The sequence below is a fragment of the Pseudomonas sp. GW821-FHT09E12 genome (assembly GCF_059416085.1).
The window spans coordinates 57,672-114,362 of sequence record NZ_JBWKOM010000011.1; the positions used below are offsets into that span (position 1 = coordinate 57,672).

Annotated in this window: 52 protein-coding genes and 1 pseudogene (2 of these 53 running past the window's edge); 34 read left to right on the top strand and 19 right to left on the bottom strand. The window is 62.9% G+C overall.

The annotated features are described in order from the left end of the window. Positions 1 to 177: the 5' end (the start) of a helix-turn-helix transcriptional regulator gene (locus AC07PQ_RS27065; protein WP_493186509.1), read on the bottom strand. It extends 582 nt beyond the left edge of the window; only the first 177 of its 759 coding nucleotides appear in the window; its start codon is at positions 175 to 177; the stop codon falls past the left edge of the window. Between the two features lie 132 nt (positions 178 to 309). Between AC07PQ_RS27065 and AC07PQ_RS27070 the strand changes: the two genes are divergently transcribed. Further along, the gene (locus AC07PQ_RS27070) at positions 310 to 1,131 is read left to right on the top strand and encodes a UDP-2,3-diacylglucosamine diphosphatase (RefSeq protein ID WP_101337141.1); all 822 of its coding nucleotides are present in this window, start codon (positions 310 to 312) and stop codon (positions 1,129 to 1,131) included. A gap of 119 nt (positions 1,132 to 1,250) precedes the next feature. Here the strand turns inward: AC07PQ_RS27070 and AC07PQ_RS27075 are convergent, their stop codons facing one another. From AC07PQ_RS27075 to AC07PQ_RS27085, 3 genes are all read right to left on the bottom strand, one after another. Beyond that, entirely contained in the window at positions 1,251 to 1,841 is a 591-nt protein-coding gene (locus AC07PQ_RS27075) for an HD domain-containing protein (protein ID WP_007929745.1), read from the bottom strand. Between the two features lie 99 nt (positions 1,842 to 1,940). Next, on the bottom strand, positions 1,941 to 2,252 hold the full coding sequence (locus AC07PQ_RS27080) for an Mpo1-like protein (RefSeq protein WP_007929744.1): 312 nt from the start codon (positions 2,250 to 2,252) through the stop codon (positions 1,941 to 1,943). Positions 2,253 to 2,759: 507 nt separating this feature from the next. Beyond that, positions 2,760 to 4,094 (bottom strand): O-antigen ligase family protein, encoded by a 1,335-nt coding sequence (locus AC07PQ_RS27085; protein ID WP_493186508.1) that lies wholly within the window; start codon positions 4,092 to 4,094, stop codon positions 2,760 to 2,762. Positions 4,095 to 4,388: 294 nt separating this feature from the next. Here AC07PQ_RS27085 and AC07PQ_RS27090 point away from each other — a divergent pair, with 294 nt between their 5' ends. Next, the gene (locus tag AC07PQ_RS27090) at positions 4,389 to 5,450 is read left to right on the top strand and encodes an AraC family transcriptional regulator (protein ID WP_009042686.1); all 1,062 of its coding nucleotides are present in this window, start codon (positions 4,389 to 4,391) and stop codon (positions 5,448 to 5,450) included. Here the strand turns inward: AC07PQ_RS27090 and AC07PQ_RS27095 are convergent. Further along, positions 5,407 to 6,861: a TrkH family potassium uptake protein gene (locus AC07PQ_RS27095; RefSeq protein ID WP_007929741.1), complete on the bottom strand. Its 1,455-nt coding sequence runs from the start codon at positions 6,859 to 6,861 to the stop codon at positions 5,407 to 5,409. The two genes, AC07PQ_RS27090 and AC07PQ_RS27095, sit on opposite strands and share 44 nt — an antisense overlap. Before the next feature lie 120 nt (positions 6,862 to 6,981). Here AC07PQ_RS27095 and AC07PQ_RS27100 point away from each other — a divergent pair, with 120 nt between their 5' ends. Beyond that, positions 6,982 to 7,548, top strand: coding sequence for a nitroreductase family protein (locus tag AC07PQ_RS27100; protein ID WP_007929740.1), 567 nt, complete (start codon positions 6,982 to 6,984; stop codon positions 7,546 to 7,548). A 20-nt stretch (positions 7,549 to 7,568) separates the two neighbouring features. Here the strand turns inward: AC07PQ_RS27100 and AC07PQ_RS27105 are convergent, their stop codons facing one another. The 6 genes from AC07PQ_RS27105 to AC07PQ_RS27130 all read right to left on the bottom strand — a co-directional run bounded on the left by AC07PQ_RS27105 (position 7,569) and on the right by AC07PQ_RS27130 (position 11,773). Beyond that, positions 7,569 to 8,909 carry a sensor histidine kinase gene (locus AC07PQ_RS27105; RefSeq protein WP_101337146.1) on the bottom strand — a complete coding sequence of 447 codons (1,341 nt, stop codon included), beginning with the start codon at positions 8,907 to 8,909 and terminating at the stop codon, positions 7,569 to 7,571. A 66-nt stretch (positions 8,910 to 8,975) separates the two neighbouring features. Beyond that, on the bottom strand, positions 8,976 to 9,413 hold the full coding sequence (locus tag AC07PQ_RS27110; protein WP_007930074.1) for a Spy/CpxP family protein refolding chaperone: 438 nt from the start codon (positions 9,411 to 9,413) through the stop codon (positions 8,976 to 8,978). 256 nt (positions 9,414 to 9,669) lie between these two features. Then, a complete protein-coding gene (locus AC07PQ_RS27115; protein WP_493186507.1) occupies positions 9,670 to 10,347 on the bottom strand; it encodes a response regulator transcription factor in 678 nt (225 codons plus the stop codon). 7 nt (positions 10,348 to 10,354) lie between these two features. Then, a complete protein-coding gene (locus tag AC07PQ_RS27120) occupies positions 10,355 to 10,765 on the bottom strand; it encodes an SH3 domain-containing protein (protein WP_007930076.1) in 411 nt (136 codons plus the stop codon). 110 nt (positions 10,766 to 10,875) lie between these two features. After that, positions 10,876 to 11,175 carry a YciI family protein gene (locus tag AC07PQ_RS27125; RefSeq protein WP_007930077.1) on the bottom strand — a complete coding sequence of 100 codons (300 nt, stop codon included), beginning with the start codon at positions 11,173 to 11,175 and terminating at the stop codon, positions 10,876 to 10,878. 1 nt (position 11,176) lies between these two features. Beyond that, on the bottom strand, positions 11,177 to 11,773 hold the full coding sequence (locus AC07PQ_RS27130) for a septation protein A (protein ID WP_007930078.1): 597 nt from the start codon (positions 11,771 to 11,773) through the stop codon (positions 11,177 to 11,179). 87 nt (positions 11,774 to 11,860) lie between these two features. Here AC07PQ_RS27130 and AC07PQ_RS27135 point away from each other — a divergent pair, with 87 nt between their 5' ends. From AC07PQ_RS27135 to rluB, 5 genes are all read left to right on the top strand, one after another. Further along, positions 11,861 to 12,724: a PHP domain-containing protein gene (locus tag AC07PQ_RS27135; RefSeq protein WP_007930079.1), complete on the top strand. Its 864-nt coding sequence runs from the start codon at positions 11,861 to 11,863 to the stop codon at positions 12,722 to 12,724. Between the two features lie 13 nt (positions 12,725 to 12,737). Beyond that, the gene (locus AC07PQ_RS27140; RefSeq protein ID WP_009042694.1) at positions 12,738 to 13,367 is read left to right on the top strand and encodes an L-threonylcarbamoyladenylate synthase; all 630 of its coding nucleotides are present in this window, start codon (positions 12,738 to 12,740) and stop codon (positions 13,365 to 13,367) included. Beyond that, complete coding sequence (locus AC07PQ_RS27145; protein ID WP_493186506.1) at positions 13,368 to 14,186, top strand: segregation and condensation protein A; 819 nt, start codon at positions 13,368 to 13,370, stop codon at positions 14,184 to 14,186. Between the two features lie 12 nt (positions 14,187 to 14,198). Continuing rightward, positions 14,199 to 15,233, top strand: coding sequence for an SMC-Scp complex subunit ScpB (gene scpB / locus AC07PQ_RS27150; protein WP_493186505.1), 1,035 nt, complete (start codon positions 14,199 to 14,201; stop codon positions 15,231 to 15,233). 320 nt (positions 15,234 to 15,553) lie between these two features. Next, entirely contained in the window at positions 15,554 to 16,768 is a 1,215-nt protein-coding gene (rluB, locus tag AC07PQ_RS27155; protein WP_007930085.1) for a 23S rRNA pseudouridine(2605) synthase RluB, read from the top strand. A 225-nt stretch (positions 16,769 to 16,993) separates the two neighbouring features. On the opposite strand, the gene AC07PQ_RS27160 is transcribed toward rluB, so the two are convergent. Then, positions 16,994 to 17,953, bottom strand: a complete 960-nt coding sequence (locus AC07PQ_RS27160) for a CgnE/CgnB domain-containing protein (RefSeq protein ID WP_087088930.1) — start codon at positions 17,951 to 17,953, stop codon at positions 16,994 to 16,996. Positions 17,954 to 18,023: 70 nt separating this feature from the next. Beyond that, positions 18,024 to 18,161, bottom strand: a complete 138-nt coding sequence (locus tag AC07PQ_RS27165; RefSeq protein WP_007930088.1) for a hypothetical protein — start codon at positions 18,159 to 18,161, stop codon at positions 18,024 to 18,026. Between the two features lie 1,055 nt (positions 18,162 to 19,216). Here AC07PQ_RS27165 and AC07PQ_RS27170 point away from each other — a divergent pair. Together AC07PQ_RS27170 and arfB are read left to right on the top strand one after the other, a co-directional pair. Then, positions 19,217 to 20,638: an amino acid permease gene (locus tag AC07PQ_RS27170; RefSeq protein ID WP_007930090.1), complete on the top strand. Its 1,422-nt coding sequence runs from the start codon at positions 19,217 to 19,219 to the stop codon at positions 20,636 to 20,638. A gap of 104 nt (positions 20,639 to 20,742) precedes the next feature. Continuing rightward, positions 20,743 to 21,156, top strand: a complete 414-nt coding sequence (gene arfB, locus AC07PQ_RS27175; protein WP_053260093.1) for an alternative ribosome rescue aminoacyl-tRNA hydrolase ArfB — start codon at positions 20,743 to 20,745, stop codon at positions 21,154 to 21,156. Here arfB and AC07PQ_RS27180 read toward each other — a convergent pair. The 6 genes from AC07PQ_RS27180 to phhA all read right to left on the bottom strand — a co-directional run bounded on the left by AC07PQ_RS27180 (position 21,153) and on the right by phhA (position 25,496). Next, a complete protein-coding gene (locus AC07PQ_RS27180) occupies positions 21,153 to 22,352 on the bottom strand; it encodes an MFS transporter (protein WP_123363769.1) in 1,200 nt (399 codons plus the stop codon). The two genes, arfB and AC07PQ_RS27180, sit on opposite strands and share 4 nt — an antisense overlap. A 113-nt stretch (positions 22,353 to 22,465) precedes the next feature. Beyond that, positions 22,466 to 22,648: a hypothetical protein gene (locus AC07PQ_RS27185; protein WP_007930093.1), complete on the bottom strand. Its 183-nt coding sequence runs from the start codon at positions 22,646 to 22,648 to the stop codon at positions 22,466 to 22,468. Positions 22,649 to 22,729: 81 nt separating this feature from the next. Then, positions 22,730 to 22,861 carry a hypothetical protein gene (locus AC07PQ_RS27190; protein WP_007930094.1) on the bottom strand — a complete coding sequence of 44 codons (132 nt, stop codon included), beginning with the start codon at positions 22,859 to 22,861 and terminating at the stop codon, positions 22,730 to 22,732. A gap of 224 nt (positions 22,862 to 23,085) precedes the next feature. Beyond that, complete coding sequence (locus tag AC07PQ_RS27195) at positions 23,086 to 24,279, bottom strand: amino acid aminotransferase (protein WP_087088926.1); 1,194 nt, start codon at positions 24,277 to 24,279, stop codon at positions 23,086 to 23,088. Next, positions 24,279 to 24,635, bottom strand: coding sequence for a 4a-hydroxytetrahydrobiopterin dehydratase (locus AC07PQ_RS27200; RefSeq protein ID WP_007930096.1), 357 nt, complete (start codon positions 24,633 to 24,635; stop codon positions 24,279 to 24,281). Before AC07PQ_RS27200 ends, AC07PQ_RS27195 begins: the two co-directional genes overlap by 1 nt. A 69-nt stretch (positions 24,636 to 24,704) precedes the next feature. After that, positions 24,705 to 25,496, bottom strand: coding sequence for a phenylalanine 4-monooxygenase (gene phhA / locus AC07PQ_RS27205; protein ID WP_007930098.1), 792 nt, complete (start codon positions 25,494 to 25,496; stop codon positions 24,705 to 24,707). Positions 25,497 to 25,801: 305 nt separating this feature from the next. Between phhA and AC07PQ_RS27210 the strand changes: the two genes are divergently transcribed. The 24 genes and pseudogenes from AC07PQ_RS27210 to AC07PQ_RS27325 form a co-directional block, all read left to right on the top strand. Next, a complete protein-coding gene (locus AC07PQ_RS27210; RefSeq protein WP_007930099.1) occupies positions 25,802 to 27,367 on the top strand; it encodes a sigma-54-dependent phenylalanine hydroxylase transcriptional regulator PhhR in 1,566 nt (521 codons plus the stop codon). A gap of 364 nt (positions 27,368 to 27,731) precedes the next feature. Next, positions 27,732 to 28,472, top strand: a complete 741-nt coding sequence (locus tag AC07PQ_RS27215) for a flagellar basal body rod protein FlgF (RefSeq protein ID WP_007922703.1) — start codon at positions 27,732 to 27,734, stop codon at positions 28,470 to 28,472. 45 nt (positions 28,473 to 28,517) lie between these two features. Beyond that, positions 28,518 to 29,303 (top strand): flagellar basal-body rod protein FlgG, encoded by a 786-nt coding sequence (gene flgG / locus AC07PQ_RS27220; protein WP_007922702.1) that lies wholly within the window; start codon positions 28,518 to 28,520, stop codon positions 29,301 to 29,303. A gap of 51 nt (positions 29,304 to 29,354) precedes the next feature. After that, entirely contained in the window at positions 29,355 to 30,050 is a 696-nt protein-coding gene (gene flgH, locus AC07PQ_RS27225) for a flagellar basal body L-ring protein FlgH (protein ID WP_007922701.1), read from the top strand. A gap of 27 nt (positions 30,051 to 30,077) precedes the next feature. Beyond that, a complete protein-coding gene (locus tag AC07PQ_RS27230; protein ID WP_007922700.1) occupies positions 30,078 to 31,166 on the top strand; it encodes a flagellar basal body P-ring protein FlgI in 1,089 nt (362 codons plus the stop codon). Positions 31,167 to 31,176: 10 nt separating this feature from the next. Then, positions 31,177 to 32,457 carry a flagellar assembly peptidoglycan hydrolase FlgJ gene (gene flgJ / locus AC07PQ_RS27235; protein WP_493186504.1) on the top strand — a complete coding sequence of 427 codons (1,281 nt, stop codon included), beginning with the start codon at positions 31,177 to 31,179 and terminating at the stop codon, positions 32,455 to 32,457. A gap of 10 nt (positions 32,458 to 32,467) precedes the next feature. Continuing rightward, complete coding sequence (flgK, locus tag AC07PQ_RS27240) at positions 32,468 to 34,519, top strand: flagellar hook-associated protein FlgK (RefSeq protein ID WP_493186503.1); 2,052 nt, start codon at positions 32,468 to 32,470, stop codon at positions 34,517 to 34,519. A 13-nt stretch (positions 34,520 to 34,532) separates the two neighbouring features. Then, on the top strand, positions 34,533 to 36,107 hold the full coding sequence (locus tag AC07PQ_RS27245; protein WP_101337154.1) for a flagellar hook-associated protein 3: 1,575 nt from the start codon (positions 34,533 to 34,535) through the stop codon (positions 36,105 to 36,107). Between the two features lie 120 nt (positions 36,108 to 36,227). Then, entirely contained in the window at positions 36,228 to 39,797 is a 3,570-nt protein-coding gene (locus AC07PQ_RS27250) for a glycosyltransferase (protein ID WP_493186502.1), read from the top strand. A gap of 318 nt (positions 39,798 to 40,115) precedes the next feature. Next, positions 40,116 to 40,889, top strand: coding sequence for a glucose-1-phosphate cytidylyltransferase (gene rfbF / locus AC07PQ_RS27255; RefSeq protein WP_007922676.1), 774 nt, complete (start codon positions 40,116 to 40,118; stop codon positions 40,887 to 40,889). Then, complete coding sequence (gene rfbG / locus AC07PQ_RS27260) at positions 40,871 to 41,953, top strand: CDP-glucose 4,6-dehydratase (RefSeq protein WP_007922675.1); 1,083 nt, start codon at positions 40,871 to 40,873, stop codon at positions 41,951 to 41,953. The genes rfbF and rfbG overlap by 19 nt, the downstream gene beginning before the upstream one ends. Continuing rightward, entirely contained in the window at positions 41,950 to 42,510 is a 561-nt protein-coding gene (gene rfbC, locus AC07PQ_RS27265; protein ID WP_007922673.1) for a dTDP-4-dehydrorhamnose 3,5-epimerase, read from the top strand. The genes rfbG and rfbC overlap by 4 nt, the downstream gene beginning before the upstream one ends. Then, positions 42,507 to 43,733 (top strand): methyltransferase domain-containing protein, encoded by a 1,227-nt coding sequence (locus AC07PQ_RS27270; RefSeq protein ID WP_493186501.1) that lies wholly within the window; start codon positions 42,507 to 42,509, stop codon positions 43,731 to 43,733. Before rfbC ends, AC07PQ_RS27270 begins: the two co-directional genes overlap by 4 nt. Further along, positions 43,730 to 44,596, top strand: coding sequence for an NAD-dependent epimerase/dehydratase family protein (locus tag AC07PQ_RS27275; protein ID WP_493186500.1), 867 nt, complete (start codon positions 43,730 to 43,732; stop codon positions 44,594 to 44,596). Before AC07PQ_RS27270 ends, AC07PQ_RS27275 begins: the two co-directional genes overlap by 4 nt. After that, positions 44,586 to 45,656, top strand: coding sequence for a class I SAM-dependent methyltransferase (locus AC07PQ_RS27280; RefSeq protein WP_007922662.1), 1,071 nt, complete (start codon positions 44,586 to 44,588; stop codon positions 45,654 to 45,656). The genes AC07PQ_RS27275 and AC07PQ_RS27280 overlap by 11 nt, the downstream gene beginning before the upstream one ends. Positions 45,657 to 45,675: 19 nt before the next feature. Continuing rightward, positions 45,676 to 46,413 (top strand): cephalosporin hydroxylase family protein, encoded by a 738-nt coding sequence (locus AC07PQ_RS27285; protein WP_007922661.1) that lies wholly within the window; start codon positions 45,676 to 45,678, stop codon positions 46,411 to 46,413. Positions 46,414 to 46,463: 50 nt separating this feature from the next. After that, positions 46,464 to 49,412 carry a TIGR00180 family glycosyltransferase gene (locus AC07PQ_RS27290; protein ID WP_493186499.1) on the top strand — a complete coding sequence of 983 codons (2,949 nt, stop codon included), beginning with the start codon at positions 46,464 to 46,466 and terminating at the stop codon, positions 49,410 to 49,412. A gap of 30 nt (positions 49,413 to 49,442) precedes the next feature. Then, the gene (gene pseB / locus AC07PQ_RS27295; protein WP_009042721.1) at positions 49,443 to 50,444 is read left to right on the top strand and encodes a UDP-N-acetylglucosamine 4,6-dehydratase (inverting); all 1,002 of its coding nucleotides are present in this window, start codon (positions 49,443 to 49,445) and stop codon (positions 50,442 to 50,444) included. Continuing rightward, positions 50,441 to 51,613: a UDP-4-amino-4,6-dideoxy-N-acetyl-beta-L-altrosamine transaminase gene (gene pseC / locus AC07PQ_RS27300; protein ID WP_492569671.1), complete on the top strand. Its 1,173-nt coding sequence runs from the start codon at positions 50,441 to 50,443 to the stop codon at positions 51,611 to 51,613. The genes pseB and pseC overlap by 4 nt, the downstream gene beginning before the upstream one ends. After that, positions 51,610 to 52,317: a pseudaminic acid cytidylyltransferase gene (pseF, locus tag AC07PQ_RS27305; RefSeq protein ID WP_493186498.1), complete on the top strand. Its 708-nt coding sequence runs from the start codon at positions 51,610 to 51,612 to the stop codon at positions 52,315 to 52,317. The genes pseC and pseF overlap by 4 nt, the downstream gene beginning before the upstream one ends. After that, positions 52,314 to 53,357, top strand: a pseudogene (pseG, locus tag AC07PQ_RS27310) (UDP-2,4-diacetamido-2,4,6-trideoxy-beta-L-altropyranose hydrolase); the annotation flags it as partial. The gene pseF and the pseudogene pseG, both read left to right, overlap by 4 nt. Positions 53,358 to 53,439: 82 nt before the next feature. Further along, positions 53,440 to 54,492, top strand: coding sequence for a pseudaminic acid synthase (gene pseI / locus AC07PQ_RS27315; protein WP_493186497.1), 1,053 nt, complete (start codon positions 53,440 to 53,442; stop codon positions 54,490 to 54,492). A 223-nt stretch (positions 54,493 to 54,715) separates the two neighbouring features. Further along, entirely contained in the window at positions 54,716 to 55,642 is a 927-nt protein-coding gene (locus tag AC07PQ_RS27320) for a ketoacyl-ACP synthase III (protein ID WP_038581137.1), read from the top strand. Positions 55,643 to 55,723: 81 nt separating this feature from the next. Then, on the top strand, positions 55,724 to 56,691 hold the 5' portion of the coding sequence (locus AC07PQ_RS27325; protein ID WP_493186496.1) for a motility associated factor glycosyltransferase family protein. The gene runs 325 nt beyond the window's last position; 968 of the gene's 1,293 nt are visible here — the first part of the coding sequence; it begins with the start codon at positions 55,724 to 55,726; its stop codon lies beyond the right edge, outside the window.

Below are 56,691 nucleotides of genomic sequence, written 5' to 3' on the forward strand. Positions count from 1 at the left end.
GCAGGTATGATGGGCGCCGGAAGGCACCACCACGAAGCTCTGCTGGACCACCTGACTGCCCTGGCCGTCGACCTCGAAGTCGAGCTGGCCCGACAGGCCGAACACCAGTTGCGCGTGTTCGTGGCTGTGGACGATCAGGTCGTGGCTGTATTGGCGTAGCGTGAGGATCGGTCTCATCGCAGTCTCCTTGGCAGAACGGCAGTCTACACCGGCGGCCCGGGCTTCAGCGTTGTCATCGGACTGCCGTATTTCTGTCACAGGCGATTAATCGCTGGGGCGCAAGCTCGCAGAAAATGCAGGAGCGTGCCCATGACCAGTGCCGAACTCGCCAGACCCAGCCGTAAACAACGCGTGCGCACCCTGTGGATTTCCGATGTGCATCTGGGCACCCGGGACTGCCAGGCGGAGCATCTGTCGCAGTTCCTCAAGGGCTATCACGCCGACCGGATCTACCTGGTCGGCGACATCATCGACGGCTGGAAGCTGCGCGGCGGCATGTACTGGCCCCAGGCACACACCAACGTCATCCGCCGCCTGCTGACCATGAGCAAGCGCGGCACCGAGGTGATCTATGTCACCGGCAACCACGACGAATTCCTGCGCCGTTATTCGAAGCTGATCCTGGGCAATATCCAGTTGGTGGACGAGGCGGTGCACGTCACCGCCGACGGCCGGCACCTGCTGGTGATCCATGGCGACCAGTTCGATGTCATCACCCGCTACCATCGCTGGCTGGCCTTTCTCGGCGACTCGGCCTACGAGTTCACCCTGACCCTCAATCGCTGGCTGAATCACTGGCGGGCGCGTTACGGCTACGGTTACTGGTCGTTGTCGGCCTACCTCAAGCACAAGGTCAAGACCGCGGTCAGCTTTATCAGCGACTTCGAGGAAGCCATCGCTCACGAATGCGTGAAGCGCGAGTTGCACGGCGTGGTGTGCGGGCACATTCACCATGCCGAGATCCGCAAGGTCGGCGAGGTGGACTACCTCAACTGCGGGGATTGGGTCGAGTCGTGCACCGCCCTGATCGAGCACTGGGACGGCACCATCGAACTGTATCGCCTGGCCGACGCCCAGGCGCGGGAGGCGCAGCGCAAGGCCGAACAGGCCAAGGTCGCGGAGCTGGCTTGAGGCTTTGGTCGCCTGATCTGACGTTATCGCGGGCAAGCCTCGCTCCTACAGATGCCGCGTACCCTGTAGGAGCGAACGGGCGGCGTCCGAGTTGCCCGCGATAGCCTGCGCAGCAGGCCTCAGGCCGGTGCGTGTTCCTTTATGGCCGCCTTGTAGATCGAGTTTTTCGGCTGGGCGAACAGGCGTTCGAGCATGGGTTCGAAAAAGCTCAGGGGCAGGCTGTCGTAGCCTGGATCGAACGCCGCGGCGTCGTACTTGGCACAGAACTCGGCGGTCTGCAGATACAGCGGGTGGTCCTTGAATTGTTCGCGCAGGTGCCGGTCCATGCCCAGGTGATGGAAGAAGTAGTAGCCCTGGAAGATCCCGTGCTTCTCCACCATCCATAGGTTCTCGGGGCTGACGAAGGGCTTGAGGATCGCCGCGGCGATGTCCGGGTGATTGTAGGAACCCAGGGTGTCGCCGATGTCGTGGAGCAGGGCGCAGACCACGTATTCCTCGTCGCGGCCGTCATGCCAGGCCCGGCTGGCGGTTTGCAGCGAGTGGGTCAGGCGGTCCACCGGGAAGCCGCCAAAATCGCCCTCGAGCAACTTCAGGTGCGCCACGATGCGCGCCGGCAACTGCTTGGCGTAGGCACTGAAATCCGCGGCGATGATCGCCCAGTCTTCCTGGGTGCCATCCTTCATGTGGGTGAAACGGGCGTGAGCGTTCATCGGCCATCCTCTTGTTGTTTTTTTGCGCAACGATGGGAGTCTATGCCCTGGATCCAATCCTGCACTGGCTGTGCAGGACGGCTTGCTGTCCGGCCAGGCCTAGAACGGCACCTTGCCGGTCAGCATGTCGCGGTACATGACGAAATCGCCCAGAAGGCTGTAGAGCGGATGCTGGAAGGTGGCCGGGCGGTTCTTCTCGAAGAAGAAATGACCGACCCAGGCGAAGCTGTAGCCGGCCACCGGCAGGGCCAGCAGCAATAGCCAGGCGCCTTTGCCGATGGCGAAGGCGAGGATGAAGATCACCAGGGTCGTGCCCACGAAGTGCAGGCGGCGGCAGGTGCTGTTGCTGTGTTCGCTCAGGTAATACGGATAGAACTCGGCGAAGCTATTGAATTGCTTGATGTTATCCACGACTGCGATCTCTGTGGTTGTTGTTCTGCCAGCGGGACGCTCTGCGGGGAGCTTATTTGAGTCTAGAGTCATCAAAGGCTGGGGCCAGTGACAATAGGCGCCACTTTAGTATCCTTGGAATGAAACTCGGGAAATAAGGTTTAGAGGCTATATGGCCATAGTCCTTTTGTCTTTGAGAAATGCTTCCGCACCTAATCTGCCTTTGTTTCAGGTGAAGATATCCAGCAGCGATACATTCTTGTGATTGCTGTTCAGTCCTTATGAGCTGTTACGCAACTTGCAGCGGATGTTCCTCCAACCGACGCCGCAGCCTTGAAGCGCAGGCACGGCAAGCCCGGTTCGAGTAACGTGCCGGGTTTCTTCTGAGTTCTCCAGCAAGGGGAGGGCCGCTCTGGCGGCTGGATGGTGGAGGCTTGCGTTGGGCCAGTGAGCTATTGGGACAGCCGGGGCAGACGGTTCGTAGTGACCTTGGCTAGCTGTAGCGCACAAGGGGGGCTGCCAGCCACCTTATGTCGGTAGCTTGGCATCAACCGGCTGAGCCGGTTTGTTATCTGGAGTCTCATTGGTATCCAGATAGCTCAATTCGAGCCCCTGCCTGTAGTAACCAATGAGGAAAAGCAATAATGGTCCAGTGGATGGTGAGGACAAACCATCCTGGAATACATTGAATACAATGAAAAATGGAACGATAAGAATAGCTGTCGCGATATATAGATTGCGTTGGTATTTGGTTTTTTGTGGGTTTCTAAAGAATGGGCGGGTGATATTCCAAAGGAAGGCGAAGTAGAAGATCCCCGCGAGAGCCCCCATTTTCCACAGTGCACCCAGGTATTGATTGTGAGGGGTATACCCGGAAGTACTGACATCATTTTCAAAGTAACCCAGTCCAGAGTCGAAAATGCCATAGCCGCTGAACCCGGTGCCGAATATTGGGCTTTTTAACAAATCTTCGACAAGGATTACATATAGACCCAGTCTTCCAGAGGATACGGCGTCCCAGTTTCCATCGGAGATGTTCTCGGCCATTATTCGAGCCTTCGCAAACAGTTCGACGAAATATTGTGAGAAGAACGTTATTACGACTAGTGTCACCAGTATCGCGAAAACCCCGGAAAGGTTCGCCCAAAATAGTCTGTTAGTTGTCATTTTTCCCATGAGCAAATAACAAATCCCGCTGATCAGCACGCCAAAGGCGGCTTGTCTTGAGCCACTGCCAAGAACCAGAATCAAGCAGCATAGCATGCCGATGCATGCAATGATTTTTACATTTTTTACGGGTTTCATAACGACGCCGAGCGCTAGCAACGTCATAAATGCAAAAGAAAAGAATACGGCAATTCCATTGATGCCATTACTGCCGTGGAATTTCAAACCAAAGAAAGTAGGATCGAATATACCGCCCAGAATCCACTCTCCAGGTATCCTTTCGAATTCTGCAATTGCAGCTACATGATGTTTGACGAATATGGCGTCGACAGTGGCTGCAAAGGCTGTGATAGAAAGAAGCAAGACGATTGTCTTGTTGAACTTTTCTGGCTGAAAATTTCGTACTCCAAGGCTTTGTCCTAGCAGGTAGATTAAGTATGGTTTGAAGAAAAAAGCCATGGAAAGTAATGCGCGACCGATATTGCCAGGCATGTATATCGATTGGACGAAGATTAGTGAGGTGAGTGACAGGAAAATACTAAGAAGAAGCCAGCGGTTTATTTTAGGGTGGATTGTTAATACATAGAACAGCGCAAATAGGCACAGTACATCAGCCGGGGCAATCTCGACACCCAAAGCTGGAACAAAGATTCGCAAAGGAATGCACAGTAGAAGAGCGGAAAAAAACAGGAGCATTTGCTGCGGTCCTTTGCACGGAACGGTATATAAATTGGCATGCACATTACATGATGCTCATGCGGATTGCCATTGGCGATAGGATTCTATTCAGCCTATTGGACAGCACGAGATGGAAGGGCGCAATGCCATTATATTGGCATTGCGGAGTCCCATAGCTTCTATCGATCCCTAACTGGCTAAGATGAACTGCCTGGAACCCTTGTAAATAAAGCGATGTAAATTACGCTCTATGGGTTGGTATCCTTGGGAAATCGGCCGTGGCATGCGGCTCATCATGTAAAAGAACCCACCATGAGCGAACGAACGACTTCTGCAAGCTGGGCGATGGGAATTGTCAAAGCTCTGGAGATGGACGGCCTGGATTGCCGTGCATTGTTCAAGCAGATCGGGCTCGACTATGCCGCGCTGGACGACCCGGACGCACGCTTCCCCCAGGACTCGATGACGCGTCTTTGGCAGCGTGCGGTGGAGCAGTCCGGCAACCCGGCGATCGGCCTGAACATGGGTAAGGTGGTGCGACCGGCCTCCTTCAACGTGGCCGGGTATGCCCTGATGTCCAGTCGTACCCTGGCCGAGGGTTTCCAGCGTTTGGTGCGCTATCAGCGGATCATCGCGGAAAGCGCTGATCTGAGTTTCCGACTTTTACCTGAAGGTTATGCGCTGATTCTGACGGTGCACGGCGATCATCTGCCGCCGACCCGGCAAAGTGCCGAAGCCTCGCTGGCCTGTGCGCTGGCGCTGTGTGGCTGGCTGACCGGGCGTACGCTGCAGCCGCGCCAGGTCCTGATGCAGGGGGCGGTACCGGTCGATCTGGAGCCCTACAAGCAGGCGTTTCATGCGCCGCTGGTGTTCAACGCGCCTTACGATGCGTTGATTTTCGAGCGGGCCGATATGGAAGCGCCGTTGCCGACCGCCAATGAGGCCATGGCGCGGCTGCATGACCGCTTTGCCGGTGAGTACCTGGCGCGCTTCTCCGAAAGCCGGGTGACACACAAGGCCCGCCAGGCGTTGTGCCGGTTGCTGCCCCAGGGCGAGCCGAAGCGCGAAACCGTGGCCCAGACCCTGCACCTGTCCCAGCGCACCCTGCAACGGCGTCTGCAGGAGGAGGGCACCAGTTTCCAGACTCTGCTCGACGACACCCGGCGTGAACTGGCCGAGCAGTACCTGGCGCAGCCGAGCATGACCCTGCTGGAGATTGCCTATCTGTTGGGGTTTGCCGATCCGAGCAACTTTTTCCGCGCTTTTCGCCGCTGGTTCGATGCCACGCCCGGCGAATACCGGGCGCGATTGCAGGAATCCGGGGCCGCTGTCAGTGACGCCAGAATGCCGGAATACACAGCACGAATACGGTGATGATCTCCAACCGCCCGAGCAGCATGCCCAGGGACAGAATCCACTTGGCGGCGTCCGGCAGGGTGGCGAAGTTGCCGGCCGGGCCGATGGTTTCGCCCAGGCCCGGGCCGACCCCCGACACCGTACTGGCCGCGCCGGTCAGGGCGGTCATCCAGTCCACACCCAGCAGCGACAGCGCCAGGGCGATCACGCAGATGGTGATGGCGAAGAAGAACGAGAAGGTCAGGATCGAGCGGACGATTTCCTCGTCGAGACGGTGACCGTTGTACTTCTGCTTGATCACCGCGCGCGGGTGGATCAGCTGGTTCAAGTTGGCCTTGAGCAGGATATAGGCGACCTGGAAGCGGAAGATCTTGATCCCGCCGGCGGTCGAGCCGGAACAGCCGCCGACGAAGCCCAGGTAAAAGAACAGCATCAGCGAGAAGTTGCCCCACAGGCTGTAGTCGCCCAGGGCGAAACCGGTGGTGGTGACCACCGACGTGACGTTCAGCGCAACGTGACGCAGGGCTTCCAGCCAATGCAGCTGGGTGGTCCACCAGTACCAGGTGCCGAGCACCAGCCAGGTCACCAGTAGCATCCCGAGCAGGCCCTGGACCTGCTGGTCCTTGATCAGCGCCCGGCGGTTGCCGCGCAGGGTGGCGACGTACAGGGTGAACGGCAGGCTGCCGAGGATCATCACCACCACCGCCACCCAGTGCACCGCCGGTTGCGGCCAGTGCGCCAGCGAGCTGTCGGACGTGGAGAAGCCGCCGGTGGAAATCGCCGACATTGCGTGGTTGATCGCGTCGAACAGGCTCATCCCGGCCCACCAGAAGGCCAGGCTGCCGAGAATGGTGATGCCGACATACGCCGCCACGATCAGCCGCGCCACCATGTGCGAGCGCGGCATGACCTTTTCCGAGCGGTCCGAGGATTCGGTCTGGAACAGGCGCATGCCACCGATGCGCAGCAGCGGCAGGATCGCCACTGCCATGCCGATGAAGCCAATGCCGCCGAGCCAGTGCAGCAGGGAGCGCCACATCAGGATGCCCGGCGACATGTTGTCCAGGCCGCTGAGCACGGTGGCGCCGGTGGCGGTGATGCCGGACATGCTTTCAAAGAACGAGTCGGTGTAGCTGATGTGCTGGGTCAGCAAAAACGGCAGGGCGGCGAAGATGCACACCACCACCCAGCTGGACACTGTCAGCAGGTACATGTCCCGCGGACGCAGGTGCACATGTTCCGGGCGCCCCGGTATCACCAAGGCCAGGCCGGCGACGAAGGTGATCATGCTGGCCCAGAGGAACGACGGCAGGTCGCCGGTGCGTTCGAACAGCACCAGCGTCGCCATCGGAATGACCATGGCGATGGCCAGGGTGATCAGGAAAATGCCGATGATGAAACCAATGATCCGTAGGGTCGGCAAAGCCATGAGGTCCGCTCGGGGCTGATAAGGAGGGCGCCATTCTACCTGCGGCGCAGAGCATGTAAACCGGCACCCGGAAGGCACTTCCCGGTAGAATGGCCGGACATTTTTTTCAGGAGGTGGCCGATGGAGGCTCTCGACGCATTGCTCAACCGTGTTTCCGTACCGCGTCTGGTGGACCCGGCGCCGACGGCGGCGCAACGCGAAGCGCTGTTCGCGGCGGCATTGCGCGCCCCGGATCATGGCCAGTTGCGGCCGTGGCGCTTTCTGACGGTGGAAGGCGCGGCCCGCGAACAGTTGGGCGAGCTGCTGGTGGAGGCGGTGCAATTGCAGGGGGGCGAAGTGACCCAGGCGGCCCTGGACAAGGCCCGTGCCATGCCATTGCGCGCGCCGTTGGTGGTGGTTGTGGTGGCTCGCCTGCAGGAACACGTCAAGGTGCCGAAGTCGGAGCAACGGCTGGCGGCCGGCTGTGCCGCCCACGGCATCCTGCTGGCGGCCTATGCCCAGGGTATCGGTGCGGTGTGGCGTACCGGCGAGCTGTCCTATTCGCCCCATGTCGCCAAGGGCCTTGGCCTGGGCGAAGGTGAAGAGATCATCGCCTTCCTGTACCTGGGCACACCGCTGAACGAGCCACGGGTCGCGCCCAAGGTGGATACGGCGGAGTTCGTCAGCGCCTGGTCGGGCAAGGCCTGATCCTAGAGTCGCGATGCTTTTCAGGCCTGAGCGCTAACGCCTGGCACCAACGGCAACGCCAGGCTGGCGATAAAACCACCCTGCGGATGATTGTCCAGGGTCAGGCTGCCGCCATGGCGTTCCGCGGCACGTCGGGCGATGGCCAGGCCCAGCCCGTGACCCGGCGCGGTCTGGCCCGGGGCGCGGTAGAAGGGTTCCCCCAGCTGGCGCAAATGTTCGGCCTCCACACCGGGGCCGTGATCGCGGACGCTGAGCACGATCCTGTCCCCCTGACGCAATGCCTGTACTTCGATCGGCTGTCCGGCCGGGTTGAAGCGCTGGGCATTGCGCAGCAGATTGTCCACCGCCCGCTCGATCATGGTCGGCCAGCCCTTGAGGCTGAGTTGCGATTCGGCCTGGATGTTCACCGGCTGTTCCGGGCAGGCCAGTTGGGCATCCTTCTGCAGGTTATCGAGCAGGGCGTTGAGGTCCACCTCTTCGGCGCTGGCGTTGTCGGCATCGACCCGGGCCAGCACCAGGATTTCGCTGATCAGCGCTTCCAGGCGATCGCACTCGCGGGTCAGGCGCGGCCACAGGCGCTCGCGCTCCTCGACCGTGGCCCGCTCGGCCAGCGCCAGGGCGATGCGCAGGCGCGCCAGCGGCGAGCGCAGCTCGTGGGAGACGTCGCGCAGCAGTTGGCGCTGGCTGCCGATCAGGCTTTGCAGGCGCGAGCCCATGCGGTTGAAGTCCTTGGCCAGCACGCCGAACTCGTCGCGGCGGGCGGCCAGGCGAGCCAGGCTGTTCTGTTGGTAGGTGGCCTGTCCCAGGTCATGCACCGCACCGCGTAAACGGCTGAGGGGGCGAGTGATGGACAGGGTCACCAGCAGGCTGAACAGGGTCAGCACCACCAGCGCGATGGTCAGGGCACTCAGCGGCCACAGCAGGCTGTCGCGGTGCCAGGCGTCCAGTTCCGGGTGGGGGATGCGGTAGATCAGCAGGTAGGTCTCGCCAGTTTTCGGGCTGGTGTATTCGGCGGTCAGGCGCCGCCAGGGCAGGCGCCGGTCATCGTTGTTCTGGCGGGCCTCCAAGGCGGCCGCGCGGCGCGGGAAGGTGCCGCGGACCACCGGGTCGCCGGCGTCGTTGAGCACTTGCACGTTGACGTGATACTGGTGCTTGCGCTGCTCCAGGATCTCCTGGGCGGCGTCTTCGCCTTGTTCTTCGTAGGTGCGCGTCCACTCTTCGGCCAGGGTATTGAGGCCCGGATGGCGACTGAGGATCCAGGCATCCTGGTTCAGCATGTGGCCAAGCAGAATCGACAGCCCTGCAACCAGGGTGATGGCCAGCCAGAAGCTGGCGAGGATGCGCCAGAACAATGAACGCACGGGAAGTCCTCAAACAAGGAAAGCCCAGTGGGGGCGCCACTGGGCTGTGGGATAAGCGCTAAAGTATTATTGCGCTTTTTGCGGCTGTTGCGCTTTCCAGGCCTTGAACTCGGCCCATTCGGCGCGGCGCTCGGCGTGTTTCTTCTGAATGGCGTCAAACTCTTTCTGTTGTTCCGGCTTGAGCAGGGCTCGGATGTCGGCTTCGGTTTTCTGGCGCTTGGCGGCGATCTCGTCCTTCATGGCTTTCTGGTCGGCCGGCGACAGTTTTTCCAGGTACTTCTGCACCAGCTGCTTGCGCTCGTGCATCTGCTCACCCATCAGCTTGCGGATCTGCTGGCGCTGCTCTTGGCTCAGGTCCAGCTGGCTGTAAGGGCCTTTGCCCCGCATGTGTTCGCTGTGGCGCGGGCCATCCATCGGCCCCATGGGGCCTGCGCCTTCCGGCATGGCCATGGCCACGGTCGGCAGGGCGGCGGCGAACATCAGAGCGATCAGGGTCTTGCGCATGGTGTATCTCCTTGTCTCATTCCCGGTCAGTTCCGGATGTGTGCAGATTACGCAGAGCAAGGTCAGCGGCGGTCAGCGAAGGGTAAAGCTTGGGTAAAGACGTTTTTTGGCGAAACTGACATAACCCCTGTAGCCGCTGCCGAGCCTGCGAGGCTGCGAACGACCGGTACGCTCGCGGGGATCTTGCGAATGCAGGACGGCGGTGGCCCTATCGCAGCCTGCGGCAGCGGCTGCAGGACCAGGGATCTGTTCAGAGTCAGAGGCTGTAGTAGTAGCCGCGGCTGCGCAGGGCGACGATGCGCGGGCGGCCGTCGGGGTGCGGGCCGATCTTCTTGCGCAGGTTGCTGACGTGCATGTCAAGGCTGCGGTCGTACAGGGTCAGCTTGCGGCCCAGGGCGATCTGCGCCAGTTCCTGCTTGTCCAGCGGTTCGCCCGGTTGCTTGAGCAAGGCTTCCAGCAGGCGGCTTTCGGAAACGGTGAGGGTGATGTCCTGTTCGTCGATGCTGACCACGCCGCGCACCGGACTGAAACACAGGTCGCCCTGCTCCATCTGGCTGGACACCGCGGTCGGGTGGCTGCGGCGCAGCACAGCGCGCAGGCGGGCGGTCAGTTCACGCGGGTCGCAGGGTTTGGCCAGGTAGTCGTCGGCGCCCAGCTCCAGACCGAGGATGCGGTCCAAGGGCTCGCCGCGGGCCGAGAGCATCAGCACCGGCAAGTCCGGGTGGTCGCTGCGCAGTTGCTTGAGCAGTTCCAGGCCACTGCCGTCGGGCAGCATCACGTCCAGCACCACCGCCGCCGGGGCGTGATCGGCCAGGGCGCGACGGGCGCTCAGGCCATCGTGGCAGGCCCGTACCTGAAAACCCTCCTGGCCCAGCCAGCTGGTCAGGAGCTCGCAGAGCTCCTGGTCATCGTCAATCAGTAACAGGTCGCTCATGAATCACTCAATTTAGCCATTGTCGACGCTTTCTATGTCCACCACTGGCGAAGATACCGCAGAGCAGGGCCAATAGCGCTACCCCGGCGCCGGTGACGAACCACTGTTGCTGATCGGTCAGCAGGCGCGGCACGGAACTGGCCTGGACTTCGCGCAGTTGCAGCTTGAGGCGCTGATTCTCCTGGCGCAGGCGGCTCAGCTGGGCGCTTTCGCGCTCGCTGTCGGCACCCTGCAATTGCCGGGTCAGCTCTTCACGCTGGCGCTCGCTGTCTTTGAGGCGCTGCTGCAATTCGTTGATCTGGCTGCCGGCACTCAGGGACAAAGGCGTCGAATGCCCCGGGTCCGTGGTTTCTTCGGCGGAGGCGCTCGCCCCGATCGTTAACATGACCAACAACAGGCACAACAGACCTTGGCGCATCGCAACTCCTGATTCCAATCGAGTGTTGGGCAGGTTGTCGGCAGTCAAACGAGAATAATGAGCGATTGAGAGCGCGATGAACCGATAAGGTTCACCGCGAGGGAGAGGATTTACGGCAGGACTTGCTTGAACGGCTTGACCACGACGCTGGCATAGACACCGGCGGCGACGTAAGGGTCGGCGTCGGCCCAGGCCTGGGCGGCGCTCAGCGAGTCGAATTCGGCGACGATCAGGCTGCCGGTGAAACCCGCGGCGCCAGGATCATTGCTGTCGACGGCAGGGTGTGGCCCGGCCAGTACCACGCGACCTTCGGCCTTGAGCTGCTGCAACCGCTCCAGATGCGCCGGGCGCGCGGCCAGGCGGTTTTCCAGGGAGTTGGCGACGTCTGTAGCAATGATTGCGTAAAGCATGTCAGTCCTCGGTTTTCGACGTGGTGGGTTCGGTGTCGTGAAGATGGCGCGACAGGTAGATGCCCTGGCCGACCAGGAACAGCACGGTCATGCCCAGGCTGCCGAAGACCTTGAAGTCGACCCAGATGCTCTGGAAGGTGAAGGCGACAAACAGGTTGGCGGCGCCGCAGAACAGGAAGAAGGCGATCCAGGCGATGTTCAGGCGGGTCCAGACCGGATCCGGCAGGCTCAGCGCGTGGCCCATGATGCGCTTGATCAGCAGGCGGTCGCCGATGAAATGGCTGCCGATAAAGGCCAGGGCGAACAGCCAGTTGACCACCGGTGCCTTCCACTTGAGGAAGGTCTCGCTGTGGAAGGCCAGGGTCAGGCTACCGAACACTAGGCAGGCGACCAGGGTCAGCCACTGGCTTTTCTCCAGCTTGCGCTGGGAGATGAACAGCGCGCCGTAGACCACCAGGGAACTGACGATCAACACCGCCGTGGCGCTGTAGATACCGCCTACGGTCAGTTGTTGACCGGCAATGTCGACGACTCGGGGATCGATTTTGTAGACGATGAAAAACAGGAACAGCGGGATGAAGTCGATGAATTGTTTCACAGTGGCAGCCAGAAGCAGGATGTGGCGGCATAATAACAAACATCCATGGTAGCGAAAGCGCCAGCTGACTTGAGGTTGAACAGTCCCGTGAATGTTGATTTGCACTGCCACAGCACGGCCTCCGATGGCGCCCTGGCGCCCGCGGCTCTGGTTGCGCGTGCGTTCGAGAAAGGCGTGCGAGTCCTGGCCCTGACCGATCATGACACCCTGGAAGGCCTCGACGAGGCGCGCCTGGCGGCCCATGAACTGGGCATGCAACTGGTCAATGGCGTCGAATTGTCCTGTACCTGGGGTGGGGCGACCATTCATGTGCTGGGCTACGGCTTCGACGTCAATGCGCCGTCATTGGTCGAAGCCATCGGCAAATTGCACGACGGTCGCTGGCTGCGGTCCGAAGAAATAAGCCGCAAGCTGGCGCTCAAAGGCATGCCGGGCGCCCTCGAAGGGGCCCGGGCGATCCAGCAGGAACTGGGCGACAGCGGCAATGCGCCGGCCCGGCCGCACTTCGCCGATTACCTGGTGCGCGCCGGTTTCGTGAAGGACCGCGCCGAAGCTTTTCGCAAATGGCTGGGGGCCGGCAAGCTGGGCGACGTCAAGCAGCACTGGCCGACCCTCGAGGAAACCGTCGAGACGTTGCGCGCGGCGGGGGCCTGGGTCAGCCTGGCGCATCCCTGGCATTACGATTTCACCCGCAGCAAACGTCGCCGCCTGATTGCCGACTATATTCAAGCAGGTGGCCACGCGATCGAGGTGGTCAATGGCCATCAACCCGCCGAGCAGGTGGGCAGCCTGGCCATCCTTGCTCGGGAGTTCGGTCTGCTGGTGAGCGCCGGCAGTGATTTTCATGGCCCTGGAGGCTGGTCCGAGATAGGCGAGTATCGCCCGGTTCCGGAGGATCTGCCGCCGCTCTGGTGTCGGTTCAAACATGACCCAATTATTGCCGCCGTCTGAACAGGTAGAGAATGTGAGTCAATTTTTCCAGATTCATCCGGAAAACCCGCAACCGCGCCTGATCAAACAGGCTGTCGAAATCATCCGCTCAGGGGGCGTGGTGATTTACCCGACCGACTCGTCCTACGCCATTGGCTGCCAGATCGGCGACAAGAGTGCGGTCGAGCGCGTGCGGCGCCTGCGGCAACTGGATGACAAACACAACTTCGCGCTGATCTGCAGCGACCTGTCGCAGTTGGGCCTGTTCGCCAAGATCGATACCGGCACCTTTCGCCTGCTCAAGGCGCATCTGCCTGGGCCTTATACCTTCATCCTCAACGCCACCCGCGAAGTGCCGCGGCTGTTGCTGCACCCGAAGAAACGCACCATCGGCCTGCGGGTGCCGAGCCATCCGATCGCCCTGGCGCTGCTGGCCGAACTCGGCGAGCCGCTGATGAGTGTCAGCCTGATCATGCCCGGCGAAACCGAGCCGATGAACGACCCTTATGAAATGCGCCAACTGCTCGAGCATCAGGTCGACCTGATCATCGATGGCGGTTTTGGCGGCATCATGGCCTCCACCGTGATCAACCTGGCCGATGGCGAGCCGGAAGTGATCCGTATCGGCTGCGGCGACCCGGCTCCCTTCATGGTCGAGGCCTGAATGTCCGCAGTGGAACACGTCGACGACCAGGCCGGAGCGCAGCAGGAGCTGCCCTTTGCGATGGTCTATGGCCAGGCGGTCATGGAAATGCCGCTGGACCTGTACATCCCGCCGGACGCCCTGGAAGTCTTTCTCGAAGCCTTCGAAGGCCCGCTCGACCTGCTGCTGTATCTGATCCGCAAACAGAACATCGACATCCTCGACATCCCGGTGGCGGAAATAACCCGCCAGTACATGGGCTATGTCGAGTTGATGCAGTCGGTGCGCCTGGAGCTGGCCGCCGAATACCTGGTGATGGCGGCCATGCTCGCCGAGATCAAGTCGCGCATGTTGTTGCCGCGCTCGGCCGAGGTGGAAGAGGAAGAGGAAGACCCGCGCGCCGAACTGATCCGTCGCCTGCAGGAGTATGAGCGCTTCAAGGCCGCCGCCGAAGGCATCGACGGCCTGAGCCGGGTCGGCCGCGACGTCATAGTGCCCAAGCTCGACGCCCCGGAAGCCCGGGCGCGCAAGTTGTTGCCGGATGTCGCCCTGGAAGAGGTGCTGATGTCCATGGCCGAGGTGTTGCGCCGTGGCGACATGTTTGAAAGCCATCAGGTCAGTCGCGAGGCGCTGTCCACCCGCGAGCGCATGAGCGAGGTGCTGGAGCGGCTCAAGGGCGGTGGTTTTGTGCCCTTTGTCGAGCTGTTCACCGCGGAAGAAGGACGCCTGGGGGTGGTGGTGACCTTCATGGCGATCCTCGAGCTGGTCAAGGAATCCATGGTCGAGCTGGTACAGAATGAGCCCTTCACGGCTATCCATGTGCGGGCGCGAGCCGAATAACGAGCTGAAACAATGAATCTGAATGAACCCCGCGAGCTGGCGCCACTGCTTGAAGCCTTTCTGTTGGCCTCGGGAAAACCGCAATCCATGGAGCGCCTGTTCGAGCTTTTCGAGGAAGGCGAGCGGCCGGACCCCGCGGTCTTCAAGAAGGCCCTGACCATTCTGGGCAAGTCCTGCGAGGGGCGGGCCTTCGAACTCAAGGAAGTGGCCTCCGGTTATCGCCTGCAGGTGCGGGAAAAGTTCGCGCCCTGGGTCGGCCGGCTGTGGGAAGAACGGCCCCAGCGTTACTCCCGGGCGATGCTGGAAACCCTGGCGCTGATCGCCTACCGCCAGCCGATCACCCGTGGCGAGATCGAGGATGTGCGGGGCGTGGCGGTCAACAGCCAGATCGTCAAGACCTTGCTGGAGCGCGAGTGGATTCGGGTGGTCGGCTACCGTGATGTGCCGGGCAAGCCGGCGATGTTCGCCACCACCAAGGCATTTCTCGATCACTTCAACCTGAAGAACCTCGACGACCTGCCGCCGCTGGCCGAGCTGCGCGAGATCGAGACCGAGCCGGTCCTCGACTTCGACGACGTACCGGTGCCCGCTAGCCTGCAAGCCCTGGCCGACGCCAGCACCGAACCGGAAGAGCCGAAGGAAGAGACCAGTTTCCACACCTTGCTGCTGGAGCTGGACTCGATGGAGGAGGGGATCAAGACCGACTTCGACGATCTGCATCGCGATGGCGCGGTCGAGTCGTCCGGGGACGATGTTATTGCCGGCGCCGAGGTGGACGCCGAGATCAGGGCCGAAGCGCACACTCGTGCCGAAGCCGAAGCCGAAGCCGAAGTACAAGTCGAGCACGATACCGAACTCGAAGCGGACGCCGACGACGAACAGGAAGTCGATGACGATGTGCTCGGCGTCGCCGAAGCCCGCGCCAAGCTGCTGGCCGCCGTGGCGGCACTGGAACCGCCGGCTCCGGAACTGAGCGACGAAGAGGCCGAAGCCCTGGCGCTGGCCGAGGCCATCGAGAACGAAAGACGCCTGCTCGAAGACGATTGAGCCAGGCCTCTAGGCCTCTGTAGGAGCGAGGCTTGCCCGCGATCGGCAACGCCAGAATATGCCTGGCACACCGCATCAGCCTTTATCGCGGGCAATCCGGATCGCCGCCCGCTCGCTCCTACAGGTCAGGCGCCCACTGTCGGGCTGCCACCGGCCAGCGGAAAAATCGGTAGGCCACCACTTATCGGCTAGTCTCTGATGCGCAACCGACGCCATGAGCGTATGATTCGCGACCCTTTGGCGATCCCTTCGCCACAAGACCTGTTTTTATTACCGTTCAGGCCGCTCAAGCCTGAATCGACACACCGGGAGGTGCCCAGATGAGTGAAGATCAGCAAGACCAACAGGAAATCGGCCCAGCAGGCGAAAAGCTGCAGAAAGTCCTCGCCCGTATCGGCGTCGGCTCGCGCCGTGACGTGGAGTCCTGGATCAGCCAGGGCCGGATCAAGGTCAATGGCAAAGAGGCCACCCTTGGCCTGCGCGTCGACCTGCATGACGCCATCTCCATCGATGGCAAGGTGATCAAGCGCGAAGAGGCGTCCGAATCGGTCCGCCGCGTGATCATGTACAACAAGCCCGACGGCGAGATCTGCACCCGCGACGACCCGGAAGGCCGTCCGACCGTGTTCGACAAGCTGCCGCGTCCGCGAGAAGGCCGCTGGATCAATATCGGTCGCCTCGACATCAACACCACCGGCCTGCTGATGTTCACCACCGACGGTGAGCTGGCCAACCGCCTGATGCACCCGTCCTATGAAATGGACCGTGAGTACGCGGTACGTGTGCGTGGCGAAGTCGACGACGAGATGATCGAGCGCCTGAAAGCCGGCGTGATGCTCGAAGACGGCCCGGCCAAGTTCACCGACATCCAGCAGGCGCCCGGTGGTGAAGGTTTCAACCACTGGTACCACTGCGTGGTGATGGAAGGCCGCAACCGTGAAGTACGTCGCCTGTGGGAATCCCAGGGCCTGGTGGTCAGTCGCCTGAAGCGCGTGCGTTTCGGTCCGGTGTTTCTCAACTCCGACCTGCCGATGGGCCGCTGGCGCGAAATGAGCCAGTACGAAGTGGACGTCCTCAGCGCCGAGGTTGGCCTGACACCGGTGGCGATGCCGCAGCTCAACGCCAAGAGCAAGGACAAGCTGGAACGCATGCAGCGCAAATCCTCGCGCCCGGTGGGCAAGAGCGAGCGCGTGCGGACTCTGCGTCCGGCCCATGGCGCGCCTGCCGCCGGTGCCCCGCGCCCGTCGCGCGAGCCGCAGATCGAAGGCGAGCGTCCAGGCCGCAAACCTGCGCCACGCCAGGATGGCGAGCGCGCTCCACGGGCGCCGCGTCCGGCTGCCGGTCGGGGGGAATCGGGTCGTGGTACGCCAGTGGCGGATCGTCCGAGCGACACCAAGCGCCCGGCCAAGCCAGCGCCGAAGTCCAAGCGTCCGGGCATCGTCCTGGTCGACAAGGACGCACCGTCGGGCAAGCGCCGTGGCGCTCCGGCCGGTTCCGGCCAGCGCCCGGGGTTCGGTCGCCGCAAGCCCGAGTGAGGCAGCCTTGAGCCGCAAGCTGTAAGCGACAAGAAAAAACGCCAACCTCAGGGTTGGCGTTTTTTTTGCCTCTATGTAGCCGCTGGCGAAGCCTGCGATCGGGCTGGACGGCATTCCGACGTAGCGGCCGTAAAAGCCGTCAACAGAGGTCTGGCGGGCTATTCGCGTTCCGGAATCTTGCGACTGCTACGCAGCCGATCGCAGGCGGCGCCAGCGGCTACAGGCTCAGAACACGAACCTGCCATCGAACACCGGCTTGTCGTCCAGCGCCAGTACCCCGCTGGCAAAGATCAGGTCCAGGTGATGGCTGCCCTTGGCGCCACCGCCCAGCCCCAAGTGCAGGCCGCAATGGCGCTCCTCGAAACCCGAGTTGCGCGCGTAGAGGTCTTTCACTCCTTCGTTGGTGCCGATGCCCAGTTCCTCGATGCGCCGGTTGGATGGGTTGGCATCCAGGTATTTGTTGAAGTCATCCGCCAGCCCCGGCACGTCGGTGGCGATGCGGCTGATGGTGGAGTTCTCGATCCACAGTTCCAGCGGCGATTGCAGCACGCCGTACTTGCGCGCGAAGGGGATGGTGCCGAGGAAGGTGCCGACGAATTTCACCCGGCCATTGATGGCCTCGCTGTGGCTGGCGATTTCTCCGGGGGCCAGGTCGTAGTTGCCCACGCCGTTGATGTTGGTCCACTTCTTGATGCTGTCCAGCGGCGCTTCGAAGTACGAACCGTGGTCGTCGCGAAAGCTCAGGGTGGTGGCCTCGGACATATGCTGGATCAGGGTCGCGTTGAGCTCGGCGATGCGTTGCGGCTCGACGCTGAAGGTGTCGTAGAAGTAGTCGCCGTAGTCCTTGAACAGCAGCGACTTCTTCCAGTTCTCGGCCATCACGCCCTGCAGCGCCTGGATGAACTCCGGGCCTTGCGGGCGGGGCGGCGAGAGGGTGGAGGAGTCGTAGAAGAAGATATACAGATCGCAGTCGGCGATGGCCTGGGCCAGCGCCGAGGTGGGTTCGAGGTCGAGGCGCAGGGCTGTGAAACTGAAGGGCTCACCGGCCTGCTCGATGATGGCGGCGCTGGTGGCGGCATATTCGGCGGTGTGGCCGATCAGGACCCTGGCGCTCTGGCGCTCGGCCAGGGCCGGGTGGTGTTCGAGGTAGTAAAGGAAATGCCGGATGGCAGCGGTGTTGTCCATGGATCCTCCCTGACAGACAGCGGATGGAGGCAGGGGCGACCGCCGGGCCGCTCCTGCCTGAAGGCCCTTTTTACAAAGGCCACATCGCCGTGCCGAACGGTACTACCGCGTCGGCCTGCATCATTTCCACCGCGGCCTCGTGGGTCGCTGCTTCAAACCAATCGTCCAGTTGCAGTTCAGTGTCCAAGTCTTTTTCCAGTGCTTGCATCGTGAATCTCCTAGATGACTTTTTCGGATAAAAGCAGTTTCGGATAAGCAGTCGGTGAGACGGCTCGGGCGTTCTACGGGGAGTGCTTGAAAGCCCCAACTGCTCAACGTGGCCGCTCGGCTTGCCGGGGGTGTGGTCCGGCAAGTGGCTGGAAACCTAGTCCAGGGTTTTTTGAAATGCAAAAAAATAATTGAATTATTTTTATTGAACTTTTTTTTCTGTTTTTGTGCTGGAAAATTATCAAGAAAAAACAAAAAGCTGAGCGAACAGACAGATAAAAAAACGCTGGCCGTCAATTTGCAGTCGCCGATGTCACTGATCTGAAGTGGAAAAAATACGTTCCGCCTTGTAAAGAAATACTTACGAAAAACCCGCTATCGATTCATCGAATCGACCCTTGCTCGGCGCTGTAAGAAAAACCTTCCGTTGTTGCCTCGATACAGCCCGCCGCCGGGCTCCAAGCCGCTTGTTCCGCGGCCTCAAGGCAGGTGTGATGCAGCCCATGCCTGTGTGCAGGTGCATAACAAGAAGGAGGCGCAATGAACGCCGTGGCTCACCTCAACCGATTCCCTCCGAAGGGCGATTGCTGTCGTACCTTCGTCGACGACCCCGACGGGTCTGTCCCGAACCTTGCCGCCGATGCCGAGCATCGAGTTGGCCCCGTGCGATTCCGGCACCCGACGTGCTGATAAGCCGCGTCTGGCGGCAGGGAGTCAGGGGTGTACAATGCGCGGCGTTTTAACTGTGACCCAACTGCGTATCCGCGCATTTTGCGCCTCAACGACTGGTTTCGACGCGTGACGAGCTCTGGCTCGAATGCTCGAGACACGCTCCCAAGGCCAATAATCTCAAGGCTATCCGCCTTGTTCACTCCGCCGCGTCACAAGCGTGGTGGGTTCGATTTCGTCACAGATAAAAACAAACAGGTGACGCATGACCGTTAAACAAACGCTGAACTCCTGGTGCCTGCGCTGGGGTTTGATCCGCGCTGCTTAAGCCTGCTGTCGGCTGCAACGTCTATCGAACATCATCAAACCTTGCGTGAGACCCTTTTCATGAGTGGACAAAACTCGCATTCAGGCGAGCTGAAGCGCGGCCTGAAAAATCGCCATATTCAACTGATCGCCCTGGGCGGCGCGATCGGTACCGGATTGTTCCTGGGCTCCGCCGGCGTGCTCAAGTCGGCCGGGCCGTCGATGATCCTCGGCTACGCCATCTGCGGCTTCATCGCTTTCATGATCATGCGCCAGCTCGGCGAGATGATCGTCGAAGAACCGGTGGCCGGTTCCTTCAGCCATTTCGCGCACAAGTACTGGGGCGGTTTCGCCGGTTTCCTGTCGGGCTGGAACTGCTGGATTCTGTACATCCTGGTGGGTATGTCGGAGCTGACCGCGGTCGGCAAGTACGTGCACTACTGGTGGCCGGACGTGCCGACCTGGGCCTCGGCCGCGGCGTTCTTCGTGCTGATCAACCTGATCAACCTGGCCAACGTCAAAGTCTTCGGTGAAGCCGAGTTCTGGTTCGCGATCATCAAGGTGGTGGCCATCGTCGGCATGATCGCCCTGGGCAGCTACCTGCTGGTCAGCGGTCACGGCGGCCCGCAGGCTTCGGTGAGCAACCTGTGGGAGCACGGCGGGTTCTTCCCCAATGGCGTCAGCGGCCTGGTGATGGCCATGGCGATCATCATGTTCTCCTTCGGCGGCCTGGAGATGCTCGGGTTTACCGCGGCCGAGGCCGACAAGCCGAAGACCGTGATTCCCAAGGCCATCAACCAGGTGATCTACCGCATCCTGATTTTCTACATCGGTGCCCTGGTCGTGCTGTTGTCCCTGACCCCATGGAACAGCCTGCTGGAGACCCTGAATGCCTCCGGCGATGCCTACAGCGGCAGCCCGTTCGTCCAGGTGTTCTCGATGCTGGGCAGCGATACCGCGGCGCACATCCTCAACTTCGTGGTCCTGACCGCGGCCTTGTCGGTGTACAACAGCGGTACCTACTGCAACAGCCGCATGCTGCTGGGCATGGCCGAACAGGGTGACGCGCCGAAAGTCCTGGCGAAGATCGACAAGCGCGGCGTGCCGGTGATGTCGATCCTGGCCTCGGCGGTGGTGACCTTCGTTGCCGTGGTGCTCAACTACCTGATCCCACAGCACGCCCTGGAGCTGCTGATGTCGCTGGTGGTCGCGACCCTGGTGATCAACTGGGCGATGATCAGCTACTCGCACTTCAAGTTCCGTCAGCACATGAACCGCACGAAACAATCGCCGCTGTTCAAGGCGCTGTGGTACCCCTACGGCAACTACGTCTGCCTGGCGTTTGTGGTGTTCATCCTCGGCATCATGCTGATGATCCCGGGCATCCAGATCTCGGTGTACGCGATTCCGGTCTGGGTCGCTTTCATGTGGGTCTGCTACGGCATCAAGAACAAGCGCAGCGCGCAGCATAGCCTGCAGGCGGCCAACGCTTCGCTGAAGTGAGGCTCGCGCGGTAACGGAAAACCCGGCTTTGGCCGGGTTTTTTGTGGGCGCTGCAAATCCGCAGGCGCGGTATCCTGAACGCCCTGAAAGCGGATGCCTTTTCCATGCTGGTGATTTCCAACAACGTGCATCTGCCGGATGCCGAGATCGAGTTGACCGCCATTCGCGCGCAAGGCGCGGGTGGGCAGAACGTCAACAAGGTCTCCAGCGCGGTGCACCTGCGCTTCGACATTCCGGCCTCGTCGCTGCCGCCGTTCTACAAGGAGCGGTTGCTGGCACTGCGCGACAGTCGCATTACCAGCGACGGGGTGATCGTCATCAAGGCCCAGCAATACCGGACCCAGGAACAGAACCGCGCCGATGCCCTGGAGCGTCTGGTGGAGCTGATCCTCAGTGCCATCAAGGTGGAGAAGAAGCGCCGGCCGACCAAGCCGACCCTGGGCTCGAAGACCCGGCGCCTGGAGTCCAAGAGCAAGCGCGGCAACATCAAGGCCGGCCGCGGCAAGGTCGACTACTAACGCTCGCCGCGCTCCTCGCGATACTTCGGCGCCTGGCGGTACAGGTAGAGGCTCAGCAGCAAACCGCTGCAGGCGGCGAGGGCGGCGAACAGGAAGATCGAGGCAAAACCGAAACCGGCGGCGATCGCCCCGGCCAGCGGTCCGGTGATTCCCAGCGACAGGTCGATGAACAGCGAATAGGCACCCACCGCCGCGCCACGGCTGGAGGCGGGAACCAGGTTGACCGCTTCCACCCCCAGCGCCGGGAACACCAGGGAGAAGCCGAAGCCGCTCAACGCCGCGCCGGCCAGCGCCCAATGGGCATCCGGCGCCAGCCACAACAGCAACAGGCCCAGGGTTTCCACCGACAGACAGGCGATTGCCACGCGAAAGCCGCCGAGGCGGTTGATCAGGTTGCCGAACAGCAGGCGCGCGCCGATAAAGCTGGCACCGAACAGGCTCAGGCACAGCACCGCGTTGGACCAGTTCTGCGTGGCGTAATACAGGGTGATGAAGGTGGCGATGGTGCCAAAGCCGATCGAGCCCAGGGCCAGGCCGCAGCCGTGGGGGAATACCCGGCCCAGGACATGGATAAATGGCAAGCGCTCGCCGGCGACGATCGGCGCCGCCAGTTTCGGCCAGGCCAGCGCCAGGCCCAGGAGCGCCAGGAGGATGATGCTCACGCCCATGCTCCACAGCCCCAGGCGATCCACCAGCAACACCCCCAGCGGCGCGCCGACGGCCAGCGCGCCATAGCTGGCGATGCCGTTCCAGGAAATCACCTTGGCGGTGTTCTGCGCGCCGACGCGGCCGATGCCCCAGCCGATGGAGCCCGAGCCCACCAGGCTCTCGGCGCTGCCCAGCACCAGGCGCCCGACCAGCAGGCTGGCCAGGCTCAGCACCGGCAAGCTGTGCAGCCATGCCGACAACAGCATGAACACCCCGCTCAGGCCGCAGCCGGCCAGGCCGTACATCACCGCGCGCTTGCTGCCCAGGTTGTCGATGATCTTCCCGGCATAGGGGCGGCTGAGCAGGGTGGCCAGGTATTGCACGCTGATCACCAGCCCGGCGATCACCGCGCCAAAGCCCAGTTCGCTGTGCACGTAGCCCGGCAGCACGGCCAGGGGGATGCCGATGTTCAGGTAGCCGATAAAGGTGAAAAGGACGATGGAGACGACTTGCAGCGTGACCGCCAAGGGGCGCTGGGTATCTGGCATGGGAAAGGTCCACGGACGCGGCAGAGATAGATAGGCTGCTTATGATACCGAGGGTTGAAACGATTCAGGTGGAGAAATCGATGCCCATCCGCACTTTTTTGCGCGCGGCAGGCTCAGGCTTTTACAGGGGCCAGCAATTGCGTGGTGACCAGGGCGGCCAGGGCGTTTTCCTGGGTGCCGAAGCGCGCCAGCAGGGCGGCCTGTTTTTCCGGCGTCAGGCGGTTCCAGATCTCGATCATCTTTTCGGCGGTGCCGATCAGCACGCTGGCTTGGGTTTCGCTGAAGGCGTCGGTCATGGAGGCGGTTCTCGAAAGCGGGTTTCAGGCGGTGTGGAAAGCGCATCAAAGAGCGCTTTCCACACTGTCTGGGTGTTGCGGTCAGTCTTCGCTGTCGGCCTTGTGACCGGGTGCGGCTTCTTTCGGCTCGGGCTGTTGGGCGCCGGCTTGTTGCGGGGTTGTCTGCTCAGTTTCGTGCAGGCTTGGGAAGGGGAGATTAGGAATCTCGTGCATGTTCGTTGCTCCTCGCAAGGTCTGTTTTTTAAATCGCTGGGTAGATCCGCGCTTTTAAAAAGCCTGGGCAGGATACAGCACTGGAAATGACAAAAAGATTTTTATCACGGCTTTTAGGATGAAAGGAGTTTCATCGGGCGGGGGATCGTTGAAGAGCATCGCGAGCAAGCTTGCTCCTACAGGCAGGTGCTTTTGTAGGAGCGAGCTTGCTCGCGATCAGGGTGTCACTTGCAGACTTCGGCGATGGCTTCGGCCAGCAGGTCCAGGCGGGTGGCGTCGATGCCGGCGACGTTGGCCCGGCCGGAGCTGACCATGTACACGCTGTGCTGATCGCGCAGTTTGCCGACCTGCTCCGGCGTCAGGCCGGTGTAGGAGAACATCCCGCGTTGCACGCCGATATGGGCGAAGCGCTCGGCCAGGCCGAAGGGTTGCAGCGCCTCCACCAGGCCTGAACGCAACTGGGCGATGCGCAGGCGCATGGCTTCCACTTCGTCGGCCCAGAGGCTTTTCAGCTCCGGGTCGCCGAGGATGGTGGCGACCACCGCGGCGCCGTGATCCGGCGGGGTGGACCACAGGTTGCGGGCGATGTGGGCCAGCTGGCTGCGTACGTCCAGCAGCTTTTCCGCGTCCCGGGTGCAGACGATCAGCGCGCCGGTGCGGTCGCGGTACAGGCCGAAGTTCTTCGAGCAGGAACTGGTGATCAGCAGCTCGGGCAGTTCGGCCGCGAACAGCCGTACCGCCCAGGCATCCTGCTCCAGGCCGTCGCCGAAGCCCTGGTAGGCGAAGTCGATCAGCGGCAGCAGGTTGCGGCTGCGCACCACGTCCAGCACCCGATGCCAGTCGTCGTGGCTCAGGTCGAAACCGGTGGGGTTGTGGCAGCAAGCGTGCAGCAGTACCACGTCGCCCTTGGGCACCTGGTTCAGGGTCGCCAGCATGGCCTCGACGTCGAGGCGGTTGTCGCTGCCGACGTAAGGGTAGTGGCTGACCTGGATGCCGGCGGCGGCAAAGATGGTTTCGTGGATCGGCCAGGTCGGATTGCTCAACCACACGCCACGGCCCGGCAGGCAGTGGGCGATGAAGTCGGCGCTCAGGCGCAGTGCGCCGGTGCCGCCCGGGGTCTGGGTGGCGCCGGCGCGGCGTTCGGCGATCAGTTGCGAATCGGCGCCCAGCACCAGTTCATTGATCACCTTGCCAAAGGCCGCGTCGCCGTGGCCGCCGATGTAGATCTTGGTGGTCTGCCGGTCGACCAGGCGCTGCTCGGCCAGCTTGACCGACCGAGGGATCGGCGTCAGGCCCTGGGAATCCTTGTAGACACCGACGCCGAGGTCGAACTTGCGTGGGTTGCTGTCCGACGCATAGGCCTCCATCAGGCCAAGAATCGGGTCGCCGGGTACTCGGCCTATGGCGTCGAAATGCATTACTTGCGTCCTTCTGCGGTCTTGGCCACTTCGTCGGTGCGAGCGGCCATGATGAAGTCGTTGCGGTGCAGGCCCTTGATGGAGTGGCTCCACCAGGTCACGGTGACCTTGCCCCATTCGGTGAGCAGGCCAGGATGATGACCTTCTGCCTCGGAAATTTCACCCATTGCGTTGGTAAAGGCCAGGGCGAACTTGAAGTTTTTGAACAGGAAGACTTTTTCCAGTTGCATGACGCCATCGCGCACTTCGATGTTCCAGTCGGGGATCTGCTTGATCAGTACCGGCAGCTCTTCGTCGCTGACTTGTGGGGCATCGGCGCGGCAGGCTTCGCAATGGGCTTGGTTGAGAGCGGTCATGGTGGGTTCCTGAAATCGGTTCTTGTTGGAAATTACGGGTTTTATGAGCGCCGCGCGAGGGCAGGGCGCTCAGGCCGCCTTGGGTTTGGGCGGAAACTTGGGGGCGTGCAGGCCCATCTGCATGCCCTGGTGCACCAGGGCCATGATGTCTTCATGGGCCAGGTCGAACAGGCGCTTGAGGTTGGGCAGCACAAAGTAGATGGGTTGCAGGATGTCGATGCGGTACGGGGTGCGCATCGCTTCCAGCGGGTCGAAGGCCTGGTGCTCGGGCACGTCCGACAGGCAGTAGACGGTTTCCTTCGGCGAGGAGAGGATGCCGCCGCCGTAGATGCGCTGGCCTTGCGGGGTGTCCAGCAGGCCGAATTCGATGGTCATCCAGTACAGGCGCGCCAGGTACACCCGTTCTTCCTTGGTGGCCTGCAGGCCGAGCTTGCCGTAGGTGTGGGTGAATTCGGCGAACCAGGGGTTGGTCAGCAGTGGGCAGTGGCCAAAGATCTCGTGAAAGATGTCCGGCTCTTGCAGGTAGTCCAGTTCTTCGCGGGTACGAATAAAGGTCGCGACCGGAAACTGTTTGCTGGCGAGCAATTCGAAGAAGGTCTGGAAGGGAATCAGCGCCGGCACCCGGGCGACCTGCCAGCCGGTGGTTGCGCCCAGCACCTTGTTGATTTCGCCCAGCTGCGGGATGCGGTCGTGGGGCAGGCCGAGTTTCTCGATGCCGTCCAGGTATTCCTGGCACGCGCGACCCTCGATCACTTTCAACTGACGGGTGATCAGGGTGTTCCACACCGCGTGTTCTTCATCGGGGTAGTGGATAAAACCTTGCGCGTCGGGCTCGCGGGCCACGTACTGCGTCTGCTTCATGCTGCTCTCCTGTCAGGGGCTGCTTCTTGTTATCAGTTGACGCTAGAGATAACCCAAGGTTGCAGCCCATGCAGCAGGTTGACGTGAACGTAATGGGCGGATCAGGGCTGATTTCGTAAAGTTTTCGTTACGAAAGCGTTGCAGGTCCGCTATTACTGAGAATAGTCGATTTGAAAAGGCCGGTGACTGTCACATAATCTTGACGATTATCTGCGTCACACCGCAGAAAGTTCCTGTCGGACGGTGTCAAAAACGCCGCTTTCTGGCATTCACGCCCTCCATTACCTGTCTCGGGCCTTCCTTCTATGCGTATCAAAGTCCACTGCCAGAATCGCATCGGCATCCTGCGCGACATTCTCAACCTGCTGGTGGAGTACGGCATCAACGTGGCCCGGGGCGAGGTGGGCGGCGAGCATGGCAATGCCATCTACCTGCATTGTCCGAACCTGATCAATCTACAGTTCCAGGCATTGCGGCCGAAGTTCGAGTCGATCGCCGGGGTGTTCGGGGTCAAGCGGGTCGGGCTGATGCCCAGCGAGCGGCGGCACATGGAGCTCAATGCCTTGCTTGGGGCCCTGGAGTTTCCGGTGTTGTCCATCGACATGGGCGGTTCCATCGTCGCCGCCAACCGCGCGGCGGCGCAGCTGTTGGGCGTGCGAGTGGACGAGGTGCCGGGGATTCCGCTGTCGCGCTATGCCGAGGATTTCGACCTGCCGGAACTGGTACGGGCCAACAAATCGCGGATCAACGGCCTGCGGGTCAAGGTCAAGGGTGACGTGTTTCTGGCGGACATCGCGCCGCTGCAATCGGAGCACGACGACAGCGAGGCCATGGCCGGCGCGGTGCTGACGCTGCACCGCGCGGACCGGGTCGGCGAGCGCATCTATAACGTGCGCAAGCAGGAGTTGCGCGGGTTCGACAGCATCTTCCAGAGTTCGAAAGTCATGGCCGCGGTGGTCCGCGAAGCGCGGCGCATGGCACCGCTGGACGCGCCGCTGCTGATCGAGGGCGAGACCGGCACCGGCAAGGAACTGCTGGCGCGCGCCTGCCACCTGGCCAGCCCGCGCGGGCAATCGCCGCTGATGGCGCTCAACTGCGCTGGCCTGCCGGAATCCATGGCCGAGACCGAGCTGTTCGGCTACGGGCCGGGGGCCTTCGAAGGTGCGCGGGCCGAAGGCAAGCTCGGGCTGCTGGAACTGACCGCCGGCGGCACGCTGTTTCTCGATGGGGTGGGCGAGATGAGCCCGCGCTTGCAGGTCAAGCTCCTGCGTTTTCTGCAGGACGGCTGCTTCCGTCGGGTCGGTAGCGACGAAGAGGTGTACCTGGACGTGCGGGTGATCTGTGCGACCCAGGTCGATTTGTCCGAGCTGTGCGCCCGCGGCGAGTTCCGCCAGGACCTGTATCACCGCCTCAACGTCTTGTCGTTGCACATCCCGCCGCTGCGCGAGTGCCTCGACGGCCTGACACCGCTGGTGGAGCACTTCCTCGACCAGGCCAGCCGGCAGATCGGCTGCGCCTTGCCCAGGCTGGCGCCGGCGGCCATGGAGCGCCTCAGTCATTACCACTGGCCGGGCAACGTGCGGCAGCTGGAAAACGTGCTGTTCCAGGCGGTGTCCCTGTGCGACGGCGGCACGGTCAAGGCCGAGCACATCCGCCTGCCGGACTATGGCGTGCGCCAACCCCTTGGTGACTTCTCCCTGGAAGGCGGGCTCGACGACATCGTCGGGCGCTTCGAAAAGGCGGTGCTCGAACGCCTGTATTCCGAGCACCCCAGCAGCCGCCAGCTGGGCAAGCGCCTGGGCGTGTCGCACACCACCATCGCCAACAAACTGCGCGAATACGAAGTCGGCAAGAACACCGACGAAAACTGAATCCTGTAGCCGCTGCTGAAGGCTGCTATCGGCTGCGCAGCAGGCGCCAGGCCTTAAGCCTGCGATCGGGTCGAGGTCATGCGTTGCCAGCCTTGCGAGTCCTGCGGCCTCGATCGCAGCCTGCGGCAGCGGCTACAGGAGCAGCGGCGAGGCAGGGGAGTGCCCTGGAGGCCGAGGCTTGCCGTAAGCGGCATATCTGCGCCGGTTTTTCGTCTTTGACACAATCGACCGATTCCCTTCGAACGCCCTCAAGTTCCCGGATTTCCTGCCTTCGGCCGCCCGAAAAACAAGTTGGTGCGCTTATTGCTTATGGCTCAGCAGTACAGCGGTGGACGGCAAACGTCCGACATGCAGAGGAAAGACTGTGGACAAGTACCTTTATGTGGCCATGACCGGTGCCAGCCAGAATGCGCTGGCGCAAAAGGCGCATGCCAACAACCTGGCGAACATCTCCACCAACGGTTTCCAGCGCGACCTGGAGCAGGCGCGTTCGATGCCGGTGTTTGGTGACAGCTTTCCGGCGCGGGCCTTTGCCATGTCCGAACGGCCGGCTACCGATTTCACCCCGGGCTCGCTGGTGGAAACCGGTCGCGACCTCGACGTGGCGGTCAGCGGCAATGGCTGGATCGCCGTGCAGACCCCGGAGGGCGGTGAAAGCTACGTGCGCACCGGCAGCCTGAACATCGACGCCCTGGGCGTGCTGCGCGCCGGCAACGGCATGCCGGTGATCGGCAACGGCGGCCCGATCGCCGTGCCGCCGGAGCAGCAGGTGGAAGTCGGCCAGGACGGCACCATCAGCATCCGCGCCATGGGCGAAGGCCCACGGGTGATGGCCGAGGTCGACCGCATCAAGCTGGTCAACCCGGACCTGAAGAACATGACCAAGGGTCTGGACGGTTCGATCCATACCAAGGACGGCCAGCCGGCAGCGGCTGACGCCAATGTGCAACTGGTCTCGGGATTCCTCGAGTCGAGCAACGTCAATGCGGTCGAGGAAATGACCTCGGTGCTGGCGCTCTCCAAGCAGTTCGAGCTGCACATCAAGATGATGAACACCGCCAAAGAAGACGACCAGGCCATGGCTCGGGTCTTGCAGATCAGCTAATTACCAGTACGTCGCGCCGTAAAACAGGCGCACGAGGAGAATCGAATGCTTCCGGCTCTGTGGGTTGCCAAAACAGGTCTGTCCGCCCAGGACACTAACCTGACCACCATTTCCAACAACCTGGCGAACGTTTCGACCACGGGTTTCAAACGTGATCGCGCCGAGTTCCAGGACCTGCTGTATCAGATCAAGCGTCAGCCTGGCGCCCAGTCGACCCAGGACAGCGAGCTGCCGTCGGGCCTGCAACTGGGTACCGGTGTGCGCATCGTCGGCACCCAGAAGAACTTCACCGCCGGCAGCCTGCAGACCACCGAGCAGCCGCTGGACATGGCCATCAACGGCCGCGGTTTCTTCCAGGTCCTGCAACCGGACGGCACCACTTCCTATACCCGTGACGGCACCTTCCACCTCAACCGCAACGGCCAGATCGTCACCGCCAGCGGTTTCGCCTTGGAACCGACGATCGTCGTGCCGGACGACGCCCAGACCTTCACCGTGGGCCAGGACGGCACCGTCTCGATCACCACAGCCGGCAACCCGGCCTCGCAAGTGATCGGCAACCTGCAGACCGCTGACTTCATCAACCCGGCCGGCCTGCAAGCGACGGGCAACAACCTGTTCCTGGAAACCGCCGCCAGCGGCGCGCCGCAAGTCGGTACCCCGGGCCTCAACGGTTTCGGCACCACCCTGCAGAACACCCTGGAAACCTCCAACGTCAGCACCGTTGAGGAGATGGTCAACATGATCACCACCCAGCGCGCCTACGAGATGAACTCCAAGGTGATCTCCACCGCCGACCAGATGCTCTCGTTCGTCACGCAGAATCTGTAATCAAGTCCTGGGGCGGCCCAGCGGCCGCCTGCAACACCATGAGGTAGGGTCATGAATCGCTTTGTATCTGTTCTCGCACTGAGTGGGTTCGTCGTGCTCGGAGGCTGCGTGGCCCCGACGCCGAAGCCCAATGACCCGTATTACGCTCCGGTGTTGCCACGTACTCCGTTGCCGGCTGCGGCCAACAACGGCTCGATCTACCAGGCCGGCTTCGAGCAGAACCTCTACAGCGACCGCAAGGCGTTCCGCGTGGGCGACATCATCACCATCACCCTCAACGAGCGGACCCAGGCGAGCAAGAATGCCAACTCGCAGGTCGACAAAAACAGCAAGACCGGCATCGGCCTGACCTCGTTTTTCGGTGGCGGCCTGAGCACCAATAACCCGGTGGGCGGCGGCGACCTGAGCCTGGACGTCGGTTACAGCGGCGACCGGGCCACCAAGGGCGACAGCAAGTCCGGCCAGAGCAACAGCCTGACCGGTTCGATCACCGTGACGGTGGCCGACGTGCTGCCCAACGGCATCATCGCCGTGCGCGGCGAGAAGTGGCTGACCCTCAACACCGGCGACGAGCTGGTGCGCATTGCCGGCCTGGTGCGCGCCGACGATATCGCCACCGACAACACGGTTTCCTCGACCCGCGTCGCCGACGCCCGCATCACCTATTCGGGCACCGGTGCCTTTGCCGATGCGAGCCAGCCGGGCTGGTTCGACCGTTTCTTCCTCAGCCCGCTGTTCCCTTTCTAGGTGGCTACGTTGAATTTCAAACGCCTCATGCTGGCCGCGCTGTTGCTCTCGGCGGCCTGCAACGTTCAAGCCGAACGGCTGAAGGACATCGCCAGTATTTCCGGCGTGCGTTCCAACCAGTTGATCGGCTACGGCCTGGTGGTCGGGCTTAACGGCACCGGCGACCAGACGACCCAGACACCCTTCACCCTGCAGACCTTCAACAACATGCTGTCGCAGTTCGGCATCAAGGTGCCGCCGGGCTCCGGCAATGTGCAGTTGAAGAACGTCGCGGCGGTATCGGTGAGCGCCGATCTGCCAGCGTTCGCCAAGCCGGGGCAGCAGGTGGATATCACCGTGTCCTCCATCGGCAACTCCAAGAGCCTGCGCGGTGGCACCTTGCTGCTGACGCCACTCAAGGGGATCGACGGCAACGTCTACGCCATCGCCCAGGGCAACCTGGTGGTGGGCGGTTTCGACGCCGAGGGGCGTGACGGTTCGAAGATCACGGTCAACGTTCCGTCGGCCGGTCGCATCCCTGGCGGTGCCTCGGTGGAGCGCGCGGTACCGAGCGGTTTCAACCAGGGCAACAGCCTGACCCTGAACCTCAACCGTTCCGACTTCACCACCGCCAAGCGCATCGTCGACAAGATCAACGACATGCTCGGCCCGGGCGTGGCCCAGGCCATCGACGGCGGTTCGATTCGCGTTACCGCGCCGCTCGATCCGAGCCAGCGCGTCGACTATCTGTCGATCCTCGAGAACCTGGAAGTCGATCCGGGGCAGGCGGTGGCCAAGGTCATCATCAACTCGCGCACCGGCACTATCGTCATCGGCCAGAACGTCAAGGTGTCGCCAGCCGCCGTGACTCACGGCAGCCTTACCGTGACCATCACCGAAGACCCGATCGTCAGCCAGCCTGGCCCGCTGTCCAATGGCCAGACCGCGGTCGTGCCACGCTCGCGGGTCAACGCCGAACAGGAAGCCAAGCCGATGTTCAAGTTCGGCCCGGGCACCACCCTCGACGAAATCGTGCGTGCGGTGAACCAGGTCGGCGCGGCACCGGGCGACCTGATGGCGATCCTCGAAGCCTTGAAACAGGCCGGCGCGCTGCAAGCCGACCTGATCGTGATTTGAGGTAGGGGCCATGGATATTCGCAAGAGCGGTCTGGTCAGCAGCGGCGATTCGGGTTCCTACTCGGACCTCAACCGGCTTAACCAGCTCAAGGTCGGCGACAAGAACAGCGACGCCAACATGCGCAAGGTGGCGCAGGAGTTCGAGTCGCTGTTCCTCAACGAAATGCTCAAGTCCATGCGTTCGGCCACCGAAGCGCTGGGCAAGGACAACCCGCTCAACACCCCGGCGGCCAAGCAATACCAGGAAATGTACGACCAGCAACTGGCGGTTTCCATGTCCCGCGAGGGCGGTGGCATCGGCCTGGCCGATGTGCTGATGCGCCAGATGTCGAAGAACAAGTCTACTAATCCTGCCGCGGCGGCGACCCTGCCCGGCGCCCAGGCTGAAAAGGTCGCGCTGACTGAAAAGGTCGCGACGCCAACCGCCATCGCTGCCGGCACCACCGCTTTGGGCGGGCCGTTGTCGCGGGTCAATGGTCAGCGCCCGTTGTGGGCGTCTCGTGCACTGGAACCGCAGCGCGCCGCCGACAGCGGTCCCCATAACGATATGGCGCTGCTCAATCAGCGGCGTATTTCCCTGCCGAGCAAGCTGACCGATCGCCTGCTGGCGGGCATCGTGCCGTCGGCCGACAGTGCCGCCGCCAACCGGACGGCCTTGCCGGAACGCACCACGGCCGCTACCGACGCGCTGGTCAAGAACAGCTCGCGCAGCTTTGCCGCGGTGCCCCACGGACGCATGCAGATCTACGGTCGCGCCGTGGCCCAGCCACCGTTGGCGCCGGCGAAGAAAGCCTTCAGCTCGGCGGACGAATTCGTCGCCACCATGCTGCCGATGGCGCAGCGGGCCGCCGACCGCATCGGTGTCGATCCGCGCTACCTGGTCGCCCAGGCCGCGCTGGAAACCGGCTGGGGCAAATCGGTGATGCGCCAGCAGGACGGCAGCAGCAGCCACAACCTGTTCGGCATCAAGGCCGGCAGCAGTTGGAAGGGCGACCAGGCGCGGGCGATCACCAGCGAATTCAGAAATGGCCAGATGGTCAAGGAGACGGCCGAGTTCCGTTCCTATGCCTCGTATCAGGACAGCTTCCACGACTTGGTGACCTTGTTGCAGAGCAATAATCGCTATCAAGAAGTGCTGAAGTCGGCCGATAACCCCGAACAGTTTGTACGCGAGTTGCAAAAGGCCGGGTATGCAACCGACCCGGACTACGCAAGCAAGATTTCGCAGATTGCCAAGCAGATGAAGAGCTACGAGAACTACGCTGCGGCGGGCGCTTCCACGAATTTATAAGGTCTGAATCATGAGTTTGCTCAATATCGGGATGTCGGGGCTGTCAGCCAGCCAAATGTCGTTGATGACCACGGGTAACAACATCGCCCACGCCGATACCGCCGGTTATTCGCGCCAGCAGACCGTGCAGGGCAGCAAGGCTTCGAACCAGTACGGCAATGTCTTCATCGGCAGCGGTACCACCCTGGCCGACGTGCGCCGGGTGTACAACAGCTATCTGGACGCCCAGCTGCAGACCACCACCTCGCTGAACAGCGATGCCGCCGCCTACCTGGGGCAGATCACCCCGGTGGACAAGCTGCTGTCGGACAGCGGCACCGGTATCACCGGCGCGCTGACCAAGTTCTTTGCCTCGATGCAGAACGTCAACGCCAAGCCGACCGACGACGCCTCGCGCCAATTGCTGCTCAGCGATGCGCAAGCCCTGAGCAACCGCTTCAACTCGGTTTCCAGCCAATTGAACGAGCAGAACGCCAACATCAACGGCAACCTGAGCAGCATGGCTGACCAGGTCAACAAGCTGGCGGCCACTGTCGCCCTGCTGAACCAGAAGATTTCCGAAGTCTCCGGTGGCGGCGGCATGCCCAACAACCTGCTTGACGAGCGCAACGAGACGCTGCGCCAGCTGTCGCAGTTCGTCAAGGTGGATGTCTCGGAGCGCGGCTCGAGCGTCGACCTGTACCTGGGCAGCGGCCAGCCGCTGGTCGTGGGTAACACCACCAGCAAGCTGGAAGTGGTCCCCGGAAAGACCGACCCGACCCGTTCCTCGCTGCAGCTCAATCGCGGCTCGAGCACTATCGATGTGACCTCGGTGGTCACCGGTGGCGAGATCGGCGGCCTGTTGCGCTATCGCAACGAGGTGCTGGACCCGGCGATGAACGAACTGGGGCGCGTGGCCCTGGTGATCGCCGACCAGGTCAACAGCCAGCTCGGACAAGGTATCGACAAGAACGGCGAGTTCGGCGCGGCACTGTTCAACAACATCAACAGTGCGGCCCTGATCAGCCAGCGCAGCATTGCCAACGGCAACAACAGCGCAGGCTCCGGCAACCTCGACGTGACCATCAAGGACACCGGCAAGCTGACCATCAGCGACTACCAGGTGACCTTCACCAGCGCCACCGACTACACGGTCAAGCGCTCCGACGGCACCAGCCTGGGCGCGTTCAGCACCACCACCACGCCGCCACCGGTGATCGACGGTTTCACCCTGAGCCTCAACGGCGGGGCGATGAGCGCCGGCGACAGTTTCAAGATCACCCCGACCCGTAACGCGGCCACCACTATCAAGACCGAGCTGACCGACGCCAAGCGCCTGGCCATCGCCGCGCCGCTGAATGCCGAGGTACTGCCGGGGGCCACCGGTTCGCTGAGTATTCCGGGCCTGCCGACAGTCAAGCCGGCGCTGGACATCTACAACTCGGCCGCCAAAACCGAGATGCAGACCGCGATCAAGAATTCGGTACCGGTCAAGCTGGTCTTCGACGCCCCCGCGGGCGGCAGCCAGGGCTACAAATACTACGATGCCAAGGGCACGTTGATGGGCACCGGTTCGATCGTCCCGGGGCAGAACAACACCCTGAACCTGCAGATCAAGATGGTCGATGCCAGCGGCAACCCGATCACCGACGGCGGCACACCGCCGGTGCAGAAAACCTTCACCGTGGAAATGAGCGTCGCCGGTTCGCCGAAGGAAGGCGAAGGGCTGAACGTCAAGTTCAATGGCGCCGGTTCCACCGACAACCGCAACGGCACCGCCCTGGCGGGCCTGCAGAGCAAGCAGACGGTGGATACCGGTTCGGCCAGCAAGGGCATCACCCTGGTCGATGCCTACGGCAAGCTGGTGGAGAACGTCGGTGCCAAGGCCAGCCAGGGCAAGCTCGACAGCGCGGCCACCGAGACGATCCTGGCCAACGCCAAGGGCGCGCGGGATTCGTTGTCCGGGGTCGACCTGGATCAAGAGACCGGCAACCTGGTCAAGTACCAGCAGTACTACACCGCGTCCTCGCAGATCATCAAGGCGGCGCAGGAAACCTTCGCCACCCTGATCAACAGCCTTTAAGGAGTCGTAGTCCATGCGTATTTCCACCGCCCAGTTTTACGAGTCCTCGGCTGCCAACTACCAGAAGAATTTCGCCAATGCGGTCAAGAGCAGCGAAGAGGCCAGCAGCCTGATTCGCGTCAACACCGCGGCCGACGATCCGGTAGGCGCCTCGCGCCTGCTGCAACTGGGCCAGCAGGCTTCGCTGCTGAGCCAGTATTCGGCCAACACCACCTCGATCAAGGCGTCCCTGGGCCAGGCCGAATCGGTCCTGACCAGCATCACCAGCGTTCTGGCGCGTGCCCAGGAACTGGCGAGCGGAGCCGGCAACGCCGGTTACACTGACGCCGACCGCAAGGCCAACGCCGCCGAGCTGGCGCAGATCGAAGAGCAGCTGTTGAGCCTGATGAATACCCAGGATGAAAACGGCAAGTACATTTTTGCCGGCTCCCAGGGCGACACCGTGCCGTTCACCCGCAACTCCGACGGCACCTACAGTTACAATGGTGACCAGACCACGCTGAACCTGCCGGTGGGCGACACTATGTCCATGGCCACCAACACCACTGGCTGGGCCGCCTTCCAGCAAGCCATCAACACCAGCCGCAGTCAGGTCAGCATGACCGCCCCGGCGGTGGATGATGGCCGGGTGACGCTGTCCAACGGCCAGGTGTCTTCGAATCCGAAGTACAACAGCGAGTTCCGCAGCGGCGAGCCGTACACCATCAGCTTCCTCAGCAGTACTCAGTTCAAGATCACCGACAGCGCCGGCAACGACGTGACATCCGAAGCCAGCCAGAATGGCTCCTTCAGCTCCAGCAAAGGCGCAGAAGCGCAGACCGTCAGTTTCCGCGGCGTCGATCTGCGTTTGAGCATCAACCTGAAACCCGGCGATGCTACCCCCCCGAACACGGAGATCGCCGGTCACAGCTTCACCCTGGCGGCCAAGCCCGATTCCTTCAACGTCTCACGCAGTCCGGGCAACCCGTCGACCGCGGTAGTCACTGGTGCCAGCGTCAGCAACAGCAACGCCTACAACGCCAGCTTCCCGAGCGGTGGTGCGATCCTCAAGTTCACCAGCGCCACCGACTACGAGCTGTACGCGTCGCCGTTGACCGCCGACAGCAAGCCGGTTTCCACCGGCACCATGGCCGGCTCCACTGCCACGGCGTCTGGCGTGGGCTTCACCTTCAGCGGTACGCCGGCGGCGGGCGACCAGTATGTGGTGGCGGTCAACAACCACCAGACCCAGAACGTCCTCGACACCATTAGCCAGCTGCGTACGGTGCTGGATACACCGACCAACGGTGATCCGATCGCCATCCAGAAACTCAACGCGGGGTTGCAGGCGGGGATGGCCAATCTGGCCAGCGGCGCCAACCAGGTGGCGAGCGCGGTCAGTGATATCGGTGGTCGGGGTTCGGCGCTGGAGATTCAGAACGAAACCAACCTGAGCCTGAGCTCGGCCAACACCCAGACCCAGTCGGCGATACGTGATTCCGACCCGGCCGAGGTGATGACCCGCCTGACCCTGCAACAGACCATGCTGCAAGCCTCGCAACTGGCCTTCAGCAAGATTGCCCAGCTGGGCCTGTTCAACAAGGTCTGAGCCTGAGCCCGGTCGCGCTCCTGTGAGCGCGGCCGCGCCGTCGAGCCGTCAACCGTCTTCATTAAGCGGTTCTGCGGCCCGCCTGACCAGGCCGGGCCCGCCGCTCGAGAGTTTCCCGTCGTGAATCAACGCCCGCTAGTCAGCATCGTCATCCCTGCCTTCAATCCGCGCTTCTTCAGCCAGGCGTTCGAGAGTGCGCTGGCCCAGACCTGGGAGCGGGTCGAAATCGTCATCTGCGACGACTCGGCCGGTGATGAGATCCGTCAGGCGGTGGACGCCATCTCCGAGCCGCCCCATCCGGTGCGTTATCTGCGCAACCCACGGCGCCTGGGCATGCAGAAGAACCTGCTGCGCTGCGTCGAAGAGGCGCAGGGCGAGCTGATCAAGATTCTCTGCGATGATGACCGCCTGTTCGCCCCGAGCATTGCCATGCAGGCCCAGGTGCTGGTCGATCATCCCGAGATCAATCTGGTCTGCGGCTTGCGCATGATGAGCGACGCCGGCAACTTCATTCTGCCGCCGCGGGTCGAGAACGCCCGGTTGTCGCCGAATGACGCCATGCTCAAGGGCGACGACATGCTGGCGATCCTCGAGAGCACGCCGCGCAACTTCCTCGGCAATTTCAGTTCGACCCTGATGCGCCGCGCCGATGTGCGCGAGCTGCTGCCGGCCTTGACGCAAGAGGGCGCGGGGTTTGTCGCGCTGCTGGATCTGGCGCTGTTCGTGTGCCTGATGCGGCGTGGCAACCTTGCGCTACTCAACACCGTGCTGAGCACTGAGCGCCTGTATCCGGAACGCTTGAGCAAGCAGCCGGAAATGCAGCGGGCGGAGAAGCTTGAATGGGACTGGCTGGCGCAGATGCTCGCCGCGCGCAGCGGCGAGTCGGCCCCGGCCTCGGGCTGGGTGCGTTCTGTCGACCTGGCAAAAATGTCCGAGCCATCCTGGCAGTGGGACGAACTCTGCGTGACCCGGGTGCTCGGCAACCGCAACACCGTGGTCAGTGGTCGGGTCGGCGGCGAGAGCGAAAGTTATGCCGAGTTCTACCAGGAGTGGCTGGCGATCCGCTCTTTCTCCGAGACCGAGAAGCGCAATTTGCCGCAGCGAATCGGCAGCTGGCCGGTGCGACCGCAGATCGTGCCCATTGTGATCGACGTGGCTGCCGATGGCGTGGCCCTGGAGTCGACCTTGCAGAGCCTGGCGCAGCAGTTGTATGCGCCGCAGGCGATCCTGGTCCTGTCCGATGCCGAGTGCGCGGAGCACGAACGCGTGCTGCAACTGCCGCTGGAAACGCAGTGGCCACAGCAGCTCAATGCGCTGGTGCCGCAACTGGAAGGCTGCCACTGGTTTTACCTGCTGCGCGCCGGCGACACCCTGAAGGAATCGGCGCTGCTGATCCTCGCCGAGCGCATCGCCGGGATCCCGGGCGCCCTGTGCATCTACAGCGACGAAGGCGCGCTGGTCGACGGCGAATCCAGCGACCCGGTATTCAAGCCCGACTTCAACCTGGATCTGATGCGCGGCTATCCCTATGTCGGGCGGGCTCTGGCCTTCGAGCGCCAGCGCTTCATGGCCCTGGGCGGGTTCCAGGCGCATTTCGGCGAGCTGGCGCCCCACGATCTGCTGTGGCGTCTGGTAGAGGAAGCCGGGCCGCAAACCATCGAGCACATCGCCGAAATCCAGCTCGAATCGCTGTTCAACTATGCCGACTGGTTGTCGTTGCCCGAGGTGATCGAGGGCAATGCCGGGCTGGTCGGTGCGCATCTGGAACGCATCGGCGTGGAGCACCGGATCGGCCACGACGAGCTGCCACTGATCAACCACATCGACTATCTGCACTCGCGGCGGCCGCTGGTCTCGATCATCATCCAGGCCGGGGATTCGCTGGCAGCGCTGCAGCGTTGCACCGAGAGCCTGATCGAGAAGACCGCCTACAGCCATTACGAGATCCTGATCGTCGACAGTGGCAGCCGCGACCCGGCCATGGCGGACTGGTTGCAGGCCATGGCGCAACTGGGCGCGGACATGCTGCGGGTGCTGCGTTTTGCCGGTGCTGGCGGTGCGGCGACTGGCAATTACGCGGCGCAACAGGCTCGTGGCGAATACCTGTTGCTGCTCAGCGCGAACAGCCTGATTGGCGCTGGCGACTGGCTGGACGAATTGCTCAATCATGCCCAGCGTCCGGAGGTCGGTGTGGTCGGTGCGCGGATGCTCGGCCTGGACGGTTCGATCATGCATGCCGGGCTGATTCTTGGCCTGGCCGGGGCGGCAAGCTCGCCGTTTTATGGCGAAGCCGCCAGTGCCCGCGGTTACATGCAGCGTCTGCAGGTGCCGCAGAGCTGGAGTGCGGTCAGCGGCGATTGCCTGATGGTGCGCAAGGAAGTGTTCGACAGCGTCGGTGGGCTCGACGAGGTCCATTACGTTTCCGGGCTGGGTGATGTCGACCTGTGCCTGCGGATCAATGACAACGGCTATCTGGTGGTCTGGACGCCGTATGCCAGCGTGCTGCTGACCGCCGCCCGCGAGGTATCGCAAGAGCCCGGGCAATTGGCCTTGCAGGAGCGCGAGCACGATACATTCTATCGTCGCTGGATGCCGAAAATCGCCCGCGACCCGGCGTACAACCCGGCGTTGAGCCTGGGCTACTCCAGTTTCAGTCTGGAGGCTGGCCTGCGCAATAACTGGAATCCGTTCTGTAGCCGCGCTGTGCCGCTGGTACTGGGTTTGCCGGTCAACAGTTCAGCGGTGGGCCACTATCGGGTCACGGCGCCGCTGGCCGAACTGGAGGCGACGGGCAGGCTGATTGGCCGGGTGGCCTATGAATCGCCCTCGACCGTGGAAATCGAGCGTATCGCCCCGGACTCGATCATCCTGCAATGCCGCTACAGCGACGGTGCGGTGAGCGACATCCTGCGCATGAAGAAGTATTCCAGTGCGCTGCGGGTCTTTGAACTCGACGACTATGTGGTCAGCGCGCCGAAGAAAAACACCCATGCGCGCAACCAGCCGCTGAATACCGAAGAGATGCTGCGCCAGGGCATAGCCCTGTGTGACCGCGTGGTGGTGACCACCCAGCCGCTGGCCGATGTCTTGTCGAGCATGCACAGCGATATCCGTGTGGTGCCGAACATGTTGCCGGCCGACCCCTGGGCTACCCTCACCAGCCGCCGCGGGACCTCCCGCAAGCCGCGGGTGGGCTGGGGCGGCGGCACCAGCCATACGGGCGACCTGGAAATCATCGCCGAGACAGTGCGCGAGCTGGCCAATGAAGTCGAGTGGGTGTTCTTCGGCATGTGCCCGGATGAGTTGCGGCCCTACGTGCATGAGTTCCACCCGGTGATAGGCCTGCAGGCCTATCCGTTCAAACTGGCCAGCCTCAATCTCGACCTGGCCCTGGCGCCGCTGGAGTTCCACATCTTCAACGACTGCAAGAGCAACCTGCGGCTTCTGGAATACGGCGCCTGCGGTTATCCGGTGATCTGCACCGACACCGAGGCCTATCGCGGCTACCTGCCGTGTACCAAGGTCGTAAGCAACAGCACCCAGGAATGGATCGGCGCGATCCGCATGCACCTGGCCGACCCTGAAGCCAGCTATCGCATGGGCGATGCGCTGCGCGAAGAAGTCTTGCGTGACTACATGCTGCGGGGCAACAACCTGAATCTGTGGATGCAGGGGTGGTTGCCGGATTGATCCGGGGCGGCAACTAAACAAGCCAGGCTTTCGATGCCTGGCTTTTTTATGGCGGCGATCCAGGGGGAGGGTGCGCCGGTTTTCTCGCCGCTGAAGGCGATCCTTGTGGCGTCGCCTTCCGGGTTCTCCACGGTGTCAGGGCCATGGGCCGGGACCCAGGAGCTGGCGCGTTTCCTGCAAGCCCCCTCGAAATCGCCATAAAACGAGCGCTTGCGTCAAACAGCGAAGCGCCGCCAACGGCACAAGGTTTTATCCAGAAGGCCCGCAAAAAGCTCGGTACAGCTTGGCAGAGCCCTGTGACGAACAAGAGGGGAGACGATGAAGGCAGTTATTTTGGCGGGTGGCCTGGGCACGCGCATCAGCGAGGAGTCCCATCTCAAGCCCAAGCCGATGATCGAGATTGGCGGCAAGCCAATTCTCTGGCACATCATGAAGCAGTACTCGGCCCACGGTATTCACGACTTCGTGATCTGCCTGGGCTACAAGGGGTACGCGATCAAGGATTTCTTCGCCAACTACTTTCTGCACACCTCCGACGTCACCTTCGACATGCGGGAAAACCGCATGGACGTTCACCAGAACTACAGCGAGCCCTGGCGCGTGACCCTGATCGACACCGGTGAGGAAACCATGACCGGTGGCCGTCTGCGCCGGGCCGGACGCTACCTGGAGAACGAAGAAGCCTTCTGCTTTACCTACGGCGACGGCGTTTCCGACCTGAATATCGGTGCCCTGGTGGACTTCCACCTGGCCCATGGCAAGCACGCGACCGTCACCGCGGTGCAGCCGCCTGGCCGTTACGGCGCCCTGGAACGCGATGGCGACAGCGTCCTGGGCTTTACCGAAAAGCCCAGAGGTGACGGTGGCTGGATCAATGGCGGGTTCTTCGTGCTGTCGCCCAAGGTGTTGCCGCTGCTAACGGCCGACGACACGGTGTGGGAAGCCGAGCCGCTGACCACGCTGGCCGGGCAAGGCCAGTTGCATGCCTTCCAGCACGACGGCTTCTGGCATCCGATGGACACCCTGCGTGACAAGAACCACCTGGAGCAACTCTGGCAGAGCGGGGAGGCCCCATGGAAGCAGTGGGACTGAGCGCGCAATTCTGGCGCGGCAAGCGGGTCCTGCTGACCGGCCACACCGGTTTCAAGGGCAGCTGGCTGACCCTGTGGCTGCAAAGCCTGGGAGCCGAAGTCAGCGGTTTCTCCCTGGACCCTGCGACCGAGCCGAGCCTGTTCGAGCTGGCGCGGGTTGCCGAGGGTATCAACGACCAGCGTGGCGACCTGCGCGACCTTGGCGCCTTGCTGGAGCTGATCGCCGAGACGCAGCCGGAAATCGTCCTGCACCTGGCGGCGCAACCGTTGGTACGCGAGGGCTATCGCGACCCGCTGGGTACTTACTCCAGCAACGTGATGGGCACCCTGAACCTGCTGGAAGCGATCCGTCAGGTCGGCGGCGTGCGTGCCTGTGTGCTGGTGACCACCGACAAGGTCTACGCCAACCAGGAATGGCTGTGGCCCTACCGTGAAAACGAAGCCCTGGGCGGGCATGATCCCTACAGCAGCAGCAAGGCGTGCTGCGAGTTGCTGGCGCAGTCCTATGCCGCGTCGTTTTTCCCGGCCGACAAGTACGCCGAACACGGCCTGGCCCTGGCCACGGCGCGTGCCGGCAACGTACTGGGCGGCGGCGACTTTGCCCCGGAACGGCTGATCCCCGATGTGCTCAAGGCCTGGTCGGCCGACGAGCCGGTGACCCTGCGCTACCCGCAGGCGGTGCGCCCATGGCAGCACGCCCTGGAGCCACTGGCCGGCTACCTGCAACTGGCCGCCGGCCTCTACGAACAAGGGCCGCGGTTCGCCGGGGCCTGGAACTTCGGGCCAAGCGAAGCGGACATGTGCAGCGTCGGTGAAGTGGTCGAGTTGCTGGCCGCGCGCTGGCCGGCCGCCCCCGGGCTGCGGATCGAGCCGAGCGAGCTGCACGAAGCCGGCCTGTTGCGCCTGGACAGCAGCCGCGCACGCCAGCTGCTGGCCTGGCAACCGCGCTGGTCGCTGCAGCAATGCCTGGCGCAGACCCTGGACTGGCACCTGGCCTGGCAACGAGGCGACGACATGCGCACTGTGACCCTCGCTCAACTGAACCTGTACCGGGGCGCGCTGTGAGCGAGTTTTCCTTGAAACAGCTGCCGCTGGCCGGGCTGTTCAGCGTCCAGCACAAGCGCTTCGAAGATCAGCGCGGACATTTCGCCCGGCTGTTCTGCGAAGGCAGTCTGAGTGCATTCGGCAGCGAGTTTCATATCCGCCAGATCAACCATTCCTGTACCCGCGAGAAGGGCAGTGTGCGCGGTCTGCATTACCAGAACGCCAATGCGCCGGAAGCCAAGCTGATCACCTGCCTGCGCGGCGAGGTGTGGGATGTGGCGGTGGATCTGCGTCCGGACTCCGAGACCTTTCTGCACTGGCACGCCGAGCACCTGAAGGCCGGCGATGGCCGTAGCCTGCTGATCCCGGCCGGATTCGCCCACGGTTTTCAGACCCTCACCGACGACGCCGAGCTGCTCTACCTGCACAGCGCCGATTACACGCCGGAGCACGAGGGCGGTCTGTCGGTGAACGATCCACGGCTGGCGATTGCTTGGCCGTTGCCTGTCAATAATCTGTCGGCCCGGGATTCCAGCCATCCCGCGCTCGATCAACACTTTGCTGGAGTGCGTCTATGAACTGCCGTGGGTGCGCCGCACCGCTGAGCCTGCCGCTGATCGACCTCGGCACCTCGCCACCATCCAACGCCTATGTGCATGCCGAGCGTCTTGAACAGGCCGAGCAATGGGTGCCGCTGAAGGTCGCCGTGTGCCAGCAATGCTGGCTGGTACAGACCGAGGATTACACCAGCGCCGAAAGCCTGTTCGATGCCGAGTACGCCTACTTCAGCTCGTTCTCCAGCACTTGGCTGGCCCACGCCGAGCGCTATGTGGCCGAGATGGTCGAGCGCTTTGGCTTGATGGCTGACAGCCGTGTGGTGGAAGTCGCCGCCAACGACGGTTACCTGTTGCAGTACGTGGCCGCTCGCGGGATCAAGTGTCTGGGCGTCGAGCCGACCCGCAGCACCGCGCAAGCCGCGCGGGAAAAAGGCCTGGAGATTCGTGAGCTGTTCTTCGGTCGCGACACTGCCGCGCAGCTGAAAAACCAAGGCTGGGCCGCCGACCTGATGGCGGCCAACAATGTGCTGGCCCATGTACCGGACATCAACGATTTCCTCGGCGGTTTCGCGACGCTGCTCAAGCCGACCGGCGTGGCCACCTTCGAATTCCCGCAACTGCTGACGCTGATGGCCGGCGCGCAGTTCGACACGCTCTATCACGAACACTATTCCTATCTGTCGCTGACCGCCGTGCAGGCACTGTGCGAGCGTAACGGACTGGAAGTCTTCGACGTCAGCCAACTGACCACCCATGGTGGTTCGCTACGGGTTTTCGTCCAGCGCAAGGACGGCGAACGCCGCGCCGTGCAACCGGCGGTGCAGCAGCAGTTGCAAACCGAGTTCGACGCGGGCGTGAAGACCCCCGAGTTCTACGCCACGCTGGCACCCGCTGCGGAACGCATCAAGCATGACCTGTTGCGCTTCCTGCTCCAGGCCAAGGCCGAAGGCAAGCGCGTGGTGGGTTATGGCGCCGCGGCCAAGGGCAACACCTTGCTCAATTACGCCGGGGTCAAGCCGGACTTGCTGGCCTGGGTCGCCGACGCCAGCCCGCACAAGCAGGGCAAGTTCCTGCCCGGCAGCAGGATTGTGGTGGTCGCGCCCGAGCGTATCGATAGCGAGCGCCCGGACTATGTGCTGGTGTTGCCGTGGAACCTGCTGTCGGAAGTCAGCGAGCAACTGGCCCACGTTCGCCAGTGGGGCGGGCGTTTTGTGATCGCCGTGCCCGAGTTGAAGCTGCTGTGAGTGGCCTTAAGGTACTGGTCACCGGGGCCAGCGGGTTTGTCGGCCGGCATCTGGTCGCCGCCTTGCTGGCCCGCGGCTGCCAGGTGCGGGCGCTGGCCCGTGACCCACAAAAGCTGGCCGCCATGCCCTGGGTTGGAGCGGTGGAGCGGGTGGCCGCGGACGTGCATGCCGCCGACACCGATATCGCCGCCCTGGTCGAGGGCGTCGATGCCCTGGCGCACCTGGCCTGGCCGGGGCTGCCGAATTACAAGGCGCTGTTCCACTACGAGCACAACCTGATGGCCGACTATCGGTTCATCAAGGCCGCGGTCGAGGCGGGCGTGCCCCAGGTCATGATCACCGGCACCTGTTTCGAATACGGTATGCAGAGTGGTCCGCTCGACGAGCAGACGCCGGCGCAGCCGAGCAATCCCTATGGGTTGGCCAAGCACAGCCTGCGGCTGTTCCTGGAAAACCTGCAGCAGCAACTGCCTTTCACCCTGCAATGGGCGCGGCTGTTCTACCTGCATGGCGCCGGGCAGAACCCCAACAGCCTGCTGGCCGCCCTGGACCGGGCGATCGACGCCGGCGATGCGGTGTTCGACATGTCCGCCGGCGAACAGCTGCGCGATTACCTGGCCATCGAAGACGCCGCCGCCAGCCTGGCGGCGTTGCTGCAACGGCGGGATTTTTCCGGGGTGGTCAACTGTTCCAGCGGCCAGCCGATATCGGTTCGTGCGCTGGTCGAGCGACGGGTGCGCGAGCGCGGCTCGATGATCCGCCTGAACCTGGGGCATTACCCCTATCCCGCCCACGAACCCATGGCGTTCTGGGGGGCGAACGAGCGCCTGCAACAACTATTGGGAGCAGAACATGGGGCATGAGTTGTATCGGGTCATGGACCTGCCGGTGCTGCAGAATCGCACCTTCGCCGACGCGCAGAGCGCCAGGGCGTCGGCCTGTGCCGACATGGTGCTGGTGCAGGACGAGGAGAGCGGCCTGATCTTCAACCAGGCCTTCGACCCCGACAAGCTGAGCTACGACAGCGACTACCAGAACGAGCAGGCCCACTCGGCGCAGTTCCAGCGTCACCTGCTGGATGTCGAGGGCATCATCGCCCGGCATTTCAAGGGCCGCGAGCTGATCGAGGTCGGTTGCGGCAAGGGCTATTTCCTTGAGCTGCTGCGTGAGCGGGGCTATCGCATCACCGGCATCGACCCGGCCTACGAAGGCGATAACGCCGATGTGATCAAGGCGCCCTTTACCTCTGGCCTGGGCCTGTCGGCCGATGCCGTGGTGTTGCGCCATGTGCTGGAGCATATTGCCGACCCGCGGGCGTTCTTGGCACAGATGGCCGAGGCCAACCAGGGCGGGCAGATCTACATCGAAGTGCCGTGCTTCGACTGGATCGTCGAGCATCGCGCCTGGTTCGACGTGTTCTACGAGCACGTCAACTACTTCCGCCTGGACGACCTGCGCCGGATGTTCGGCACAGTGCACGAAGCCGGCCACCTGTTCGGCGGCCAGTACCTGTACGTGGTGGCCGACCTCGGCACCTTGCGCGAGCCCGGCGAGACGCCGGTCGAGCGCCTGAAGATGCCGCTGGATTTCACTGCCAGCCTCGAGCGGGCCAAGCAGATTATCCAGGCCCAACCCGAGGCGGGCTCGGCGATCTGGGGCGCGTCTTCCAAGGGTGTGATCTATTCGCTGTTCCTGCAGCGCGCGGGCGTTTCGGTGGACCAGGTGGTGGATATCAATCCGGCCAAGCAGGGCCGTTATCTGCCCCTGAGCGGCGCTCGCGTGTCGTCCCCCGAAGAGGCCATGGCGACCTTGTCCGAGGGCGCTCACCTGTTTGTGATGAATTCCAACTATCTCGACGAAATCAAGCGCATGACCGATGGGCGTTATGTCTATCACGCAGTCGACAGCGCTTCGTTCAAATGACGTTTATTGAGACCCGACCATGACCGACAACAGCATTATCCAAGCCTTCGAAGCCGAGTGTCAGGAGCAGATCCGCGCCCAGGGCGAAGACCAGAAACTCAAGGGCCTGGCGCGCGACTTCTTCAACGAGTCCGCCGGCCACAAGTACAGCTATCACTTCTCCTGGATGGGCCGCCCGATCATCCAGCTGCCCCAGGACATGATGGCCATGCAGGAGATCATCTGGCGGGTCAAGCCGGACCTGGTGATCGAATGCGGCATCGCCCACGGCGGCTCGATCATCTACTACGCCTCGCTGCTCGAACTGCAGGGCCACGGTGAAGTGCTGGGCATCGACCTGGATATCCGCGCGCATAACCGCGAAGCCATCGAAAGCCATCCGATGAGCAAGCGCATCAAGATGATCGAAGGCTCGAGCATCGATCCGGCGATTGCCGCCAAGGTGCGCGCCGCCGCCGAAGGCAAAAAAGTGATTCTGGTACTCGACTCCAACCACACCCACGAGCACGTGCTCGAGGAGCTGCGTTTGTACGCGCCGCTGGTGTCGGTGGACAGCTACTGCGTGGTGATGGACACCGTGGTCGAGGACATGCCGGCGGACTTCTTCCCGGACCGTCCATGGGGCCCGGGCGACAACCCGAAAACCGCGGTCTGGGCCTACCTGGAAGAGAACCGCGACTTCGAGATCGATTACCAGATGCAGAACAAGCTGCTGATCACCGTGGCGCCGGATGGCTATCTGCGTCGCGTTCGTTGAATTCAATGGTTTGCAGGTAACAGCACTTTGCCGGTTGTGGGGAAACACTGATGCAGGTTCAAGACAAGGCTCAAAACACTAGCGCACCGTTGAGCGAGCGTTTCACGCTGGTGGTGATGTCCCACAATCGCAAGGCGTTCTTGCGCCGCACCTTGCAGTACTACAGCACCTACCCCTGCAAGATCCTGGTGCTGGACTCTTCGCTGCACGCCGACGAAAGCCTGGCCGGGCAGTTCCCCCAGGTCGACTACCGGCATCTGCCGCAGTACACCTACAAGGGCCTGCAGGACAAGCTCACCTACGGTGTCGGGCAGGTGACCACGCCGTACATGGTATTTGCCGCCGACGACGACTTCCTGCTCCATGGCGCGCTGACCGAGTCGGTGGAGTTTCTCGAAGCCAACCCCGACTACGGCCTGTGCCATGGCTACGGGATGATGTACCTGGCCCGCGCCGCCGAGGTGAACTACTACCGGCGCGATTGCCGGGTGATCGAGGACTACGCCTCGGCAGATGCCGGCGAGCGGGTCATGGCGTTCATGAGCCATTTCCTGCCGCCGTTCTACGCGGTGACCCGCACCGACCTGCTGCAACAGTGGTACAGCCTGCTGCCGCCGGGGACCAGTTTCGAATGGCAGGAGATCGGCCATACCTTCTTCCTACTGGCCTCGGCCAAGGCGCGGATCCTGCCGATCCCGTTCGCCGTGCGGGAAGTCAACTACAACGCCTCGGAGCACAACACCGATGTGTTGACGGTGCTGACCTACGGCGACGCCAAGTCGGTGGCCCAGCGCGAGGCGTTCGCCGGGTTCTTGGCGTCGTTGCCTACCGGCTTGAGCGGCCTGGACCCACAGCGGGCCAAACAGATTGCCCTGGACAGCTTCACGGCCATGGCCGAGTGCCTGCTCACCGGGCGCTCGCTCAACGGCAAGATGATTTTCCGTTCGGCCTGGGTCGAGCCGGGGGCCGAGCCGGTGCGTTCGTTCGGCCCGGAGCAGTTCGTCGAGATGCCGTTCTACAACAAGCCGATGTTCGACTTGTTGACCGAGTTCGAATTTCTCATGCATGGGATGCCGGCCGGCCGCCTGCAACTGCAGGAGCTCGAAGGCGTACTGCTCAAGCAGCAGGAACTGATGCAGGTACAACCCAACGACACCGACCGCACCCTGCGCAGCCGCCTGTGGGAGGCGCTGTCGTGCAACCTGTTCAACCTTGAGGTGGTCCAGCGTCTGGCGGCCTCGCTGCTGGCTTGCGAGGGGCAGGACCTTCAGGAGCAGAACGATGCCCGCAAATTGCAGGCCTGGGCCGAGCGCCTGGCGTCGCTGCCTTTCCAGGACAGCCCGGCGCTGTTGGAAAACATGCCTTCGGGGCGCCTGCTGAAATGGCTGGAGGCGCGCAACCCCGAGGCGCAGCAGCTCAAGGCGATCAACGAGCACCTGGCCCGGCACAACGGTGGCCCGAGCTTCGGCATCCTGCTGCTCGACCTCGACGCGGACATGGTCAAGCTGCAGGCGACCTTCGACAGCCTGGTCAACGGCCATTGCCGGTCCTTCCAGGTGGTGGTCTTCACCACGGGCGACCTGCCGGCGACCACCACCGCCCAGGACACCGTGCATTTCGTCAAGGTCAGCACCAGCAACTATGTGGAGCGCATCAACCAGATCGTGACGCAATCCTCCCGCGACTGGTTGCTCCTGGCCCGTGCCGGCGAGCGTTTCACCGCCAGCGGCCTGCTGCGCGCCAGCCTGGAACTGCTCGGCGCCGAAGGTTGCCGCGCGGTGGCCATGGACGAAATCCACTACGGTGCCGATGGCGCGCTGAAGGATGTGTTCCGCCCGGGCGTCAACCTCGACCTGCTGCAAAGCGTGCCGGACCTGATGGCCGGCCACTGGCTGATTCGCCGTGATGTACTGGTGGCCGCCGGTGGTTATTCGACGGCCTTTCCACAGGCCATGGAATACGACCTGCTGCTGCGCCTGATCGAAGACGGCGGGCTGGCCGGCCTGGCCCATCTGGCCGAGCCGCTGTTGCTCGGCCAGGCCGCGACGGTGGAGGAGAACACCCAACAAAGCCAGGCGTTGACCCGCCATCTGGGCAACCGTGGCTACCGGGCCCAGGTCAGCGCGGCGCAGCCTGGGGTCTACCAGATCAACTACGGCCATGCCGAGCGTCCGCTGGCCTCGATCATCCTGCGCAGCGAGGACAATCTGGAGCAGCTGCAGCGTTGCCTGGTCAGCGTGCTGCAACGCACGCGCTACCAACGCTACGAAGTGGTCATCGCCGACAACCATAGCCAGTCCGAAGAGCTGGCCAACTGGCTCGCCAGCCTGGAGCAGAAGGGTGATCGTATCCGCGTGCTGCGCAGCCCGCGGCGCCTGAACGCCTCGGCGCTGTACAACGCGGCGAGCCAGGAGGCCCGGGGCGAGTACCTGGTGCTGCTGGCGGCCAACGGCGAAGTGGTCAATGCCGACTGGATGGAGAGCCTGCTCAATCAGGCGCAGCGGCCGGAGGTGGGGATTGTCGGCGCGCGCCTGGTCGACGCCAAGGGCGCGACCACCTCGGCTGGCCTGGTTCTCGGGTTGAACGGGCATCTGGGGGCGGCGTTCGCCGGTGAGCCGAAAGGCGCCAGCGGCTACCTGAACGGCTTGCTCGCCGAGCAGAACTATTCGGCGGTCTCCGGCGCCTGCCTGATGATTCGCAAGGAGGTCTACAACGCTGTCGGTGGCCTGGACGAAGAACACTTCGCCGAGGCATTCGCTGATGTCGACCTGTGCCTGAAAGTGGCCGATGCCGGCCTGTTGACGGTCTGGACCCCGCAGGTGCAGATCCTCCATCCGGGCATCCTGGCGGACGATACCCAGGTCGCGGCGGCGCTGCGTGACAAATGGCAGGCGCGCTTCGAACACGATGTGGCCTGCAACCAGAACCTGAGCCGGACTGGCAAGGGCTTCACTCCTGGCGCTCCTGCCAGTGTCGACTGGGCGCAGCTGCTCGCATAAGCCTGGCTGACAGGAAAAAGGACTCAAGACATGTTCAACGGCAAATCGATTTTCATCTCTGGCGGCACCGGCTCGTTCGGGCGCAATTTCATCCGGCGCCTGCTGGAGCAATACCAGCCCAAGCGGGTGGTGGTGTTCTCCCGCGATGAACTGAAACAGTACGAAATGCAGCAGACCTTCAATGCGCCCTGCATGCGTTATTTCCTCGGCGACGTGCGTGACGCCGAGCGTCTACGCCAGGCCATGCGCGGGATCGACTATGTGGTGCACGCTGCGGCGCTGAAGCAGGTGCCGGCGGCGGAATACAACCCCACCGAGTGCATCCGCACCAACGTCAACGGCGCGGAAAACATCATTGCCGCGGCCATCGACAACGGCGTGAAGAAAGTCATCGCCCTGTCCACCGACAAAGCGGCGAGCCCGGTCAACCTGTACGGCGCGACCAAGCTGCTGTCGGACAAGTTGTTCGTCGCGGCGAACAATATCGCCGGCGACCAGCCGACCCGTTTTGCCGTGGTGCGCTACGGCAACGTAGCTGGCTCCCGGGGCTCGGTGGTGCCGTTTTTCAGCCAGCTGATCGCCGAAGGCGCCCGCGAGTTGCCGATCACCGACGCGCGCATGACCCGTTTCTGGATCACCCTGGATCACGGGGTGCAGTTCGTGCTCGACAGCTTCTCGCGCATGCATGGCGGTGAAGTCTTCGTGCCGAAGATTCCGTCGATCCGGATCGTCGACCTGGCGCGTGGCATGGCGCAAAACCTTCCGCACAAGCAGGTGGGCATTCGTCCGGGGGAAAAACTCCACGAGCTGATGGTGCCGCTGGATGACGCGCGCATGACCCTGGAGTTCACCGATCACTACACCATCCAGCCGTCGATCCGCTTTACCAACGTCAACGTCGACTTTGCCGTGGACGGCCTGGGCGAACAGGGGCGGCCGGTGGGCGAGGCGTTCGAATACCGCTCCGACACCAATCCGCATTTCCTCTCGGTGGGCCAGATCGCCGAGCTGCATGCCAGGTTGCCGGCATGATTCCCTACGGGCGCCAGAGTCTCGACCAGGCGGACATCGATGCGGTGGTCGCGGTGCTGCGGTCCGACTGGCTGACCCAGGGGCCGACCATCGAACGCTTCGAGCAGGCCATGGCCGCTCGCTGCGAGGCCGGCCATGGCGTGGCGGTGTGCAATGCCACGGCGGCCTTGCACATCGCCTGCCTGGCCGCCGGTCTGGGGCCGGGAGACCGGCTGTGGACCACGCCCAATACTTTCCTGGCCTCGGCCAACTGCGGACGTTATTGCGGCGCCGAGGTGGACTTCGTCGATATCGACCCGCACACCTGGAACATGGATGCCCGGGCGTTGGCGCATAAGCTTGAGGCCGCCGAGCGCACGGGCAGACTGCCCAAGGTGGTGGTGGCGGTGGCGTTTTCCGGGCAAAGCTGCGACATGCGTGCCATGGCGCAGCTGGCGCAGCGTTATGGCTTCGTGCTGATCGAGGATGCCTCCCACGCGGTGGGCGCCTCCTATGCCGGGCGGCCGGTGGGCTGTGGCGAATTCGCGGCGATGACGGTGTTCAGCTTTCATCCGGTGAAAATCATCACCAGCGCCGAGGGCGGCATGGTCCTGACCAACAGCCCGCAGTTGGCGGACCGCTTGCGCCGCTTGCGCAGCCACGGCATGACCCGCGACCCGGCGCAGATGACCGAGCCCAGCCACGGCCCCTGGTACTACCAGCAGACCGAGCTGGGTTTCAATTACCGCATCACCGATCTGCAGGCAGCCCTGGGCTTGTCCCAACTGGACAAGCTCGACGCTTTCATTGCCCGGCGCCGGCAGCTGGCGGCCCGTTATGACCGCCTGCTGGCCGATCTGCCGCTGACCCTGCCACAGGCTCAGGAGCAGGCGCAGTCGGCCTGGCATCTGTACGTGGTGCGCTTGCAGCCCGAGCGCATCCGCCGCACCCATCGCGAGGTGTTCGAGGCATTGCGCGAGGCCGGGGTCGGGGTCAATCTGCATTACATCCCGGTGCATCTGCAGCCGTATTACCGCGACCTGGGATTCACCGTGGGGGATTTCCCCGAGGCCGAGCGCTACTACGGCGAAGCCATCAGCCTGCCGCTGTTTCCGGCGCTGGACGATGAGCAGCAGACGTATGTGGTCGAGCAATTGCGCCAGCTTATCCAGGAGCCCGCCCAGCCTTGAGTGCCATCGCGATCATTCCCGCCCGTGGCGGCAGCAAACGCATAGCGCGCAAGAACCTCAAGCCGTTCGACGGCGTGCCGATGATTGCCCGCTCGATTGCCACGGCGCTGCGCTCCGGGTTGTTCGATCAGGTGCTGGTCAGTACCGACGACCCGGAGATCGCCGAGCTGGCCAGGGCCAGCGGCGCCACGGTGCCATTCATGCGTCCGGCCGAGCTGGCGGACGATTTCACCGGCACCGGGCCGGTGATCGTGCATGCCTTGAATGCGTTGCGCGAGCGTGGCGAGACCTTCGATTACGCCTGCTGCATTTACGCCACCGCGCCCTTGTTGCAACTGCGCTATCTGCGCCAGGGCTTGGCGGCGCTGGAGGCTCAGCCTGAAAAGTCCTTCGCCTTTTCCGTGTGCAGCTTTGCGTTTCCGGTGCAGCGCGCCCTGACCCTGGACGAGCAGGGCGTGTTGACTGCGCTTTATCCGGAGTTTCGCAACACACGCTCCCAGGACCTGCCGCCGGCCTATCAGGATGCCGGGCAGTTCTATTGGGGGCGCAGCGAGGCCTGGTTGCGCGGCGACCTGGTGTTTTCCCCGCTCAGCCTGCCGGTGATCCTGCCGCGCCATCTGGTGCAGGACATCGACACCGAGGAAGACTGGCTGCGCGCGGAGTATCTGTACGCGGCGCTGAAAGCCGGTGGAGAGCTGGAGTGAGAGTGCTGATCCGGGCCGACGCCTCACCGGCCATTGGCAGCGGCCATATCGCCCGCTGCCTGACCCTGGCCAGGGCGTTGCACGAGCAGGGCGCCACAGTGGCTTTCGCTTGCCGAAGCTTGCCCGGGCAGCAATTGGACCGCCTGGCCGGACTGGGTTTCCAGACGTTCGCCCTGCCGGCGAGTTATCCGGGTGAATGCGCGCAGGACATCGAGGCGCCCTTGCCCTGGCAGGCGGATATCGCCGCCTTGCGGGCAGCGTTGCAGGATCAGCCGCGATTCGATTGGGTGCTGGTCGATCACTACGGCCTCGACCGGCAGTGGCAGCAGGCGGCACGGCAATGGGCGCCACGGATTGCCGCCATCGATGACCTGGCCAACCGGCGGCACGGGGTCGATCTGTTGCTCGACCAGAACTTCAGCGGCACGCCCCAGGCCTATGCCGGCCTGATCGACGCCGAGTGCCGGGCGTTGCTGGGGCCGCACTTCGCCTTGCTGCGCGAGGAGTTCCATTGTCCGCCGATCGCCATTCGCGAGCGAGCGAGTCGGGTGCTGGTGAATTTCGGTGGTTTCGATGCGGCCAGCCAGACCCACAAGGCGATGCTGGCCTTGAGTGCGTTCGACGACCTGCAGGTGGATTTTGTCGCCGGGGCCGGCAACCCGGCCTGGGCACAGATGCAGGAACTGGCGGCCGGTCGCGGGCATTGGCGTTTGCACGCCTATGTCAGTGATTTTTCCCGCTTGATGGCCGAGGCGGACCTGTTTATCGGCGCCGGTGGCGGCACCAGTTGGGAGCGCGCCGCCCTGGGCCTGCCGACCCTGTGCATCAGCGTGGCCGGCAATCAAGAGGCCAATGCCCGGCTGCTGGCCGAGGCGGGCGTGCATGTCTACCTGGGGCCCAGCGAGCAGGTGAGTGTCGAGCAGATCCGCCAGGCGGTCGCGGCGCTCGTTGGCGATTACCCGTTGCGCCAGAGCCTGGCGCAGCGCTCCCGGCAGCTGGTGGACGGGCAGGGTGCATCGCGGGTGGCGGCGGCCCTGTTCGAGATGACCGGCAATCCATTGCGCCGTGCCGGAGATGATCTGGGCACTGATGAATTTACGCGTGAATCGAAGGAAAACCCCAATGACTAGTTTCAAGATCGGCTCGCGCTCGATCGGCGCCGGCTCGCCGCCGTTCATCATTGCCGAGATGAGCGGCAACCATAACCAGTCGCTGGACGTTGCCCTGCAGATCGTCGAGGCCGCGGCCAAGGCCGGCGCCCATGCCTTGAAGTTGCAGACCTATACCGCCGACACCATGACTCTGGACCTGGACCACGGCGAATTCTTCATCAAGGATCCGGCCAGTCTCTGGGCCGGCTCTTCGCTGTATGCCCTGTATGAAAAAGCCCACACACCCTGGCAGTGGCACGCACCGATCTTCGCCCGCGCCAGGGAACTGGGGATGCTGGCGTTCTCCACGCCGTTCGATGAGAGCGCGGTGGACTTCCTCGAAAGCCTCGAGGTGCCGGCCTACAAGATCGCCAGTTTCGAAAACACCGACCTGCCGCTGATCCGTCGGGTGGCGGCCACCGGCAAGCCGCTGATCATTTCCACCGGCATGGCCAGCATCGCCGAGCTGGACGAAAGCGTGCGCGCCGCCCGGGAGGCCGGCTGCAAGGATTTGGTGCTGCTCAAGTGCACCAGCACCTACCCGGCTTCGCCGGAAAACAGCAACATCCTGACCATTCCCCATCTGCGCCAGCTGTTCGGCTGCGAGGTCGGTTTGTCCGACCACTCCATGGGTGTCGGGGTTTCAGTGGCCGCCGTGGCGCTGGGCGCTACTGTGGTGGAGAAACACTTCACCCTTGACCGCGCCGCTGGCGGGGTGGATGCGAGTTTTTCCCTGGAACCGGCGGAGCTGCACAGCCTGGTGGTGGAAACCGAACGTGCCTGGCAGGCCCTGGGCCAGGTGCGTTACGGCGCGACCGAGGCCGAGCGGCAGTCGGTGTTGTACCGCCGTTCCCTCTATGTCACCCGCGATATGGCGGCGGGGGAGGTGTTCAGCAGCGATAACGTCCGGGCCATCCGTCCGGGCCTGGGGCTGGCCCCCAAGCACATCGACGCGGTCCTCGGGCGTTGCGCGCGCCAGACCCTCAAGCGCGGTACCGCACTGGATTGGGCATTTGTCGAATAGCCGTTTGTATGGCTGATTCGGCAAAATAGCGTGACCTGCGAGTCATAACGCGCATCTTCACTGTATTGTATTGATCGGGGAGATGGCGCCTGGCCGGTAAACGGCGCAGTGATAGCCTTTTATTCTTCCCGCTGTCGCCTGTCAGGGGCGCCAGGATGTCTGTTTGTCGGCAGCCCCGGTCCGGTGGTCGGGGTATTCAGCTGTTTATTATTGGGAAGCCGTAATGATTGGCATAAAGAGCATTGCGAGCTACGTGCCTGTAGCCGGCGTAGACAATTACGCACAAGGTGCAAAATTCGAGAAGGATGAAGAGTTCATCCTGGGCAAGATCGGTTCGGCCTTCCTGCCGCGCAAAGACGCCACGCAGGAAACCTCGGACCTGTGTGTCGAAGCAGTCAATGCGCTGTTCGCCAACAACCCGCAACTGTCGCGCGAGTCGATCGACGCGCTGATCGTCGTCACCCAGAACGGCGACGAAGAAGGCCTGCCGCACACCGCCGCCATCGTCCAGGACAAGCTGGGCCTGCCGACCCACGTCGCGGCCTTCGATATTTCCCTGGGCTGCTCCGGTTATGTCTATGGCATCTACGCGCTCAAGGGCTTCATGGAAGCCGCGGGCCTGAAGAACGGCCTGCTGGTCACCGCCGACCCTTACTCGAAGATCGTCGATCCGGAAGACCGCAACACCACCATGCTGTTCGGCGATGCGGCGACCGCTACCTGGATGGGCGAAGACGCTCCCTGGCAGCTGGGCAAGGCCAAGTTCGGCACCGACGGTTCCGGCGCTCCACACTTGAAAGTCACCGATGGCGTGTTTTTCATGAATGGCCGCCAGGTATTCAACTTTGCCCTGCTGAAAGTCCCGGCGCATTTGAACGAGCTGCTGGATGAGTCCGGCCTGAAGGCTGAGCAGATCGATGCGTTCTGTATCCACCAGGGCAGTGCGGCGATCGTCGATGCCGTGGCGCGCCGTTTCGAAGGCGAGCCGGAGAAGTTCATCAAGGACATGGTCGAGACCGGTAACACCGTATCGTCGAGCATTCCGCTGCTGCTGGAAAAGCACGTGCTCGAGTCGAAGTGGCAACGTGTGGCCCTGAGTGGCTTCGGTGTAGGGCTGTCCTGGGGCTCGGCGATTATCTATCGCCCATGAGTTGATCCCGCGGCATCCAAAAATAGCGCCCAGGGTGTACCCTGAGCGCTATTTTTTTTGCATGAAGATAGGCGAGACAGCATGAGCGAAAGCTTCGAGGGCAATGCCCAGGCAATACAGGCTCGCTGGCCGCGACTGCTCGAGCGGTTGCTGGCGGAAGACAGTGCTGGGTTGCAGGCGGATCTGGTCGAAGGCCTGGGTTCGACCTTGAGTATTTCCGGCATTCAGCTCACCAGTCGCCACGATCGCACCGCGGAAGCTCGGATCCAGGCGGCGAGCCTGCCGGCCGACAGTCCGGTGATCCATCTGTACGGCACCGGCTTGGGTGACTTGCAGCAGATACTGCTGGAAAACCCGGCGCTGCAACGCTTGCAGGTGCACATCTTGAACGGCGCGGTGTTTGCGCTGGTGCTGCAATTGCTCGATCAGCAGGCCTGGTTGAACGATCCTCGAGTCGAACTGGGTTATGCCGGCGATCTGGCGGAAATCCAGCTGCCGTTCTTCGCCTTGCCCTCCGAGCTGGTGCTGGCGGATGACTACAACGCCAAGATCCGCGATCGCCTGGTCAGTGAGGTGCACCTGGCCTTCAATAACCGCGACTTCGTGGCCGATTCCCCGGAGGTCGCCCAACGCCTGCAAGCGAGTGCCGAGCTGGTGGCCAGCGACAATGACGTGGCGCAGCTGTTCGGTAGCCAGCCGGGGCGCGAGATCTTTGTGATTGCCACCGGGCCGAGCCTGGAGCGGCACTTCGAACGCTTGCGCGAGATTCGCGCCCAGGCCCGGCGTCCCCTGTTTATCTGTGTCGATACCGCCTACCGACCATTGCTCAAACAGGGGATCGAGCCGGATATCGTGGTCAGCATCGATCACCGGATTTCCAGCCTGCACCTGCCGCCAGAAAAATCGGCAGCCATCACTCTGGTCTATCTGCCGATGGTCGACCCGCAGATTCTGGCGCTCTGGCAGGGACCGCGTTACGTGGGGTATTCCGCCAGCCCGATTTACACGCGGATACGCGAGCAATTGCCCAAGGCGCAGCTGTATGTCGG

Coding starts and splice junctions, on each gene's coding strand:
- rfbF (WP_007922676.1), top strand. CDS start 40,116: ATGAAGGCAGTTATTTTGGCGGGTGGCCTGGGCACGCGCATCAGCGAG.
- scpB (WP_493186505.1), top strand. CDS start 14,199: ATGAATCTGAATGAACCCCGCGAGCTGGCGCCACTGCTTGAAGCCTTT.
- flgK (WP_493186503.1), top strand. CDS start 32,468: ATGAGTTTGCTCAATATCGGGATGTCGGGGCTGTCAGCCAGCCAAATG.
- AC07PQ_RS27190 (WP_007930094.1), bottom strand. CDS start 22,861: ATGCACGAGATTCCTAATCTCCCCTTCCCAAGCCTGCACGAAACTGAG.
- AC07PQ_RS27095 (WP_007929741.1), bottom strand. CDS start 6,861: ATGGCTTTGCCGACCCTACGGATCATTGGTTTCATCATCGGCATTTTC.
- flgJ (WP_493186504.1), top strand. CDS start 31,177: ATGGATATTCGCAAGAGCGGTCTGGTCAGCAGCGGCGATTCGGGTTCC.
- AC07PQ_RS27185 (WP_007930093.1), bottom strand. CDS start 22,648: ATGACCGACGCCTTCAGCGAAACCCAAGCCAGCGTGCTGATCGGCACC.
- AC07PQ_RS27100 (WP_007929740.1), top strand. CDS start 6,982: ATGGAGGCTCTCGACGCATTGCTCAACCGTGTTTCCGTACCGCGTCTG.
- AC07PQ_RS27270 (WP_493186501.1), top strand. CDS start 42,507: ATGAACTGCCGTGGGTGCGCCGCACCGCTGAGCCTGCCGCTGATCGAC.
- AC07PQ_RS27280 (WP_007922662.1), top strand. CDS start 44,586: ATGGGGCATGAGTTGTATCGGGTCATGGACCTGCCGGTGCTGCAGAAT.
- AC07PQ_RS27125 (WP_007930077.1), bottom strand. CDS start 11,175: ATGCTTTACGCAATCATTGCTACAGACGTCGCCAACTCCCTGGAAAAC.
- AC07PQ_RS27200 (WP_007930096.1), bottom strand. CDS start 24,635: ATGACCGCTCTCAACCAAGCCCATTGCGAAGCCTGCCGCGCCGATGCC.
- AC07PQ_RS27120 (WP_007930076.1), bottom strand. CDS start 10,765: ATGCGCCAAGGTCTGTTGTGCCTGTTGTTGGTCATGTTAACGATCGGG.
- AC07PQ_RS27210 (WP_007930099.1), top strand. CDS start 25,802: ATGCGTATCAAAGTCCACTGCCAGAATCGCATCGGCATCCTGCGCGAC.
- AC07PQ_RS27110 (WP_007930074.1), bottom strand. CDS start 9,413: ATGCGCAAGACCCTGATCGCTCTGATGTTCGCCGCCGCCCTGCCGACC.
- AC07PQ_RS27145 (WP_493186506.1), top strand. CDS start 13,368: ATGTCCGCAGTGGAACACGTCGACGACCAGGCCGGAGCGCAGCAGGAG.
- AC07PQ_RS27115 (WP_493186507.1), bottom strand. CDS start 10,347: ATGAGCGACCTGTTACTGATTGACGATGACCAGGAGCTCTGCGAGCTC.
- pseI (WP_493186497.1), top strand. CDS start 53,440: ATGACTAGTTTCAAGATCGGCTCGCGCTCGATCGGCGCCGGCTCGCCG.
- pseC (WP_492569671.1), top strand. CDS start 50,441: ATGATTCCCTACGGGCGCCAGAGTCTCGACCAGGCGGACATCGATGCG.
- AC07PQ_RS27285 (WP_007922661.1), top strand. CDS start 45,676: ATGACCGACAACAGCATTATCCAAGCCTTCGAAGCCGAGTGTCAGGAG.
- flgG (WP_007922702.1), top strand. CDS start 28,518: ATGCTTCCGGCTCTGTGGGTTGCCAAAACAGGTCTGTCCGCCCAGGAC.
- AC07PQ_RS27245 (WP_101337154.1), top strand. CDS start 34,533: ATGCGTATTTCCACCGCCCAGTTTTACGAGTCCTCGGCTGCCAACTAC.
- AC07PQ_RS27180 (WP_123363769.1), bottom strand. CDS start 22,352: ATGCCAGATACCCAGCGCCCCTTGGCGGTCACGCTGCAAGTCGTCTCC.
- rfbG (WP_007922675.1), top strand. CDS start 40,871: ATGGAAGCAGTGGGACTGAGCGCGCAATTCTGGCGCGGCAAGCGGGTC.
- AC07PQ_RS27290 (WP_493186499.1), top strand. CDS start 46,464: ATGCAGGTTCAAGACAAGGCTCAAAACACTAGCGCACCGTTGAGCGAG.
- rluB (WP_007930085.1), top strand. CDS start 15,554: ATGAGTGAAGATCAGCAAGACCAACAGGAAATCGGCCCAGCAGGCGAA.
- AC07PQ_RS27085 (WP_493186508.1), bottom strand. CDS start 4,094: ATGCTCCTGTTTTTTTCCGCTCTTCTACTGTGCATTCCTTTGCGAATC.
- pseB (WP_009042721.1), top strand. CDS start 49,443: ATGTTCAACGGCAAATCGATTTTCATCTCTGGCGGCACCGGCTCGTTC.
- AC07PQ_RS27165 (WP_007930088.1), bottom strand. CDS start 18,161: ATGCAAGCACTGGAAAAAGACTTGGACACTGAACTGCAACTGGACGAT.
- AC07PQ_RS27160 (WP_087088930.1), bottom strand. CDS start 17,953: ATGGACAACACCGCTGCCATCCGGCATTTCCTTTACTACCTCGAACAC.
- AC07PQ_RS27090 (WP_009042686.1), top strand. CDS start 4,389: ATGAGCGAACGAACGACTTCTGCAAGCTGGGCGATGGGAATTGTCAAA.
- AC07PQ_RS27230 (WP_007922700.1), top strand. CDS start 30,078: ATGCTGGCCGCGCTGTTGCTCTCGGCGGCCTGCAACGTTCAAGCCGAA.
- AC07PQ_RS27070 (WP_101337141.1), top strand. CDS start 310: ATGACCAGTGCCGAACTCGCCAGACCCAGCCGTAAACAACGCGTGCGC.
- flgH (WP_007922701.1), top strand. CDS start 29,355: ATGAATCGCTTTGTATCTGTTCTCGCACTGAGTGGGTTCGTCGTGCTC.
- AC07PQ_RS27195 (WP_087088926.1), bottom strand. CDS start 24,279: ATGCATTTCGACGCCATAGGCCGAGTACCCGGCGACCCGATTCTTGGC.
- arfB (WP_053260093.1), top strand. CDS start 20,743: ATGCTGGTGATTTCCAACAACGTGCATCTGCCGGATGCCGAGATCGAG.
- phhA (WP_007930098.1), bottom strand. CDS start 25,496: ATGAAGCAGACGCAGTACGTGGCCCGCGAGCCCGACGCGCAAGGTTTT.
- AC07PQ_RS27170 (WP_007930090.1), top strand. CDS start 19,217: ATGAGTGGACAAAACTCGCATTCAGGCGAGCTGAAGCGCGGCCTGAAA.
- AC07PQ_RS27075 (WP_007929745.1), bottom strand. CDS start 1,841: ATGAACGCTCACGCCCGTTTCACCCACATGAAGGATGGCACCCAGGAA.
- AC07PQ_RS27320 (WP_038581137.1), top strand. CDS start 54,716: ATGATTGGCATAAAGAGCATTGCGAGCTACGTGCCTGTAGCCGGCGTA.